The organism is Idiomarina sp. (assembly GCF_048265525.1).
Classification (GTDB): domain Bacteria; phylum Pseudomonadota; class Gammaproteobacteria; order Enterobacterales; family Alteromonadaceae; genus Idiomarina.
In genome coordinates, this window is sequence record NZ_JBLXBI010000001.1 from 173,015 (window position 1) to 230,685 (window position 57,671).

43 protein-coding genes and 4 tRNA genes (2 of these 47 running past the window's edge) are annotated in these 57,671 nt (G+C 46.8%); 30 read left to right on the plus strand and 17 right to left on the minus strand.

Going from position 1 to position 57,671, the window contains the following annotated elements; genetic code table 11:
• The 3 genes from ACN0TF_RS00805 to ACN0TF_RS00815 all read left to right on the plus strand — a co-directional run.
• Positions 1-1,795: the 3' portion of a TonB-dependent receptor gene (locus ACN0TF_RS00805; RefSeq protein ID WP_417440375.1), read on the plus strand. It extends 365 nt beyond the left edge of the window; 1,795 of the gene's 2,160 nt are visible here — the last part of the coding sequence; its start codon lies beyond the left edge, outside the window; the stop codon is at positions 1,793-1,795.
• A gap of 139 nt (positions 1,796-1,934) precedes the next feature.
• Positions 1,935-4,166 (plus strand): DPP IV N-terminal domain-containing protein, encoded by a 2,232-nt coding sequence (locus ACN0TF_RS00810; RefSeq protein ID WP_417440376.1) that lies wholly within the window; start codon positions 1,935-1,937, stop codon positions 4,164-4,166.
• A gap of 40 nt (positions 4,167-4,206) precedes the next feature.
• The gene (locus ACN0TF_RS00815; protein ID WP_011234277.1) at positions 4,207-4,599 is read left to right on the plus strand and encodes an acyl-CoA thioesterase; all 393 of its coding nucleotides are present in this window, start codon (positions 4,207-4,209) and stop codon (positions 4,597-4,599) included.
• An 18-nt stretch (positions 4,600-4,617) separates the two neighbouring features.
• On the opposite strand, the gene ACN0TF_RS00820 is transcribed toward ACN0TF_RS00815, so the two are convergent.
• Together ACN0TF_RS00820 and fldB are read right to left on the minus strand one after the other, a co-directional pair.
• Positions 4,618-7,020: a zinc-dependent metalloprotease gene (locus ACN0TF_RS00820; RefSeq protein WP_417440377.1), complete on the minus strand. Its 2,403-nt coding sequence runs from the start codon at positions 7,018-7,020 to the stop codon at positions 4,618-4,620.
• 5 nt (positions 7,021-7,025) lie between these two features.
• Positions 7,026-7,547 carry a flavodoxin FldB gene (gene fldB, locus ACN0TF_RS00825; RefSeq protein ID WP_034820885.1) on the minus strand — a complete coding sequence of 174 codons (522 nt, stop codon included), beginning with the start codon at positions 7,545-7,547 and terminating at the stop codon, positions 7,026-7,028.
• Positions 7,548-7,652: 105 nt separating this feature from the next.
• On the opposite strand from fldB, the gene ACN0TF_RS00830 reads away from it, so the two are divergent.
• The gene (locus tag ACN0TF_RS00830; protein ID WP_417440378.1) at positions 7,653-7,949 is read left to right on the plus strand and encodes a YfcL family protein; all 297 of its coding nucleotides are present in this window, start codon (positions 7,653-7,655) and stop codon (positions 7,947-7,949) included.
• Here ACN0TF_RS00830 and mnmC read toward each other — a convergent pair.
• On the minus strand, positions 7,914-9,734 hold the full coding sequence (mnmC, locus tag ACN0TF_RS00835; RefSeq protein WP_417440379.1) for a bifunctional tRNA (5-methylaminomethyl-2-thiouridine)(34)-methyltransferase MnmD/FAD-dependent 5-carboxymethylaminomethyl-2-thiouridine(34) oxidoreductase MnmC: 1,821 nt from the start codon (positions 9,732-9,734) through the stop codon (positions 7,914-7,916). The two genes, ACN0TF_RS00830 and mnmC, sit on opposite strands and share 36 nt — an antisense overlap.
• A gap of 133 nt (positions 9,735-9,867) precedes the next feature.
• Here mnmC and fabB point away from each other — a divergent pair, with 133 nt between their 5' ends.
• The 10 genes from fabB to purF all read left to right on the plus strand — a co-directional run bounded on the left by fabB (position 9,868) and on the right by purF (position 21,435).
• Complete coding sequence (gene fabB / locus ACN0TF_RS00840) at positions 9,868-11,082, plus strand: beta-ketoacyl-ACP synthase I (protein ID WP_417440380.1); 1,215 nt, start codon at positions 9,868-9,870, stop codon at positions 11,080-11,082.
• Between the two features lie 21 nt (positions 11,083-11,103).
• On the plus strand, positions 11,104-12,249 hold the full coding sequence (locus ACN0TF_RS00845) for a 4-phosphoerythronate dehydrogenase (protein WP_417440381.1): 1,146 nt from the start codon (positions 11,104-11,106) through the stop codon (positions 12,247-12,249).
• Between the two features lie 9 nt (positions 12,250-12,258).
• The gene (locus tag ACN0TF_RS00850; RefSeq protein ID WP_417440382.1) at positions 12,259-13,275 is read left to right on the plus strand and encodes an aspartate-semialdehyde dehydrogenase; all 1,017 of its coding nucleotides are present in this window, start codon (positions 12,259-12,261) and stop codon (positions 13,273-13,275) included.
• Positions 13,276-13,354: 79 nt separating this feature from the next.
• Positions 13,355-15,712 (plus strand): FimV/HubP family polar landmark protein, encoded by a 2,358-nt coding sequence (locus tag ACN0TF_RS00855; protein WP_417440383.1) that lies wholly within the window; start codon positions 13,355-13,357, stop codon positions 15,710-15,712.
• An 11-nt stretch (positions 15,713-15,723) separates the two neighbouring features.
• The gene (truA, locus tag ACN0TF_RS00860; RefSeq protein WP_417440384.1) at positions 15,724-16,509 is read left to right on the plus strand and encodes a tRNA pseudouridine(38-40) synthase TruA; all 786 of its coding nucleotides are present in this window, start codon (positions 15,724-15,726) and stop codon (positions 16,507-16,509) included.
• Positions 16,510-16,600: 91 nt separating this feature from the next.
• A complete protein-coding gene (gene accD / locus ACN0TF_RS00865) occupies positions 16,601-17,479 on the plus strand; it encodes an acetyl-CoA carboxylase, carboxyltransferase subunit beta (protein ID WP_011234267.1) in 879 nt (292 codons plus the stop codon).
• Complete coding sequence (folC, locus tag ACN0TF_RS00870; protein WP_417440385.1) at positions 17,479-18,771, plus strand: bifunctional tetrahydrofolate synthase/dihydrofolate synthase; 1,293 nt, start codon at positions 17,479-17,481, stop codon at positions 18,769-18,771. Before accD ends, folC begins: the two co-directional genes overlap by 1 nt.
• Positions 18,772-18,773: 2 nt before the next feature.
• The gene (locus ACN0TF_RS00875; protein ID WP_417440386.1) at positions 18,774-19,319 is read left to right on the plus strand and encodes an SPOR domain-containing protein; all 546 of its coding nucleotides are present in this window, start codon (positions 18,774-18,776) and stop codon (positions 19,317-19,319) included.
• A gap of 89 nt (positions 19,320-19,408) precedes the next feature.
• Positions 19,409-19,903 carry a CvpA family protein gene (locus tag ACN0TF_RS00880; RefSeq protein ID WP_011234264.1) on the plus strand — a complete coding sequence of 165 codons (495 nt, stop codon included), beginning with the start codon at positions 19,409-19,411 and terminating at the stop codon, positions 19,901-19,903.
• Between the two features lie 14 nt (positions 19,904-19,917).
• Complete coding sequence (purF, locus tag ACN0TF_RS00885; protein ID WP_110012641.1) at positions 19,918-21,435, plus strand: amidophosphoribosyltransferase; 1,518 nt, start codon at positions 19,918-19,920, stop codon at positions 21,433-21,435.
• A gap of 34 nt (positions 21,436-21,469) precedes the next feature.
• On the opposite strand, the gene astB is transcribed toward purF, so the two are convergent.
• On the minus strand, positions 21,470-22,813 hold the full coding sequence (gene astB / locus ACN0TF_RS00890) for an N-succinylarginine dihydrolase (RefSeq protein ID WP_417441100.1): 1,344 nt from the start codon (positions 22,811-22,813) through the stop codon (positions 21,470-21,472).
• Positions 22,814-23,109: 296 nt separating this feature from the next.
• Between astB and topA the strand changes: the two genes are divergently transcribed.
• Positions 23,110-25,728, plus strand: a complete 2,619-nt coding sequence (gene topA / locus ACN0TF_RS00895) for a type I DNA topoisomerase (protein ID WP_417440387.1) — start codon at positions 23,110-23,112, stop codon at positions 25,726-25,728.
• 111 nt (positions 25,729-25,839) lie between these two features.
• Entirely contained in the window at positions 25,840-26,574 is a 735-nt protein-coding gene (locus ACN0TF_RS00900; RefSeq protein ID WP_417440388.1) for a TadE family protein, read from the plus strand.
• A gap of 3 nt (positions 26,575-26,577) precedes the next feature.
• On the opposite strand, the gene folD is transcribed toward ACN0TF_RS00900, so the two are convergent.
• Positions 26,578-27,438 carry a bifunctional methylenetetrahydrofolate dehydrogenase/methenyltetrahydrofolate cyclohydrolase FolD gene (folD, locus tag ACN0TF_RS00905; RefSeq protein ID WP_417440389.1) on the minus strand — a complete coding sequence of 287 codons (861 nt, stop codon included), beginning with the start codon at positions 27,436-27,438 and terminating at the stop codon, positions 26,578-26,580.
• 87 nt (positions 27,439-27,525) lie between these two features.
• Positions 27,526-27,705, minus strand: a complete 180-nt coding sequence (locus ACN0TF_RS00910; RefSeq protein WP_417440390.1) for a hypothetical protein — start codon at positions 27,703-27,705, stop codon at positions 27,526-27,528.
• Here ACN0TF_RS00910 and ACN0TF_RS00915 point away from each other — a divergent pair.
• The 11 genes from ACN0TF_RS00915 (at position 27,678) to ACN0TF_RS00965 (ending at position 36,939) form a co-directional block, all read left to right on the plus strand.
• Positions 27,678-27,754, plus strand: a tRNA-Pro gene (locus ACN0TF_RS00915). The two genes, ACN0TF_RS00910 and ACN0TF_RS00915, sit on opposite strands and share 28 nt — an antisense overlap.
• 28 nt (positions 27,755-27,782) lie before the next feature.
• Positions 27,783-27,859, plus strand: a tRNA-Arg gene (locus tag ACN0TF_RS00920).
• A gap of 26 nt (positions 27,860-27,885) precedes the next feature.
• Positions 27,886-27,961, plus strand: a tRNA-His gene (locus tag ACN0TF_RS00925).
• Between the two features lie 27 nt (positions 27,962-27,988).
• Positions 27,989-28,065 (plus strand) — tRNA-Pro (locus ACN0TF_RS00930).
• Positions 28,066-28,164: 99 nt separating this feature from the next.
• A complete protein-coding gene (locus ACN0TF_RS00935; RefSeq protein ID WP_011234258.1) occupies positions 28,165-28,392 on the plus strand; it encodes a hypothetical protein in 228 nt (75 codons plus the stop codon).
• 180 nt (positions 28,393-28,572) lie between these two features.
• Positions 28,573-29,874 (plus strand): trigger factor, encoded by a 1,302-nt coding sequence (gene tig, locus ACN0TF_RS00940; RefSeq protein ID WP_417440391.1) that lies wholly within the window; start codon positions 28,573-28,575, stop codon positions 29,872-29,874.
• A gap of 99 nt (positions 29,875-29,973) precedes the next feature.
• Positions 29,974-30,594 carry an ATP-dependent Clp endopeptidase proteolytic subunit ClpP gene (gene clpP / locus ACN0TF_RS00945; RefSeq protein WP_011234256.1) on the plus strand — a complete coding sequence of 207 codons (621 nt, stop codon included), beginning with the start codon at positions 29,974-29,976 and terminating at the stop codon, positions 30,592-30,594.
• Between the two features lie 28 nt (positions 30,595-30,622).
• The gene (gene clpX, locus ACN0TF_RS00950; protein WP_417440392.1) at positions 30,623-31,894 is read left to right on the plus strand and encodes an ATP-dependent protease ATP-binding subunit ClpX; all 1,272 of its coding nucleotides are present in this window, start codon (positions 30,623-30,625) and stop codon (positions 31,892-31,894) included.
• Positions 31,895-32,015: 121 nt separating this feature from the next.
• On the plus strand, positions 32,016-34,340 hold the full coding sequence (gene lon, locus ACN0TF_RS00955) for an endopeptidase La (RefSeq protein ID WP_417440393.1): 2,325 nt from the start codon (positions 32,016-32,018) through the stop codon (positions 34,338-34,340).
• Between the two features lie 304 nt (positions 34,341-34,644).
• Positions 34,645-34,917, plus strand: a complete 273-nt coding sequence (gene hupB, locus ACN0TF_RS00960; protein WP_011234253.1) for a nucleoid-associated protein HU-beta — start codon at positions 34,645-34,647, stop codon at positions 34,915-34,917.
• A gap of 153 nt (positions 34,918-35,070) precedes the next feature.
• On the plus strand, positions 35,071-36,939 hold the full coding sequence (locus ACN0TF_RS00965; protein WP_417440394.1) for a SurA N-terminal domain-containing protein: 1,869 nt from the start codon (positions 35,071-35,073) through the stop codon (positions 36,937-36,939).
• Between the two features lie 76 nt (positions 36,940-37,015).
• Here the strand turns inward: ACN0TF_RS00965 and ACN0TF_RS00970 are convergent, their stop codons facing one another.
• Genes ACN0TF_RS00970 through ACN0TF_RS00995 form a run of 6 tightly spaced genes read right to left on the minus strand, consistent with a single transcriptional unit; the run spans position 37,016 to position 43,942 of the window.
• Complete coding sequence (locus ACN0TF_RS00970) at positions 37,016-38,698, minus strand: BatD family protein (protein WP_417440395.1); 1,683 nt, start codon at positions 38,696-38,698, stop codon at positions 37,016-37,018.
• Between the two features lie 41 nt (positions 38,699-38,739).
• The gene (locus ACN0TF_RS00975; RefSeq protein WP_417440396.1) at positions 38,740-40,578 is read right to left on the minus strand and encodes a VWA domain-containing protein; all 1,839 of its coding nucleotides are present in this window, start codon (positions 40,576-40,578) and stop codon (positions 38,740-38,742) included.
• The gene (locus tag ACN0TF_RS00980; protein WP_417440397.1) at positions 40,575-41,558 is read right to left on the minus strand and encodes a vWA domain-containing protein; all 984 of its coding nucleotides are present in this window, start codon (positions 41,556-41,558) and stop codon (positions 40,575-40,577) included. The genes ACN0TF_RS00975 and ACN0TF_RS00980 overlap by 4 nt, the downstream gene beginning before the upstream one ends.
• A complete protein-coding gene (locus ACN0TF_RS00985; protein ID WP_417440398.1) occupies positions 41,551-42,027 on the minus strand; it encodes a DUF4381 domain-containing protein in 477 nt (158 codons plus the stop codon). The genes ACN0TF_RS00980 and ACN0TF_RS00985 overlap by 8 nt, the downstream gene beginning before the upstream one ends.
• Positions 42,027-42,986, minus strand: coding sequence for a DUF58 domain-containing protein (locus ACN0TF_RS00990; RefSeq protein ID WP_417440399.1), 960 nt, complete (start codon positions 42,984-42,986; stop codon positions 42,027-42,029). The genes ACN0TF_RS00985 and ACN0TF_RS00990 overlap by 1 nt, the downstream gene beginning before the upstream one ends.
• On the minus strand, positions 42,986-43,942 hold the full coding sequence (locus ACN0TF_RS00995) for an AAA family ATPase (RefSeq protein ID WP_417440400.1): 957 nt from the start codon (positions 43,940-43,942) through the stop codon (positions 42,986-42,988). Before ACN0TF_RS00995 ends, ACN0TF_RS00990 begins: the two co-directional genes overlap by 1 nt.
• Positions 43,943-44,153: 211 nt before the next feature.
• Here ACN0TF_RS00995 and fadI point away from each other — a divergent pair, with 211 nt between their 5' ends.
• Together fadI and fadJ are read left to right on the plus strand one after the other, a co-directional pair.
• A complete protein-coding gene (fadI, locus tag ACN0TF_RS01000; protein ID WP_417440401.1) occupies positions 44,154-45,464 on the plus strand; it encodes an acetyl-CoA C-acyltransferase FadI in 1,311 nt (436 codons plus the stop codon).
• Positions 45,464-47,590: a fatty acid oxidation complex subunit alpha FadJ gene (fadJ, locus tag ACN0TF_RS01005; RefSeq protein WP_417440402.1), complete on the plus strand. Its 2,127-nt coding sequence runs from the start codon at positions 45,464-45,466 to the stop codon at positions 47,588-47,590. The genes fadI and fadJ overlap by 1 nt, the downstream gene beginning before the upstream one ends.
• Before the next feature lie 14 nt (positions 47,591-47,604).
• Here the strand turns inward: fadJ and ACN0TF_RS01010 are convergent, their stop codons facing one another.
• From ACN0TF_RS01010 to nadK, 5 genes are all read right to left on the minus strand, one after another.
• Entirely contained in the window at positions 47,605-51,372 is a 3,768-nt protein-coding gene (locus ACN0TF_RS01010) for an EAL domain-containing protein (protein WP_417440403.1), read from the minus strand.
• 204 nt (positions 51,373-51,576) lie between these two features.
• Positions 51,577-54,300: an insulinase family protein gene (locus ACN0TF_RS01015; protein ID WP_417440404.1), complete on the minus strand. Its 2,724-nt coding sequence runs from the start codon at positions 54,298-54,300 to the stop codon at positions 51,577-51,579.
• A gap of 30 nt (positions 54,301-54,330) precedes the next feature.
• Complete coding sequence (locus tag ACN0TF_RS01020) at positions 54,331-54,681, minus strand: outer membrane protein assembly factor BamE (RefSeq protein WP_417440405.1); 351 nt, start codon at positions 54,679-54,681, stop codon at positions 54,331-54,333.
• Between the two features lie 86 nt (positions 54,682-54,767).
• Positions 54,768-56,432 (minus strand): DNA repair protein RecN, encoded by a 1,665-nt coding sequence (gene recN, locus ACN0TF_RS01025; RefSeq protein ID WP_417440406.1) that lies wholly within the window; start codon positions 56,430-56,432, stop codon positions 54,768-54,770.
• Positions 56,433-56,512: 80 nt separating this feature from the next.
• Positions 56,513-57,391 (minus strand): NAD(+) kinase, encoded by an 879-nt coding sequence (gene nadK, locus ACN0TF_RS01030; protein WP_417440407.1) that lies wholly within the window; start codon positions 57,389-57,391, stop codon positions 56,513-56,515.
• A gap of 142 nt (positions 57,392-57,533) precedes the next feature.
• Between nadK and grpE the strand changes: the two genes are divergently transcribed.
• Positions 57,534-57,671 carry the 5' portion of a nucleotide exchange factor GrpE gene (grpE, locus tag ACN0TF_RS01035; RefSeq protein ID WP_417440408.1) on the plus strand. The gene runs 528 nt beyond the window's last position, so only the first 138 of its 666 coding nucleotides appear in the window; it begins with the start codon at positions 57,534-57,536; its stop codon lies off the right edge, out of view.

The following is a 57,671-nucleotide window of genomic DNA, read 5'->3' on the forward strand; positions in this document are numbered from 1 at the left end:
AACTGAAACCAGTACCGCACAGCAAATTGAAGTACTAAGAGGCCCGGCAACCCTGCTGTACGGCAGTGGAGCAATTGGCGGGGTAATTAATGTCGTCGATAACCGCATTCCTTCTGAACCTGTGTACGGCATGCAGGGTAATGCGAATGTGTCAGCTTCTACCAATAATGATAACAAAGAGGGCTCTTACGACTTGCAAGTAGGCAACGGTCGTTGGGCACTTTATACCGACGCCTTTATTCGCCGCGCCAATGATTATGAGACACCGTCGTTTACTAATGATGAAGGTGAAACGGTGGATCACATTGATAACTCGTTTATTGATTCTCAGGGCGGCACCATTGGCGCCAGTTATCAGTTCGATGATGGCTTTTTCGGAGTGTCTTACCAGGGGCTTCATCAGGAATACGGTATTCCTGGTCACGACCATGGCCACGGTGAGGAAGAAGATGAGCATGAAGAAGAGCCGGGTCATGAAGAAGAGCATGACCATGCGGAAGCCGGTCCTTATGCTGATCTAGAGCAAGAACGAATTCAATTTGCAGGTCAATGGCGTAATCCTTTTAGTGGCTTTAACCGTCTGGATTTTCGTGCCGCTTTAACTGATTACCAACATCAGGAAATTGAAGACAACTTCGTTGCAACTCAATTTGAAAATGAGCAGAAAGAGATACGATTGATTGGTCAGCATAAAGAAATTGCGGGCTGGAAAGGCGCTGTCGGTTGGCAGTGGGACATCAGTGATAAGGCGGCTTTTGGAGAAGAAGCCTTTACCCCGAACACCTCGCGCCGTACTCAGGGCTTATTCTGGGTCGTAGAGCAGGAATTTGGTTCTCATCATGTTGATTTAGGTGTTCGTCACGAGCGCACATCACTTTCTAGTGATGAGCGTAAACTGGATACCTTTGACGCCACTTCGGCATCTGCCGGTTACCTCTACCATTTTAGTGACCACACATCGGTTTCGTTTAACCTGAGTCATGCAGAAAGGGCGCCGGCTGCAAACGAAGTCTTTGCTAACGGTAATCACTTTGCAACCCGCACTTACGAGCTAGGTCTGGGTTATGAGCTGCACGAAGAAGAGCACGACGAGTACCATGTTGAGCCGAATGATGCTGCGATTAAAACCGAAACATCAAACAACATTGATGCGGGATTCCATTACGAGAATGACCGTTTTCATGCAAATTTGAATGTGTTCTACAATCGCGTTGATGACTTCATCTACGATGATTTCATCGGCCTGAACAGTGAGCAATTGCATGGTGATGAAGGTCATGACCACGAAGAGCATGCCCATGAAGAGGAGCATGCAGATGAACATGCTCATGAACACGGCGGTCTGGAAGTGGTTCAGTTTAAACAAGTTGATGCCGAGCTTTATGGCTATGAACTTGAGTTAGACTGGAAATTTACAGAACAATGGTCACTTCACAGCTTTAGTGATTACACCCGGGCAAAACAGCGTGATGGCGATGATTTGCCGAGAATTCCGGCGCAACGCATTGGTACAGAAGTACGTTATCAGGCCGTTGGCTGGGATGGTGCTATCGGTTATACGCGCTATATGGAACAGGATAAAATAGGGCAGAATGAGACCGTAACCGATGCTTATGGCTTACTGAACGCCCGCGTCAATTTTTACCCGGAGTGGTTAGCTAACTATGGCGCTACGCTTTACCTGAAAGGTGAAAACCTGACAGATCAGCTAGGCTTTGTTCACAGCTCCTTTATAAAAGATGACGCACCTGTTACCGGTCGTCGTTTCCAGGCAGGCGTTTCTATTAGCTTCTAATTGAACAGCCCTCCCTAAAATAACGCTATCGTCGTAATTCGGCGGTAGCGTTTTCGTGTTATTTCACCGCAGCCAACCGATTTTTATCCCGAATTTTGTTAATATAAGTGGTAATAAACTCATCGTTGGATCTTGCATCATGCCTTTTCATTTTAATCGCCGTATTCAGGCGATTGCTGTTATTGTTTTTAGCTTTTTTAGTCTCTCTGTTTTTGCCGAAGAGTTAACCGTAGAACGTTTGTTTAGTGGCCCCAGTCTTACGGGGGAAACACCAAAATCGTTAAAGTTTGCGCCCGGCGGGCAATACCTTTCATACTTAAAAGGCAGTAAGGAAGAGCCGCAACGTTATGATCTCTGGTTATACGATATCGAGGCCGAGACACATAAATTGTTAGTCGCGGCAGACCAGATAGCTGCCAGTGAGCTTGAATTATCCGACGAAGAGAAAGCCCGTAGGGAACGTCAACGCATTAGCGGCAATGGCATAATTGAGTACAGTTGGTCAGCAAAAGGGGACGCGCTGCTTTTTCCCTATAACGGTGATGTTTTTTATTACCAGACTGACGAAGAAAAAGTGACTCAGCTGACAAAAACGGATGCTTTTGAAACTGACGTTAAGTTCTCGCCAAAAAGCAGCTACGTGTCTTTTGTCCGCGAACAGAATTTGTACTTTATTGACCTTGCCAGTGGTGAAGAACACGCGGTTACAACCGAAGGCGGTAGCACGCTTAAGTTTGGTATGGCGGAGTTTGTTGCCCAGGAAGAAATGAAGCGCATGACCGGTTACTGGTGGGCTCCGGATGAGTCGGCTATTGCGTTAACCAAAGTCGATGAAAGCCCGGTACCTCTGGCCACCCGTAGCGAGATATACGCAGACCGAATTGAAACCATACAACAGCGTTATCCGTTCGCCGGAAGTGACAATGTCGACATTGACCTGGGTGTATATCAAATTGCCGACAAACAGACCAATTGGTTGCAGCTCGGTAAGAAAAGTGATGGTTATTTGGCTCGGGTGAAATGGGTTGGTGATAGCAAGCGCTTGAGTTATCAATGGCAGAGCCGGAATCAGCAGGCCTTGACGCTTTGGCTTTATAATAGAACAAACGAAACTCAGCGCGAGTTGCTGACAGAAACCTCGGATAGCTGGCTTAACCTGCACGATGACTTGTATTTCTTAAATGATAACAAGCATTTCATTTGGGCATCTGAACGAAGTGGCTTCAAACACCTTTATTTATATCGTCTGGACGGGTCGTTAATTCGTCAATTAAGTTCCGGCGACTGGCAAGTTGATGAACTGGAAGCTATTGATGAAAGTACCGGTACGCTGTATTTTACGGCTCGGAAAAAGTCACCTTTGGAATCGCACCTGTACCGTACTCAGCTAAATGCGAGTTCTGCGGCCAACCCAACGCGCATTACAACGCGCGAAGGTATGCACCATATTGAATTTGATGCCGATGCACGCTCGTACCTGGATACTTACTCATCGCCTCAGCAACCTAAACAAGTGAGCTTGCATGGTCCTACAGGGAATCATCTGGTGTGGCTGGCTGAAAACAAAGTGACCGAAGAGCACCCACTGTCTCCTTACTTGAGAAACTGGCGTTACCCGGAGTTTGGTGAACTGGAAGCTGAAGACGGCCAGACACTGTATTACAAAATGACCAAGCCGGGAAATTTTGATGCAGAAAAGCAGTATCCGGTGCTGGTGTATGTTTACGGTGGACCCGGCGCTCAGCGAGTAACGAAAAGCTGGGGCAGCGGTTTTGTTCAGTATATGGCTCAACAGGGCTTTATCGTCTTCACTCTGGACAACCGGGGTTCGGCGAACCGGGGAAAACGCTTTGAGGCACCTATTTTTAAAAACATGGGGAGCCCGGAAGTGGACGATCAGGTGGTGGGGGTTAACTATTTAACCAGTTTGCCTTATGTCGACCCAAATCGCATTGGTATATATGGTCACAGTTACGGCGGTTACATGTCGCTGCTGGCTATGTTTAAAGCACCTGAATACTTTAAGGCCGGAGTAGCTGGCGCACCGGTAACCGATTGGCGCCTATACGATACGCATTACACTGAACGTTTTATGGGCATGCCTGATGACGGCGATGCCTATGAAAACTCGTCGGTTTTTCCATACAGTAAGAATTTAAAAGGTGATTTACTGATTTACCATGGAATGGCCGATGACAATGTTTTGTTTACTCATAGCACGAAGCTGTATAAGCAATTGCAGGATAATGCTCAGGCTTTTGAAATGATGAATTACCCGGGGAAAAAGCATTCTATTAACGGGCGTAATACAAAAATTCATTTATATTCAATGATTGCTCAATTTTTTCAACAAACCATTGGCGAACAATAGGTTATAATATGTACATATCTTCCATGAACAAGGAGTGACTATGCGCTTTTTATCTCGCCGACTGGTTATGCCAAATGATTTGAACTTTGCCGGTTCGTTATTTGGTGGCCGTATTTTAGAATGGATTGATGAGGAAGCTTATATATTTGCCAGTTGCCAGCTAGGGGCAAAAAGCCTGGTAACTAAGCATATTGGCGCTATTACCTTTGAAACTTCTGCGTTTCAGGGTGATGTCGTTGAATTTGGCTTGCAGGTAAAATCTGTGGGACGTACATCTTTAGCTATCACTTGTCTGGTACGTAATAAGCACACCAAGCAAAACATTTGTTCAGCTGATGACATTGTGTTCGTACATATTGATCCGGAAACGCGTCAGCCAACGCCTCATGGCAAAACGAAAGAACAGTTAGACGATTTTCCAGAGCCGCTTTAAGCGGCTCTGGCATTTCATTTAAATTGGCGAACCCGGCGGTAGCGGCTCGGGTTCGTATTGTTCCGGCCACTCTCCCTCGTTTAAGAACTTATCTAAATCCTCTGCCAATTGTTGTATTAGCATTGAGTCAGCTCTGGCAAGCTCCTGCTGTTGTTTAGCAAGCTCTGCTCGCATAACTAATCGTGTTTCTGCAGCCAGTCCCGAATTTTTTACAGCTCTTACTTCGGCGTTGATGGCCGTTGCCAGCAAGCGCTGCTGAACTGGGGCTTTCTTTGCGTTTTCCCAGTCGCTGAAAACGGTATTGAAAATTGCCGTCATTAGTCCGGCCGGAGAAGGCACTCGGTCATTGTCCGCGTGTTGTTGTGCTAACCGGTTCAGACGCTGGCTGTTTAACATCAAACTTAAACTGTGATCCGCGGCACTGGCAGCCATGCTGACGGTATCGGGTACTAGCCCTGTTTTACCACTGAAGTTTTCGCGCGACTGGCTTTCACCGTAAGCTGACGGAACCAGCCATTGTTTAATATGTGAAGGTACACGCAGAGTATCCGCCTGAATGGTTTTTAACAGCTGTTTCAGAGCAGCTTGTTGTCTGGCGGCACCTACCGGCTGGTAGTCGTCCGTAGAATCGTCAGCCATATAGTAATGGTAGTTAACTCCGCCTAACCATTTTACTGCCGCTTCGGTCTGGTAGCGGTGCAGCAAGTAAATAGGCACAAAGGTCGATTGTAACTGGCTTAATGGCTGATCGCTGTTCAGCATGTCTTTGCTGAAGTTATCCAGCACTTGCTGGCGCACAGAAAGCAGTCGCTCAAGCTCGGTAACAGGCTCACTGCCGTTATCCCACAAATGTGCCTGAGGGTGAGCACCACTGGCAGGGCGTGCATCTCTGTCTGAAATAAAGCTCAGATTGAGCGTTTTATTTTCATCCAGAATACGGGCCAGTTGCTCGTTAGATGATGGCATACCGCCAAAGTCACTGTACCCATAAGCCAGAACTTGCTTATCCCATACTCCTAAGCCTTCTGTATAAGCGTTGCTTAAGCTTAAACCGCCATCAGTTGTCAGGTTTACCAGCGGGTGAGGGTAGTCCATAACGGAAGCTCTGTCTGACGCGCTGGCAGCAAAGTTATGAGCAATGCCTAAGGTATGACCAATTTCATGCGCACTTAATTGGCGAATACGAGCCAGAGCCATATTTTTAACCGCGCTTTTAAGTTCACTGGGGTCTTCGATAAAAGGCGTCAACAAGCCTTCGGCTATTTTCATATCCTGACGGACACGCAGTGACCCCAGGGTGACATGACCTTTAATGATTTCGCCAGTACGAGGGTCTATTACCGATGAGCCGTAAGACCAGCCCCGAGTTGCACGGTGAACCCACTGAATAACGTTGTAGCGTACATCCATAGGATCAGCATCGTCGGGCAGAACTTTTACCTGAAAAGCATTTTCGTAACCTAAGGCTTCAAAGCCCTTAGCCCACCAGCGGGCACCTTCAAGCAATGCTGTTTTGACAGGTTCTGGTGCACCCGGGTCAAGATAATAAACAATAGGTTCACGCGCTTCACTTTGTGAGGCAATAGGGTCTTTCTTATTCAACCGGTGACGTGGGATATATTGCACTGTCATCGATTCGCCAAGAGGTGCGGCGTAGTCTTTAAAACTGTGAGCCCAAAAACCGCTGTTTGGATGAAATTTCCGGGGTTGGTATCCGGCGTCAGGTAGCTTTATAAAGGAGTGGTGCAGGTGCAAAGAAAGTGCATCGGCGTTGGCCGCAACCTGATTTATCCACTGCCCTTTTCCGTCACCGACAAAAGTGACTTTCGCTTCCAGCTCCGTATTTTCTGAAAAGGCTTTGCTACGTTCAGGGTAAATGACTGAGCGGCTTGTATCGGCCTTAAATTGTCCTTGCTCGGTTTGCTGTAAGCGCTTACTAACACCGTGTACATCACTTAACAAGTAAGGGGTGTAGTCTATTAACACACGTTCATCGTTGCTCGCAACAACGTCAAAACCATAAAGCACGGCGTCGGCAAACGCTTGATCGACACTGCTGCGTTCAGCCTGATTCCGCGTTTGTGCACGAAACTCGGTGTTGTGTTGAACCAGTAACGCCTTATTTCCCTCAACATGAAATGATGCTAACCGAGTTTCACCCAGTTGACCGCGGTCCAGCCCGACATCATTAGAACCTAAGCCCCAGGGAAGGCTGGTTTGAAAAATAAACTGTGGTTCTTGTCTGGGCACTTCCAGATAAAATTTAGCGTTTGTTTTATCGTGGTAAATGGTGAAGAAGCCGGACTTCTCCTGGAATGATGAGGTGAATTCTCCAATGCTGGAAACTTCGGTTTTTGCCTGAGCCGTTATCGACACTAACAAGGCGAGTAACAGCAGGGCTTTTGAAAGAAAGCTTTGCATTTTTATTATCCTAATTGTTCGGCAATTTCTTCTAAAATTTGCGTCGTCCATTGTTCGATACGTTCATCTGATAGCTCATATTGGGAGTCTTCATCTAGTGATAAACCGACGAACTGAGTGTTATCTGCGGTTAACGCTTTGGAGGCGGCAAATTCATAGCCCTGATTTGGCCAAAAACCAATGCGCTTACAGCCGTGGTTGGCTATGGCATCATGCAGCATGCCCAGAGCGTCCTGGAACCAGTCGGTATAACCTTCCTGATCACCCATGCCAAAAAGCGCAACAACTTTACCGCGCAGGTTCACGTCATTTATGTCATCCCAATGGCTTTCCCAGTCTTCCTGAAGTTCGCCAAAATCCCAGGTGGAAATACCAAAAATAAGAATATCAAATTGCTCAGCTTCTTTTAGCGGGGTATTTTTTATATCAAACAGCTGAACAATGTCCTCGCCAATGGCTTGCTGAATTTTTTCTGCAGCAATTTCGGTATAGCAAGTGGTAGAGCCGTAAAACAAGCCAATTTCCAGGGACATAATAACTACCTCTGTCATAGGTTGAGTCTGTGATGCGGATGCATTGTAACAAAAAGACCGTTAGAATGAGCGCCTTTGTTTTTCAACGGGAAACTGCAGATGGGAACTCGTACGGACTTTGATCAATTAGTGGAACAACTTGAAACCGTATTCGATGATGCGGTGGTTTCCGGAACGGATGATGAGCTATTTGCTTGCGGCTATTTGCGGGGGCATTTCGATTTAGTCGTTGCGCAACTGGAAATGGCTGGTGAGACTCAACCGGAAAAGATTATGCCGGCTTTGCGTGAGGCAGTTCACAAAACGCGGCATGAGTTGTCTCCGGCTGACCAGACTCACATTAACAATGTACTGGACAAATTAGCTGTTAAAGCGACTAACGGAGATGCGGCGTAAAGCATCCTGAGTTAACGGCATTAACTCTCCGGTTAACTGACAGGCAATCACTTCTGCCAGAATAGGGGCAGAAGTGAAGCCTCGTGACCCCAGCGCTGTAATAACATATAAGTTTTCGGCAACCGCTCCGGTAACAGGCTGGTGATCGGGGCTGGTCGCCCGTACCGAGACTCTTTGAGATGTTAATTGCAGAGACTCAGCCCATTGCTGCCTCGCGTTTTCAGCCAGTTGTTTCAGGTTTTCCTCGTCATCCTCCGGGGTTGGTTCTAAATCGTCTCTATCGCGATTAAAGGTTGCGCCAACACAGTGATGGTTGCCATCTTCCGGAACTAAATACCCTTTAAAGCATAAAACCGTTTTCAGCGAAGACAATAACGGTGTTGTTTGAATCAGACTGACTTGTCCGCGAACCGGTTGTATTGGCAGCGGTTTAACGCTTTCCGGCAATAACGAGTTGATGTGATGACCCGTGGCAATGAGAACCCGCTCAGCGGCCAGCAAACTTCCGTCCTTTAGTGATATCTGCCAACTTCCACTTTCAGTTTTCTCCAGAGCCTTAGCTTCGCCTTCAATAAGATCAATTTGTGCTGCTTCTAAAAGACTTTTGACCACAGCCGCCGGTCGTAACCATCCGGCTCTAGGATAATGCAGCGCCGGAACCGCCAGTGGAATCCCGGCTTCTTGATCTGCCTCCGGCTGAGATAAATAGCGTACTGTGTCTGGCGCGTAAAGTTTATCGGCTATACGTTGGTAACGCTTAGCTCTGTCTTCGTTAAAGGCAGGCTGCATAACGCCCACAGGAAACCAGTGGGTGGCACAAAAATTACGGTAGAAGCTGGTGGCTGTGGAGAACGCCTGCCAGTAGAAACGACTGAGCGGCGTATGCTCGGCGTGTAACAGAGGATAAACTGCTCCTTGGGGGTTTCCGGATGCACCGTCAGCAGTACCGGCACTAATAACTCTGACGTTCACGCCTCTTTGCTTCAGTGCCAGGGCTGAACATGCCGCACTAATGCCGCCACCAATAATGGTAACGTCACGCCTGTCGTAATATTTCTGACAAACTTCGGCGTTATGGTAGTGACCACAAAGCATTTCCCGTTTGCGACCAAAGCCAGCTACTTTTTGAACTTCGAATCCGCTTTGCTGTAGTGATCTTCTGACACTGCCTGCAGCGGTAAAAGTCGCAAAGGTTGTTTCTTTATGTGCGGTTTGCTTCATGGCATCAAAAAGTGTTGGCTGCCACATTTCCGGGTTCTTTGCCGGAGCAAAACCGTCGAGAAACCAGGCGTCAATTTGGTGTTGTGCCTGCGGAAGCCATTCTGGTAGCAGCTCATTAAGGTCGCCTATCCACAGATCCAGAATGACGCGGCCCTGTGATAGGATAATGCGATGACAGCCGGGATCAGTTGCCGGGTAATGCTCCAGGAACAACTGACTGAATTCCGCTATTGGTTCTAATAATTGGTATGCTTGTTCAAGTTGCTGGCGCGATAAAGGGAACTTTTCGAAACTGACAAAATGGAGACGTGTGTTGGCGGGTGCCTGCTCTAAAAAACGTTTCCAGGTCAGAAGAAAGTTCAAGCCTGTACCAAACCCGGTTTCGGCTATGGTAAAGCTGTAATGAGCTGGCAGCGATAACCAGCGCTCCGGTAATCCGTTTTGCGCCAGAAATACGTACTGACTTTCGTCAACACCGCTTTCGACAGAAAAATAAATATCATCGAAAGTAGTGGAAACGGGTACGCCTTGCTCGTTAAACTGAACAGATGAATTAGAATTCAAGCGGCTATCCCATGATTTATTGGTTGATGAACGCTATAATAACAACTTTACGAACAACAGTGGACAAAGCAGACCACATTCACACACGACGTTGGTAAGATATCGACGTAGAAATGTCAGACAGGATTATAGAATGAGAAGAGCTGTTATCACCGGACTTGGTATTGTATCAAGTATCGGGAACAATCAAGAAGAAGTGCTGGAATCATTACGCAACGGCAAATCGGGTATTACCCGTTCAGAATCTTTTGCTGAAATGGGACTTCGCTGCCAGGTTTGGGGAGCTGTTGATTTAGATCCTAAAGACCATATTGACCGCAAAGCGTTGCGTTTCATGGGCGATTCGGCGGCTTATGCTTACATCGCTATGGCTCAGGCTATCGAAGATTCAGGCTTAACCGAAGAGCAGGTTTCTCACCCGCGTACGGGGTTAGTTGTTGGTTCCGGTGGCGCTTCTGGTGAACATCAGGTTGCAGCAGCTGATATTTTGCGTGAACGTGGCGTGAAAAAAGTTGGTCCATACATGGTACCTCGTTGCATGGCGTCAACGACTTCAGCGTGCCTGGCAACACCTTTTAAAATTAAAGGCGTTAACTATTCAATAAGTTCTGCTTGTGCAACCTCTGCGCACTGTATCGGCCATGCACTGGAATTAATTCAGTTCGGCAAACAAGACCGCGTATTTGCCGGCGGTGGTGAAGAACTGCACTGGACACTAGGCATGGAATTTGACGCCATGGGCGCATTAAGTACTAAGTACAATGATACGCCTGAAAAAGCTTCACGTACTTACGACCAGGGTCGTGACGGTTTCGTACCTGCTGGTGGTGGCGGTATTCTGGTTATTGAAGAACTGGAAGCGGCAAAAGCTCGTGGCGCCAAAATTTACGGTGAAATTGTAGGTTATGGTGCGACTTCAGACGGTTACGATATGGTAGCTCCGTCGGGTGAAGGCGCTGTTCGCTGTATGAAAATGGCGATGGAAACGGTAGATACTCCAATCGACTATTTGAACACCCACGGTACCAGTACACCGGTTGGCGACGTTAAAGAGTTAGAAGCTATTCGGGAAGTTTTCCCGGAGAAAACCCCGATGATTAGCGCGACAAAAGCAATGACAGGACACGCCTTGGGTGCCGCAGGTGTTCATGAAGCAATCTATTCATTGCTGATGCTTAAAAATGGTTTTGTTACACCTTCAATCAATATTGAAGAGCTGGATGAAAAAGCCGACGGCATGAACATTATTCAGCAGACAACTGAAGCACCACTGCGAACGGTTATGTCTAATAGCTTTGGCTTCGGTGGTACAAACGCATCGTTAGTGATGCGCCAATACTCTGAATAATCGACAAGATCGGTTACTTCGATGAAAATCGTTGCCGATCAGAATATTCCCGCACTTTCCGACTTATTGTCGGGTGCGGGAACACTTTCCTACTTTTCTGAACGAATCCCTCCGCAGAAACTATTGGCAGAAGCTGATGCTTTACTCGTACGTTCTGTGACTCAAGTTGATGAATCTCTCTTAGAGCAAGCTCCTAAACTTAAATTTGTTGCGTCCGCAACCATTGGCACTGAGCATATAAATATTCAGGCTTTAAAAGAGCGGGGCATTGTGTTTGCCCACGCGCCGGGGGCGAATGCGCAATCAGTTGGTGAGTATGTTTTGTGCGCGGTGCTCAATTGGTTAAGTGACCAACCCCGGTATGTAGCTGACGAAATCGATGTTGCCATTGTTGGTGCCGGGCATACGGGAAAAGCCGCCGGAAAGAGGCTGGAAGCTCTGGGACTCAATGTTCATTATTATGATCCGCCCTTGTGTAAAAAAGGCGTTAAGTTTGTGCATGACCATTGGCAGCGTGTACTAACGGCCGATATTATCTCCTGCCATGTCCCCTTGACGCGGGACGGCGATTTCCCGACTCAGCATTTGTTTGAAAATACGGCATTGCAGTCACTGCATTCGCAGCAGTTATTAATTAACGCCAGCCGGGGTGCTGTTATCGATAACAACGCTTTACTGGAGCGAGTCGAGCAGGGTGAGCGCCCATCGCTGGTGCTGGATGTATGGGAGAATGAACCCGAAGTATTGTCAGGTTTAGTGCCTTATGTTGATATCGCAACTCCACATATTGCCGGACACAGTCTGGAAGGTAAAGTCGGCGGGGCGGTAATGATTTCAAATGCATTGCTGGAACACTTTGGTAAGCCCGCCGATAAGACTTTGTCTGATGTGTTGCCGAGAACGGCCTGGAATGAACGTGATGCCGATGAGTTGAATTCACTGGAAAGTCTTAATTTTTGGGCAAAAGAACATTTCGACTTGTTCCTGGACGATGAACTTTTTCGGCAACGGGGTCTCACTCGCGACGGTTTTGATAGTTTACGACGCAATTATCGCAAAGAAAGCCCGCGTAGAGAGTTCATTAATCAGGTCGTTACATGCCATAATAGCGAGCAATACATCCAGTTTTTACAGTTGGGCTTTAATGCTCAACAATTGCCTAAGTAAGGAGTTAGCATGTCACATGGGTTTCGCGTTGCCGTATTAGGTGCAACAGGTTTAGTAGGCCAGCAAATGATAGAGATTTTAGCTGAGCGAAAATTCCCGGTGGCAGAACTTTTCCCGTTAGCAAGTGCACGTTCTGCTGGCGCTACAGTCGATTTTAATGGCGAAGAAATAGAAGTCTTAGATGCTGGTGAGTTCGACTGGTCTAATGCTGATATCGCGTTCTTTTCAGCGGGCGGTTCAATTTCACGCGAGTTCGCGCCTAAAGCCGCTGAAGCCGGTTGTGTGGTTATTGATAACACCTCTGAATATCGCTACGAACCGGATATTCCCTTGGTGGTGCCGGAGGTTAATGCCTGGGCGCTAGCCGATTTCAGAAACCGCAATATTATTGCTAACCCGAATTGCTCGACCATTCAAATGATGGTGGCACTTAAGCCTATTCATGATGCGGTTGGTATTGAGCGCATAAATGTCAGCACCTATCAGTCGGTATCTGGTGCTGGTAAAGAAGCGATGGAAGAGCTGGCAAAGCAGACTGCAGAACTTTTAAACGGCAAGAAGCCGACGGTCGCGAACTTCAGTCGACAAATTGCTTTCAACTGTATTCCTCAAATAGATGTTTTTCAGGAGAATGACTACACCAAAGAAGAAATGAAAATGGTGTGGGAAACCCAAAAGATATTTAATGACCCTAGTATTCGGGTGAATCCTACGGCGGTAAGGGTTCCTGTATTTTTCGGACACGCAGAAGCCATTCATATTGAAACGCGGCAGCCAATTACCGCTGAGCATGCAAAACAGCTGTTAAGTGAAGCTCCAGGTGTTACTTTAATGGAGCAGCGCGAGGAATTTCCGACTCAAGTGGGAAATGCCGCTGGCAATGACGATGTCTTTGTAGGGCGGGTACGGGAAGATATCAGCCACCCTAACGGACTTAACCTGTGGGTTGTATCGGACAACATACGCAAAGGCGCGGCAACCAATAGCATACAAATTGCGGAAGCTTTAATTCGTGATTACTGGTAATTTAAGCAGCTGTATGTCATAAAGTTTTTTTAACGAACGCCGTTAAAGATAAGAGCAAAGCGCGGGCAGAGACTAAAGGATGAGAAAAACCAAGATAGTGCAGGTACTGAGATACTTCTCGCTGGCAGCCATTGTGTTGTCCGGCAGCATGACTGTCGCTGCAGCAGGTTGGCAGGATGGTGTCGTTATAAAAGGCGAGAAAGGCTCAGAAGCAACCGATGTGCGTATCGGCCAGGAGCGCTATGGGCCTATAAGCAGCAACGATACACTGTGGGATATTGCGCGGCGTTATAAGCCTCATTCCAGTGTGACTCAGTATCAGACTATGGTTGCTATTGTGCAGGCGAACGACGATGCCTTCGTCGATGGTAATATGAACCGCATGCTCGATGGTTTTTACCTGCGTATACCTTCTTTGCAAGAAATCAAAATGGTTAACCCCGAAGCTGCTCGCCGGCAAGTCGTGGTTGATGGTCAGTTGAAAAACAAGTCTCAACAACTCTCACAAGCTCAGCAGGACACCCAGAAAACTCGCGCCGAACAGCAGCAGTTACTGGAACAGGCCAGAGCAAAAGCTGAACAAACCATTCAGGAAGTTGAACAGCGTCAGGAACAAAACTTTCAGGAACTACGCTCTGACATGCAGCAGTCCATGCAGGCGGTTGAACGCATGTATGGAGAGAATAAGTCTCTGCAGGAGCGTATTGACTCGTTAGCGTCGCGTTTAGATGAGCTCGCCAACAATGTGAGCAAAACCGATGAGCTTGAAGTTCAGTTTCAACAGGTATTAGCTCAACAGCGAGAAATGCTTGAACAGCAAGCCCGAGAGGAAATGGAAGAGGAGTCAGGTTTTTCCGACTGGCTGCAAAGCCCTCTGAATATGTTGCTGGTATCGGTTTTACCGGCACTGCTTATTATCGGTCTTATTGTTTTCTTCTTTTTACGCCGTTCAACGAAACCGGTAGAGGAAGATGAAGAGCCGGAAGAGAAGAGCAGCAAAGAGCTTACCGAAGAAGAAGCCGCGGCTGAACTCGATAAAGAATTGCTGGGTGATGTGCCTAACGACAGTACGGATGGCTTATTCGATATTGACGGTGAAGAAAGTGCTGACGATGAAGGCGACGACTTAAGTGCGTTAGAGGCCGAGTTAACCGGAAATTCGAGCGAACCTGAAGCCGCTGATTTGAGTGTTCGTCTTGACGATGGAAAAGACGATGCCAAGAAGGAAGAACCGAAGCCGGAAGCTGAAACTGAACCGGCTGTAGAAGACGATTTAGATGACGACGATCAGGCTGTGTTGCCGGATGAAGAAGACGAAGAGTCTAGTGAACTGTCTCAGGATGAACTAGACCGTTTGTTTGGTGAAGCCGACGATGATGACGAACAGGCTATTGACCTGTCCGTCAATGATGAAGAAGAGTCTTCGGAGTCATCGAGTGCAGGCACTGATGAACCTGTTTCAGAAGATATTGAGCAAGAAGGCGAAGCAACAGAAGAAGAGTCTGCAGTAGCGGACGTCGATGATATCGATGACATTCTGTCCGACAACGCGCCTTCAGAAACCCCTGAAGAAGCTGACAGCGATGGTGAGCCTGCAACTGATGATACGCCGGACGAAGGTGAAAGCGAATCTGATGAAGAAAACGATGATTTGTTGCCGGATGATTTTGACGACAGCGAGGTTGATGATGTTCTCGCTGAATTAGGTCTTGCAGAAAGCCAGACCGACGAGCCGGAAAGTGCGGAAGCGCAAAGCATAGAAACAAACAGCTCCGAAACAGAAAGTGAACCAGAAACTGATGAGGCTCAACCAGAAGAGGCTCCCGAAGCGGAAGAAACCGAGCTAACCTCGCAGGAGGAAAGTCAGCCTGTAGAAGAAGACTCCGAAGAGGACAATCTGGAACAGTTGTTGCAGGAGTCGGATGAGTTGACGCAGTCACTGGACGATCTGGATGACCTTGAAGAAGAAGTTCCGGACGACGATGCGGAACTTGATCAGGCTGAAGATGAAGCGGACAAAGACTTAGAATCATTATTTGGCGGTACCGATAATGCGGATAATATTGTCGATGAAGATGAGCCGGCTACAGAAGAAGACGACACCGAAAGCGAAGCCGAAACTGATGCATTTAGTGCTACCGACGATGATGAATTTGTGGATATTGACTCCTTAATGGCGGATGCCGATGAGGAAGACGAAGACAGCGATCGCTATCAGTCGTCGGCAGTAAAAGACGTTTTACCGGATGATGAGTCGGGAAATGCCGAAGGTGCTCCAGAAGATGATGATCCGGCGGGGCAGCTCGACCTGGCCAGAGCCTATATTGAAATGGGCGAAGAGGACGAAGCACGGGAAGTTCTTCAGCAATTAGCAGAAGGTGATGATGAAGCGCTGGCAAATGAAGCTAAGGCGCTGCAACAGAAACTAGATTCGTAGGATAAAGTAGTATGCGAATGGCCTTATGCCTTGAATACGACGGCAGTCGTTATTATGGATGGCAACGACAACGTGAAGTAGCCAGTGTTCAACAGTGTGTTGAAGAGGCTTTGAGTAAAATAGCGAATGCTCCTGTTGAGGTAACCTGTGCTGGCAGAACAGATGCTGGCGTTCACGCTACCGCGCAGATAGTGCATTTTGATGTCCCGGTACCAAGAGCTGACGTAGCCTGGACGTTAGGCGTGAACAGTAATCTGCCAGCTGGCATTGCTGTGCGTTGGGCGCAAGAAGTTGACAGTGATTTCAGTGCGCGTTTTAGTGCGACGTCGCGACGTTACCGCTATATTATTGCTAATACCAGATTTCGTCCGGGTATTCATTCGGCCGGGGTCAGTCACTATCATCAGCCACTTGATGCAGAAGTTATGCAAAAAGGTGCTCAGGCGCTTATTGGTGAACACGACTTTACTGCCTTCCGGGCATCTCATTGTCAGTCGCATACGCCGTTTCGTAAGGTTTCCGATTTAACGATTGAACGCCGTGGCGATTATATTATCGTGGATATTTCAGCGAATGCTTTTTTGCACCATATGGTGCGCAATATTGTCGGCAGTCTGATCGTTGTTGGCCAGCATCTGCAGCCGCCGGAGTGGATTGGCGAACTGCTAAGAGAAAAAGATCGCACCAAGGCAGCTGCTACAGCGAAACCCGGCGGACTTTACCTGGTGGCAGTAACCTACCCGGAACACTATAATATACCCGATGCTCCACTGGGACCTTTGTGGCTAGGCGATTAAGAGTCACTGTTATGACCTCTTTGCTTGACCCATTTGTGGTACCATGTAAGCTACATCAAATTGACTAATAACAGCCTTTGGGCGGAATAGTATGAGCTGGATAGAAAGAATTCTTGCGAAGCCAAAAATTAACAAACGACGTGGCGTTCCAGAGGGCGTGTGGAGTAAGTGCACGGCCTGTGGCAATATTATTTATAAGGCTGATTTAGAACGCAGTCTTAATGTTTGCCCTAAGTGTGATCATCACATGCGGGTCACCGGGCGCAGCCGCTTAGATATTTTTCTGGATAAAGACAATCGCGAAGAAATAGGCACAGATTTAGAGCCAAAAGACGTTTTGCGCTTTAAAGATTCCAAAAAATACAAAGACCGTATTGCTGCCGCACAAAAAAGCACGGGTGAGAACGATGCCTTAATTGCCGAGAAAGGTACCGTAAAAGGCGTTCCTTTAGTCGCAGTTGCCTTTGACTTTAACTTTATGGGCGGCTCCATGGCATCGGTAGTAGGGGCTAAGTTTGTATTGGCTGCCGAAGTCTGCCTTAAGCATCGTATTCCGCTGGTATGTTTTTCTGCCTCTGGCGGTGCCCGTATGCAGGAAGCTCTGATGTCGTTAATGCAAATGGCTAAGACCTCTGCGGCTTTAGCCCGTATGAGCGAAGAAGGTCTGCCGTTCATCTCGATATTAACCGACCCTACCATGGGTGGTGTTTCTGCTAGTCTGGCAATGTTGGGTGATATTCATATTGCCGAACCAAAAGCACTCATCGGTTTTGCCGGACCTCGAGTTATCGAGCAAACGGTTCGTCAAACCTTACCGGAAGGTTTTCAACGCGCTGAGTTCTTGCTGGAACATGGGGCTATCGACATGATTACCGACCGTCGTGATATGCGCGATACTGTTGCCCGTTTGTTGGCGAAAATGCAAAACTTACCTTCTACCGAAGCTACGGAAGTAAGCGTAAACGAGTAATGGCGGAAATATCTTTATCAGCTCCTGCAGCGACAGCGTCACTGCAGGAGTGGTTGACCTACCTCGAACATCTTCATCCGAAAAATATCGATATGGGTCTGGAGCGTGTAGCCAGAGTCGCTGCTAATGCCGGCGTATTAAAGCCCGCATCTTTAGTCATAACGGTTAGCGGAACCAATGGTAAAGGCTCAACAGTTTGCTATCTGGAAACCATTCTGCAGGCGGCGGGCTACACTACCGGCGTTTATACCTCACCGCATATTACCGAGTATCGCGAGCGGGTTCGGGTTAATGCGCAAGAATTGCCGGACTCCGAACACGTTAAAGCATTTCATGCTATTGAGCAGGCTCGTAACAATACGTCATTAACTTATTTTGAGTTCGGTACTTTAGCCGCGCTTTGGTTAATGGGTCGCCAGTCTCCGGATGTCGCTATTCTTGAGGTCGGTCTTGGTGGGCGGTTAGACGCGGTTAACTGTGTTGATGCAGACGTGGCTGTGGTCACCAGCATCGGCATCGATCACATTGCTTTTCTCGGAAATAATCGTGAACACATAGGGTATGAAAAGGCCGGTATTGCCAGAGCGGGTAAACCATTAATTTGCGGTGAAGCAAATCCAACGGCCAGTATTGCAGAAAGCGCGGAGCGTATAGGAGCTAAGCTTTATCAAGTCGGGCGTGAATTTCATCGTACCGAATACAAAGAAAGCTGGAGTTATCGCAGTCAGAACACCCAATTGAATGACTTACCGTTACCCAAACTGCCTCTTATCAATGCGTCAACAGCCATTGCGGCTATCGAACAATTGCCGTTACCAGTCAGCTTATCGGCTATTCGTGAAGGTATCACCCAGGCAAGTCTGGCCGGGCGAATGCAATCTCATAACGTTGATGGTATTGAAATTTTGCTGGATGTTGCGCATAACCCGCAGGCTGCAGTTTATGCCTGTCGCTATTTACGTAAGTTTTATCCCGAGCATAACGTTATCGCTGTGGTTGGTATGCTAAGTGATAAAGACCATGCCGGTGTCGCTAACGCATTGAGCTCTCAGGCTTCTGCCTGGTATCTTGGTTCACTGTCGGAACCGCGTGGTGAAACTGCGGATAACTTGGTGACCAGTGCTAAATTACCTACAGAATCCTGTTATTTGTTTGAATCTGTGGAGCAGGCATTTGCTGCTGCAGTAGCAGCAGCGCAGCAATGGCAAATGAATCATGGTAAGGCTCTGGTTTTCGGCTTCGGCTCGTTTTACACTGTAGCGAGAATTAACGCGTACCTAAAAGGAGTTTGAGTTTGTCCAGTCCTCTGCAAAATCGTCTCGTTGGCACTTTAATACTTGTGGCGTTAGCCGTGATCATTATTCCTGATGTGCTTGATGGCGAAAAGAAAGGGCCTGTGGAACCAATGGAAACTATTCCGTTAAAGCCCGCAGTAGAGGAGCAGCTACAGAAACCTGAAACTCTCTCAGATACAACAGTAGCAGAGCCCGTTACGGTTGAAGAAGCGTCATCAAATGTTGAGAAGACAGCAGATGAGGCCTCTCCCGTTAACGAAGACAACGACGTTCAGGCGCCACCACGCGAACCTGCAGAGTTTGCTGCCGATGGTAAAGCCTGGGTTATTCAGTTAGGTGCTTTTAGTCAGGAAGACAGCGTTAAGCGACTAATTTCTCAGTTACAGGCAAAGGGTTTTGCCGCATACTCACAAAAAGCCTCAGGCGGCTCTTTGATTCGTGTATTGGTTGGTCCGGATACGTCTAAATCAGAACTTGAAAAGCAATTAACGCCATTAAAAGAGTTAACCGGTCTTGAAGGTAAGGTCATTACCTACCGGCCATAAGTTTTGCAATATATGCGAAAAGAAATCACATTATGAATCGCATTCTGTTAAAATCGCCCGCGTCTTTAGCTCAGCAATTGTGAGTCACTATGCTCTGGATTGACTACGCCATTATCATTGTTATTGGCCTTTCTACGCTTATCAGCCTGGTAAGAGGATTCGTTAAAGAAGCCGTATCTCTGGCCATCTGGATAGCAGCTTTTTTCATCGCTAGTCAGTTCTACGAAGATCTTGCGGTATACTTTACCCAAATTGGTGACCCGTTGGTCAGAAACGCAGCCGCTATTGCCGCTCTATTTGTAGCGACACTTATTCTGGGCGCTATTATCAACTATATTCTTTCTCAATTAGTCCATCACACCGGCTTGTCCGGAACCGACCGGGTACTTGGTCTGGTTTTTGGTGCCTTACGCGGAGTGCTAATTGTCAGTGCGTTATTATTCTTTATCGACTCCTTTACTACCTTATCTTCCAGTGACTGGTGGAAGGAGTCCGTGTTAATTCCCCATTTCGGTGTATTTATTCAGTGGTTTTTCAGTTACCTGGAAAACAGCTCCAGTTTTTTAGTCCCTCAACCTGTATAAAAAGGTGAAAAGACATGTGTGGTATTGTTGGTATTGTTGGTAAGCAACCCGTTAACCAAGCGCTTTACGATGGGTTAACTATGCTTCAACATCGTGGCCAGGACGCCGCTGGTATTATGACAGTTGATGAACACTGTACTTTGCGTTTAAGAAAAGCCAACGGACTGGTGCGGGATGTGTTCCATACGCGTCACATGCACCGCTTGTCGGGTAACGTCGGTATTGGTCATGTGCGTTATCCTACGGCCGGAAGTTCGAGCTCAGCAGAAGCGCAGCCATTCTATGTTAACTCGCCTTTTGGTATTGCCATGGCGCACAACGGTAACTTAACTAATGCTGCTGACGTTCAGGAACATTTGTTTCAAACGGCCCGTCGTCATATTAATACCACCTCCGACTCGGAAATTTTGCTGAACATTTTTGCCAATGAGCTGGATAAAAACGAGAGTTTAACGCTGAGCGAAGAAGACGTTTTTCGCACCATGACCGCGGTTCACCGTCAGGTTCGTGGTTCTTACGCTGTGGTAGCCATGATTCTGGGTCATGGCATGGTTGCATTCCGTGACCCATGGGGCATTCGTCCTTTAGCTCTGGGTAAACGTGATACCGAAGACGGCGAAGAGTACATTGTTGCCTCTGAAAGCGTTGCCATTGACGGCACCGGTTTTAAATATATGCGCGATGTCGAGCCTGGCGAAGCTATTTATATTACAAACGATGGAAAGCTGTATTCTCGTCAGTGCGCTGATAAGCCAATACATTGTCCGTGTATTTTTGAGTACGTGTACTTTGCGCGTCCCGACTCGTTTATTGATGGCATTTCGGTCTATGCCTCTCGGGTTAATATGGGCCGTAAGCTGGGCGAGAAGATAAAGCGTGATTACGGCGAACTCGATATTGATGTGGTTATTCCAATTCCTGAAACCAGCTGTGATATCGCTTTAGAGATAGCCAGCGTGCTGGACTTGCCTTATCGCCAGGGCTTTGTGAAAAACCGTTATATTGGTCGTACCTTTATTATGCCGGGACAGACTCAGCGACGTAAATCAGTACGCCGAAAGTTAAATGCCATTAGCGCGGAATTCCGTGGTAAAAATGTTCTACTGGTTGATGATTCAATTGTACGTGGAACAACATCAGAGCAAATAATTGAAATGGCTCGTGAAGCCGGTGCGAAAAAAGTGTATTTTGCATCAGCGGCTCCGGAAATTCGCTTCCCGAACGTTTACGGCATTGATATGCCAAGCGCTAATGAGCTTATTGGTCACGGACGTGAAGCAACGGAAATTCGTGACATAATTAAAGCTGATGGTCTCATTTATCAGGATCTTGACGACTTAATTGAAGCAGTAGGAGCTGAAAATCGTTCTATTAAACGTTTTGATACCTCGGTATTCAGTGGTGAATACGTAACGGGTGATGTGAGTCAGGAATATTTGGATCGTTTGCATGCGGCACGTAACGACGTTGCAAGATCCGATCGTGACGGCTCAGAAGACGCCAACCTCGAACTTCACAACGACAACGATTAATTTATTCTGAAATAAAAGACTGAGCGCTTGGCGCTCAGTCTTGCTGGAATGGATACACTGAACCCAGCTTCATAATTTGTGTTAACTCATCTAGTGCCGTACGCGATTCTTCCAATAGCGCAGGGTCACGTAAATCATCGACCGCTAATTCGTCACGGTAATGCTTCTCTACCCACTGATTCAAACGATTAAATAGCCCATCAGACATTAGACAATTCTGGTTTGCACCTGCTATTTCTTCATCGTTTAAAGCAACACGTAAACGCAAACAGGCTGGACCGCCACCGTTGCGCATACTCTGTTTCACATCAAAGTACTCAACCCGCTTAATTGGGCTGTCGGCGCTTTGCGTTAGCTGCTCAAGATAGGAACGGACATTATCGTTTTCCTGACACTCCGTAGGAGCGATAATGGTCATTTGGCCGTCGGGCGGTGTAATTAACTGAGTATTGAATAAATAGGTATTTACTGCGTCCTGAATGCTAACTTGTTCTGTACCAACTTTAATGAAATGTAGTGGGTTTTCGCCGAATTTACGTTGAATTTCTGCTAATTTCGACTCAGTATCTGCAAAGGCCTGCTCGTGATAAAAAAGCACATTCTGGTTGCCGACTGCGATAACATCATTATGGAATACGCCCTGGTCAATGACATCAGGGTTCTGTTGAATGTAAACGGTATTGTCTTCACTTAAACCATGCAACCGGGCAATTGCCTGAGAGGCTTCCAGAGTTTGTCTTGCCGGAAAGCGCTTAGGCGCTGGCTTGGAACTGTCGAAGGCGTAACGGCCAAAAACAAACAGCTCAATTCCGGCATGACCATATTCACGACACAAGCGGGTGTGGTTCGCCGCGCCTTCATCGCCAAAATGCTCGTTATCCGGTAAATGTGTATGGTGCTCAAAATAACGACCATTATTAAACATTGCCTGCAGAATACGGCCACTGGTTTGCGGTTCTAACGAACGGTGAAACTTATTGGTCAGGTTAGCCGGGGTAAAATGCACTTTCCCGTTGGCGGTATCTGCACTTGGCGAGACCGTCGCGGCATTGGCTGTCCACATACTTGAAGCGGAGCAAACGGCCTGAAATATAGCTGGTGCTCCGGTTGCTGCGCGGTACAACACCTCGGAATCAGTACCGTGGAAGCCCAGACGACGTAATGCAAAAATATCCGGGCGTTCCTGTGGTGCTAAAACGCCTTGCTTCATTCCCATATCGTGCAAGGCTTTCATTTTTTTCAGACCTTGCAGGGCAGCATGTTTGGGGCTGGAAGTTGCTTTTGCATTAGCTAAAGAGGCAACGTTGCCGAACGATAGTCCAGCGTAGTTATGAGTTGGGCCAACCAAACCGTCGTAGTTGACTTCGAAGTGTTGCATGCTCACTTGTCGATACTCCCTGCACGTATCGTGCACCTAAAAATAGAAACTTAATTGCCATTATACTGTTTTAAAACGGCCTTGAAAGCCTTTATTTTTCTGGACTTTGGCTTGCTATTCTAATTGTGACTGTTTATTTAACTTGTGCGAATTTTTATCAAATAACCGAGTTGCGGTTGTTTCTGCAAGCGATAACCGATATACCTAAAAAAGGCCGCTAAAGAGCAATTGCACTTGTAATTGTTACTGTTAGCACGTATATACACGGTCATCTACAACAAGAGAACGATTATTCTATGGCAAAATCGCTCGTCATTGTCGAGTCTCCGGCAAAAGCCAAAACGATTAATAAGTATTTAGGTAAGGACTTTGTCGTTAAGTCCAGTGTTGGTCATGTCCGTGATCTGCCTACCCGTGCCACTGAGACAATAAAGAGTAAGCCGGCTGCGGAAGTACGCAAAATGTCGCCGGATGCTAAGGCAAAATACCAGAAAGAACGTGATTATAAGCGACTGATTGCTCGTATGGGGGTTGACCCGGAAAATGACTGGGAAGCGCATTACGAGGTTCTGCAGGGAAAAGAAAAAGTCGTAAAAGAGCTAAAACAGTTAGCCAAAAAGTCAGATGAAATTATTCTGGCAACGGATTTGGACCGCGAGGGGGAGGCGATAGCCTGGCACTTGCGGGAACTTATTGGTGGTGATGACTCGCGTTATAAACGCGTGGTGTTTAACGAAATAACGAAAAAAGCGATTCAGGAGGCCTTTGAGCATCCGGCAGAGCTGAACACCGACCGGGTTAATGCGCAGCAGACTCGACGTTTCCTGGATCGGGTCGTTGGTTTTATGGTGTCGCCCTTGCTGTGGAAGAAGATCGCCCGAGGGTTGTCAGCAGGACGTGTTCAATCTGTTGCTGTAAGGCTTGTGGTTGAACGTGAGCGTGAAATTAAAGCCTTTGTACCGGAAGAGTATTGGGACGTTCATGCAGACCTAAATACGCCTGCGGACGAGTCTCTGCGCATGCAGGTGATGAAGCAGGCTGGTAAAAACTTCCGCCCGTCCAATAAACAGGAAACTGACGCGGCTTTAGCGCTACTGAAAAAAGCCGGCTATGAAATTACCGGGCGCGAAGATAAGCCGACGTCCAGCAAACCCAGCGCACCATTTATTACCTCGACTCTGCAGCAAGCCGCCAGCACCCGATTAGGCTTTGGCGTTAAGAAAACCATGATGATGGCTCAGCGTTTGTATGAAGCGGGTCACATTACGTACATGCGTACTGACTCAACCAATTTAAGTTCTGAAGCTGTCGATGCTTGTCGTGAATTAATTACCAAGGATTTTGGTAAAAACTATTTACCTGACGCTCCTATTCGCTATGGAGCAAAAAGTAATGCGCAGGAAGCGCACGAAGCGATACGCCCTTCAGACGTAAAGGTTAAGTCAGAGTCACTGGCTTCTGTTGAGCGAGATGCGCAACGTTTGTATGAACTTATCTGGCGTCAATTTGTGGCCTGCCAAATGGTACCGGCTCGTTATGACAGTACCACTTTGACGGCAACCGCCGGCGATTTTGAATTGAAAGCTCGCGGACGCGTTATGCGATTTGCCGGTTGGACAAAGGTGATGCCCCCGGCCAGTAGTAAAAAAGACGGTGATGCGACCTTGCCTGATGTGAAAAAAGGCGATGCGTTACAGCTGGAGAAACTGAACCCGGAACAACACTTTACTAAGCCACCGGCGCGTTATGGCGAGGCTTCTTTAGTCAAAGAACTAGAGAAACGAGGCATTGGTCGCCCATCAACTTATGCTTCAATTATTTCTACCATTCAGGATCGCGGTTATGTTCGGGTTGAGAGCCGTCGGTTCTTTGCTGAGAAAATGGGTGAAATTGTCAATGATCGGTTGATTGAGAACTTTACTGAGCTAATGAACTATAATTTTACGGCGGAAATGGAACAGGCTCTGGATGATATTGCCGCCGGAAAGCGGGACTGGAAAGAGACTCTGGATAAGTTTTATGCCGACTTTAAAGAGCGTCTGGAAAAAGCTGAACTGGAACCGACTGAGGGCGGCATGCGTGAGAACAGCATGGTTCTTACCGATATTGACTGCCCTGAATGTGGTCGTAAAATGGGAATAAGAACAGCTTCCACGGGGGTATTCCTTGGCTGTTCTGGCTATAACCTGCCGCCCAAAGAGCGTTGTACCAAAACGCTTAACCTGACACCGGGCGAAGAAGCTATAGAGGTGACTGACGAAGAAGAGCGTGAAACTGAAGCGCTTCGGGCCAAGAAGCGTTGTCCTAAATGTGGCACCGCAATGGACAGTTACCTTATTGACGAAAAGCGTAAATTACACGTTTGTGGTAATAACCCGACATGTGACGGTCAACTGGTTGAAGAGGGGACTTTCCGCATTAAGGGTTATGACGGACCCACCATTGAATGCGATAAGTGTGGTTCTGAAATGCAGTTAAAAACGGGACGTTTTGGTAAGTACTTTGGATGTACTAACAGTGAGTGCAAAAACACCCGGAAATTACTGCGAAGCGGAGAAGCTGCGCCACCGAAAGAAGACCCTGTGCCGTTACCTGAGTTGCCTTGTGAAGAGTCGGATGCTTATTTTGTATTAAGAGACGGTGCCTCCGGTATTTTTCTATCGGCCAATACCTTCCCTAAATCGAGAGAAACTCGGGCGGTAACGGTAAAAGAACTGGCTCAGTTTAAAGATCGTTTACCGGAAAAATTCAAGTACCTGGCAGAAGCTCCTAAGGAAGATGATGACGGTAACGATGCTATTGTTCGTTTTTCAAGAAAAAATAAAGAACAGTACGTTGTAACTGAAATTAAGAAGAAACAAACGGGGTGGAAGGCGTTCTACCGTAGCGGTAAATGGAAAGTTGAGGAAAAGTAGCTAAAAACTTACGGGCAAACACTCATTTTGCCAATAGTTAAAAGATAAAAGCTGGACTAACATAGAGCCGTGTCTATTGAAGGACACGGCACACCGGACACGGAGGTCCTAATGTTATTGTCTCGCTTGAGCATAACACTTCCCGCTGCTTTTTCGGCAGCGGGTTTTTCTTTTCTGAACCCCGTTAAAATACTGAAAAAACAATCCGGTCAGGCGAGTGTTGAACTGCTGGTCGTCTGGCCTGTTATCGTCGCCTGCGTTTTTACTTTTGTTCAGGCTCTCTTTATTTGGTGGGCGCAGCAAACACTCACGGTAGCGAATCAGTATGCTGTGAGAGCGGGAAGCCTTAACCATGGTAACAATAATGCCATGGTGAACACGCTGGCGGCAGGAATGGCCGGTTTAAAACCACAACTGGACATAGATAACAAAATAGCCGCGGCGGCCGAGTCGATAGCTAAACAGCGACTGCATTTCTCGCGGTTTGGACAATTAAAGGTTCTCTCGCCCAGTACTGATGATTTTCGTCAGTTTTCCGACTGGCGTTGGGATAATGAATTGCAAAAAGATGTATTGGAAATTTCGGTCGATCATTATCATGCCCGGGCTGGAGATAACGCCTCCGAGGAATGGCATCAGGCACGCGTTCTGGTCATTGAAACTTATTGGTGCTTGCCACTGGAAATTCCAATTGCTGCTGATTTTCTGGCAGCAACGCAGAGTTTACTCTCAGATTCAAAAGCTGCGACTTACTGTGCAGGTCGAAGCACTTTATTCGATAAACCGTTGTGGGGGTTATCGAATACCGCTCAACATGTCATGTTAAGCGGCTACCGACAACAATAAAACTTAACGAACGTCGTGATAATCGACACAGGCCTGTAATGTGTTCTCAATTAACGAAGCAACTGTCATGGGGCCAACGCCGCCGGGAACTGGAGTGATCCAGCCAGCTCTTTCGGCAGCGACAGAGAATTCTACGTCACCGGTTAACCGACCATCGGGCAGGCGATTCATTCCTACATCTATGACAATGGCTCCAGGCTTAATCCACTCGCCTGGTATGAACTCCGCTTTGCCTACTGCAACAACGACGATATCGGCACGCTTTACATGATCGGATAAGTCTTTGGTAAAGCGATGACACACCGTTGTTGTTGCTCCGGCCAGTAATAATTCCAGACTCATTGGACGACCAACAATATTCGATGCACCGACAACCACTGCATTTAAACCGTGTAAGTCGACTTGTGTGTGTTCTAACAGTGTCATAATGCCCTTGGGGGTACAGGGGCGCAAAGCAGGAATACGTTGTGACAAGCGTCCGATATTAAAAGGGTGAAAGCCGTCGACATCTTTATCCGGCCGAATTCTCTCTAAAATCGGTGTTGCATCCAGACCTGCAGGCAACGGAAGCTGAACTAAAATGCCATCAATGGCGTCGTCATCGTTCAGTTCTTCAATGAGCTTTTCAAGTTCTTCCTGTGTAGTGGTTATTGGCAAGTCGTAATCAAACGAGCGGAAACCAACGTCTTCACAGGCACGACGCTTGTTGCCCACGTAAACTTCTGAAGCGGCGTCGCTTCCGACCAGGACAACAGCTAACCCAGGCGCCCGTAAGCCGGAATCAAGGCGTTCTTTTACTTGCTGTTTGACCGATTGGCGAACAGTGGCAGCGATGGTTTTACCATCGATAATTTGAGCTGGCATAATGACGTTCCCAAAGATGAGAGAATTCAAGGTGATATACAAGCGCATTGTAACTTTTTTCTGCCCTGAATGTCACCGGTTGTTGGTTTAGTCGTCAGGTTGTTGTAAAAGTAGCCAGTCGGCATCGATAACAGAAAAAAAGTTTGACGGGTCAGTCTTCAGCAGGTAATATTCGCCACCGTTGTCGACCAGCAATAGTGTTTTTAAAAGCTGCGTCTGACACGGCTTTCGGAGAAATTCGGCGATTAGCGCAGTTTGGTAGCGCACTTGGTTTGGGTCCAAGGGGTCGCAGGTTCAAATCCTGCATCGCCGACCATTCTCTTGACGGTTTATTGGTTCGATATGCGCCCGTAGCTCAGTTGGATAGAGCAACGGCCTTCTAAGCCGTGGGTCGCAGGTTCGAATCCTGCCGGGTGCGCCATAACGCGCCAAAGAAATCACTCAGTGGTGGGTGTAGCTCAGTTGGTAGAGCCCCGGATTGTGATTCCGGTTGTCGTGGGTTCAAGTCCCATCATCCACCCCATTTCTTTTGAAGTAACATCCTGTATATCGGCGATTAGCGCAGTTTGGTAGCGCACTTGGTTTGGGTCCAAGGGGTCGCAGGTTCAAATCCTGCATCGCCGACCATTACACTAATTCCCCTTTTTCTTTTCAGCCACTACTGCTACATTTATCTAATACTTAATCAAAAGATTTTGTTGTTAATCCTTGGCTGGAGCTATTGTTATGGACTTTAAGAAAAGTTTAAAGAATCCCGCTGAAGCGTTTGATTCTCCGCAAGACGTGGCAAACGATCCTGAGCTTTCAAACGAGCAGAAAATCGAAGTGCTGACGCAGTGGCGTTATGATGAATTGGAAACCGAAGTCGCCGATCAAGAAAACATGGCCGGGGACAAACCGGATAAACTGGGCGAAATCAACAATCTACTCCTTGAGCTTAAAGACAAATCTTAGTTATTTTTCCTTCCGTTAAAGTGAAGCCTAAAAATTGCCGCTCGGGGGCTCGACTCCGGGCGGTCACCTCGCTATAATGCTGCGTCATTTTTAAAGGTCAACGCCGTTGCCGTATCTCATTTTTATAATGATAAGTTGATGCGCGTAACATTCATTGATTGAAACCGAGGTAATGAAGCAATGCAGGTTTCTGTAGAGACAACTCAAGGTTTAGAACGTCGTGTGACTGTTACAGTCCCGGCAGATACAATTGATAGCGAAGTAAAACGCTTATTAAAAGAAGAATATCGCCATCGTCGTGTGAATGGTTTCCGCAAAGGAAAAATTCCACCAAACGTATTACAAAAGCTGTTTGGTCGCGAAGCCCGTTCACGTGCAGCGTCAAGTATCATGCAAAGTAAGTACTTTGAAGCTGTTATGCAGGAAAAACTGAACCCTGCTGGCGCACCTGCAATTGAACCTAAAGTCAATGAGCCAGGTAAAGATCTTGAGTTCACGGCTACGTTCGAAGTGTATCCAGAAGTAGAAGTACAGAACCTGGACAAAGTAAAAGTTGAAAAGCCTGCTGTTGAAGTCACCGAGAAAGACGTCGACAACATGCTGGAAACGTTGCAGAAGCAACACGCTGACTGGAAAGAAGTTAAGCGTAAATCCAAAAAGGGTGACCGTGTCACTATGGATTTCGTTGGTTCTATTGACGGTGAAGAATTTGAAGGCGGTAAAGCTGACGACTTCGCGCTTGAGCTGGGTGAAGGTCGTATGATTCCCGGGTTTGAAGATCAAATCAAAGGAATTAAAGCGGGCGAAGAAAAGACTATCGAAGTCACTTTCCCGGAAGATTACCACGCTGAAAATCTGAAAGGTAAAGAAGCGCAATTTGTGGTAACTGCTAAGAAAGTTGAAGCACGTGACCTGCCTGAGCTAAACGATGAGTTCGTTGCATTGTTCGGTGTGAAAGAAGGCGGCGTTGAAGCGTTGAAAGAAGAAGTTCGCAAAAACATGGAACGCGAGCTGAAAAACGCAGTGAAAGCAAAAGTTAAAGAACAAGTACTGAAAGGTATTGTTGAAAACAACGACGTTGAAATGCCTAAATCAATGATCGACCAGGAAATTGATCAGTTGCGTAAGCAAGCTGCTCAACGTTTCGGTGGTAATGTTGAACAAATGCCTGACTTACCGGCTGAGCTGTTCGAAGAACAAGCGAAAGAGCGTGTTAAAGTTGGTTTGTTATTAGGTGAAGTTATTCGTGGTAATGAACTTAAAGCTGATGATGAGAAAGTTGATGAAATCATCGCAACTGCAGCTTCTGCTTATGAAGATCCGCAGGAAGTTGTGGAATACTACAAGTCAAACAACGATATGATGCAGCAAGTCCGTAACTTAGCGTTGGAAGAGCAAGCAATCGAATTCGTGTTGGAAAAAGCCTCGGTTAAAGACAAAAAAGCGAGCTTTGATGACATCATGAATCCGAAGCAGCAGTAATCTCGTGTAACGGAATCCTTGACGGGTCCCGCTACAGCTTGGTTTAATGGCTCGTATGACCTCATACGAGCCATTTTTATTTCAGGAGCTTTATAAAACATGTCGAGCGATATTCAGGATCCAATGGCACAGCTAGTCCCTATGGTCGTCGAGCAGACTTCGAAAGGTGAGCGCTCTTACGACATCTACTCACGTCTCTTAAAAGAACGTGTCATTTTTTGTTGTGGTCAGGTAGAAGACCACATGGCTAATCTCATTGTGGCTCAGCTACTGTTTTTAGAATCAGATAATCCTGATAAAGACATTTATCTGTACATTAATTCGCCTGGTGGCGTAGTGACGGCTGGTATGGCTATTTACGATACCATGCGTTTTATTAAGCCGGACGTTAGCACCGTATGTATGGGACAAGCAGCTAGTATGGGAGCATTTCTGTTAGCTGGTGGTGCTCAGGGTAAACGTTATTGTCTGCCTAATTCCCGAGTGATGATTCACCAGCCTTTGGGTGGATTCCAGGGACAAGCGTCAGATTTTGAAATTCATGCGAAACAAATTTTGGATCTGAAAGAGCGCTTAAACCGTATGTTAGCGGAGAACACAGGTCAGGATTACGAGAAGGTGGCCAGAGACACCGATCGCGATCACTTTTTATCGGCAGAAGAGTCAATCGATTACGGCCTGGTTGATGGTATTTTACGTCAGCGTGGCGAAGAGTCCTGAGTTGGCACAGAGCAGTTAGGAGAAAAGCATGACGGATCAGTCCAAAGGTGACGGCGATAAGCCGCTATATTGCACTTTTTGTGGCAAAAGTCAGCACGAAGTTAAGAAGCTTATTGCAGGACCGTCCGTGTTCATTTGTGATGAATGCGTTGAGCTATGCAATGACATTCTAAAAGAAGAAATTCATCAACTGTCTCCGGTTCCGGATCAGGATGAGTTGCCTGTGCCAAAAGCTATTCGTAAGAATTTAGACGACTATGTTATTGGTCAGGATCGCGCCAAAAAGGTGTTATCAGTAGCTGTATATAATCACTACAAACGCTTACGGGGTTCAGCGAAGCAGGAAGTTGAGCTTGGCAAAAGTAACATCCTGCTAATTGGGCCGACAGGCTCAGGAAAAACGTTCCTGGCTGAAACCTTAGCACGTTATTTGGATGTGCCATTTACTATGGCGGATGCAACAACGTTAACCGAAGCGGGCTATGTTGGCGAAGACGTTGAAAATATTATTCAGAAACTTTTACAGAAGTGTGATTACGACGTTGAGAAAGCAGAGCGTGGTATTGTCTATATCGATGAGATTGATAAGATTTCCCGTAAGTCGGACAATCCGTCGATTACTCGCGATGTCAGTGGCGAAGGCGTACAACAAGCCTTGCTGAAATTGATTGAAGGAACCGTTGCTTCTGTTCCGCCACAAGGTGGCCGGAAACATCCTCAACAAGAGTTTTTACAAGTCGACACATCAAAAATTCTGTTTATTTGTGGTGGTGCTTTTGCAGGCTTGAATAAAGTTATCGAGCAACGCCTGTCTACCGGAACCGGTATTGGTTTTGGAGCAGAAGTTAAGAGTAAGACGCAAAGTGAAGAAGGGGCAATTATTGCTAAAGTAGAACCGGAAGATTTGGTTCGCTATGGTTTAATTCCCGAGTTCATTGGTCGCTTACCGGTTGTGGCTACGTTAGATGAGCTAGATGAAGAAGCGCTGATTGAAATTTTGCGTGAACCAAAGAATGCGTTAACCAAACAGTATTCAGCTTTGTTTGAAATGGAAGATGTTGAACTGGAGTTTCGTGAAGACGCTTTAAGAGCTATCGCGAAAAAAGCCATGGCTCGCAAAACAGGTGCTCGTGGTTTACGTTCCATTGTTGAAGGTGTTCTGTTGGGTACTATGTATGAACTGCCTTCTATTGAAGGGGTCGCGAAAGTTGTGGTGGATGAGTCGGTAATCGCTGGTGAATCCGATCCTATTCTAATTTACGCGAATCAGCAGAAAAATAAGCAGGCTTCGGGCGAATAATCTGAAACTGTATTAAAAGTGTTCGAAAAAGGGCCGGAAAGGCCCTTTTTTTCTGTCAAGGATTGAACTTTCAGGTAAAGACCGCATATTACAAAGTAAACCTAGGTCGGGAGAGAATTTAATGAGCGAAGAGCGCACCGAACAATTAACGATGCCGGTTCTGCCGTTGAGAGATGTTGTGGTATACCCGCATATGGTGATACCGCTGTTTGTCGGTCGGGAAAAGTCGATTCGATGCTTACAAGCTGCTATGGATGAAGATAAACAAGTTTTTCTGGCAGCTCAGAAAGACGCTTCTGTGGATGAACCTACTACTGAGGATATTTATCAGGTAGGCACAGTTGCGACGGTTCTACAGTTACTGAAGCTACCCGATGGCACCGTTAAAGTGCTGGTTGAAGGTAAGCAGCGGGCGCAGCTGGATGAATTGCAGGATAACGAAGAATATTTCCAGGCTAGTATTCATTACCTGGCCGCGGAAGAGTTGCCGGAGAAAGAAGAAGAGATTCTTATTCGTTCGGCACTGAATCAGTTCGAAGGCTATGTGAAGCTAAACAAGAAGATACCACCGGAAGTACTGACGTCTTTGTCTGGCATTGAAGACGGTGATCGCTTAGCGGATACAATGGCTGCTCATATGCCGCTGAAACTAGCAGAAAAGCAGGCCATTCTTGAGATTACCGACATCCGCGAGCGCATCGAACACCTGATGGCTCTAATGGAAGGTGAGATTGATATTCTGCAGGTAGAGAAGCGCATTCGTAGCCGCGTTAAAAAACAGATGGAAAAAAGCCAGCGCGAATATTATTTGAATGAGCAAATGAAAGCCATTCAGAAAGAGCTTGGTGAAACCGAAGATGGCGTCGATGAATTTGAGCAGTTACAGAAAAAAATCGATGACGCTAAGATGCCGGCAGAAGCGAAGAAAAAGACTGAAGCTGAGCTGCAAAAATTAAAAATGATGTCACCCATGTCAGCGGAAGCAACTGTCGTACGCGGTTATATCGACTGGATGGTATCGGTTCCATGGAAAAAGCGTTCGCGTATTAAGAAGGATTTAGCCCACGCTGAAAAAGTTTTAGATGCTGACCACTACGGGCTAGAGAAAGTTAAAGAACGTATTATTGAGTATCTTGCGGTACAACAGCGAACCACCAAAGTGAAAGGTGCGATCCTTTGTTTAGTGGGCCCTCCGGGCGTAGGTAAAACATCGCTGGGACAGTCGATAGCGAAGGCTACGGGGCGTGAGTATGTGCGTATGGCATTAGGCGGCGTGCGCGATGAAGCAGAAATTCGTGGTCACCGTCGTACTTATATTGGTTCTATGCCGGGTAAATTGATCCAAAAAATGTCAAAAGTTGGCGTACGTAATCCGCTGTTTCTGTTAGATGAAATTGACAAAATGTCAGCTGATATGCGCGGTGACCCGGCTTCTGCATTGCTTGAAGTGCTGGATCCAGAGCAAAACATTAACTTCAATGACCATTATCTTGAAGTGGATTACGATTTATCAGATGTCATGTTTGTGGCGACATCTAACAGTATGAATATTCCTGCGCCATTATTAGACCGCATGGAAGTGATTCGCTTGTCGGGTTACACCGAAGAAGAGAAGTTAAATATTGCGAAGCGACATTTGCTAAGCAAGCAAATTGGCCGTAACGGTTTAAAAGAAAAAGAAATAACAGTTCAGGACAGCGCTATTATCGGCATTATCCGTTATTACACCCGCGAAGCCGGGGTGCGTAATCTTGAGCGTGAATTATCTCGTCTGTGCCGTAAATCGGTTAAGCAAATTTTGCTGGATAAATCGATAAAGCATGTTGAGATTACCGGCGACAACCTGAGCGACTACTTGGGCGTGCAACGGTTTGATTACGGCAAAGCTGAAGAAGCCAACCAAGTGGGTCAGGTTACTGGCTTGGCATGGACTGAAGTCGGTGGTGACTTGCTAACTATCGAAGCGACGAACGTGGCCGGTAAAGGAAAGACGACCACGACGGGCTCGTTGGGCGATGTTATGCAGGAGTCGATTCAGACTGCTCTGACAGTGGTTCGTAGCCGTGCTGACAAGCTGGGTATTGCGGAAGACTTCCATGAAAAACGCGATATTCATGTGCACGTACCTGAAGGCGCTACGCCAAAAGATGGACCCAGTGCCGGTATCGCTATGGTGACAGCTATGGTGTCGTCGTTAACAGGAAAACCTGTGCGTTCTGATGTCGCGATGACTGGCGAAATTACGTTGCGCGGTGAAGTTCTTGCCATTGGTGGGTTAAAAGAGAAGTTACTGGCTGCTCACCGGGGCGGAATTAAGCATGTGTTAATTCCTAAAGAGAATGAACGCGACTTAAAAGAAATTGCTGATAACGTAAAAGAAGATTTAGTGATTCAGCCGGTAAAATGGATTGATGAAGTATTGGATGTCGCCTTGGTTAAGGATTAACCAGCGGAGTAATACTAAAGTCATATTCGAGCACTAGAATGCGGCCTGCGGATGAGAAATCATGCTTCAGACCGCATTTTTTCGTTAAAAAGTGAGTAAAAAGGGTTTTCAATCTAAAAGACTGTGGTAGCCTAGAGTTTATAGCTGATTCACATGTATGACATACGAACAGCTGGATAGGAAAGCCATTTGGACTAATGGTGCTTGAACAATTAAATCAAGCTTGATATAACCGTTCTGGCCCATTTTAAAATCCGAATGGAACCACGGAAACTTGATAATAACAATCTAAGGGGATGATACTGTGAACAAGTCTCAGCTTATTGACAAAATCGCGGCAGGTGCAGATATTTCTAAGGCTGCTGCTGGTCGTGCTCTGGACTCTATGATCGATGCAGTAACTGATGCTCTAAAAAAAGATGACCAAGTCGCATTAGTTGGCTTCGGTACGTTTAGCGTGCGTGAGCGTTCTGCTCGTACTGGTCGTAACCCTCAAACGGGTGAGACTATCCAGATCGCTGCTGCTAAAGTTCCTTCTTTTAAAGCAGGTAAAGCACTGAAAGACGCAGTAAATTAATTAAAGCGCATTAGCGCTTTTTTTAAAGAATAATAATAGTAGCCCGAGGTTTATAAAACCTCGGGTTATTTTTTTGTATGAATGGTGAGTTTTAAAACGAATCACCTTATAATGTGACGTTGTTTATTCAGGTTAAATAAGGAAAGCCTTATTATGTTAGAGCGGATTCGGGAAGGCTCGCAGAGTTATACTGCTAAGGCCATTCTTGTGTTAATCATTCTAACTTTTGCATTAGCAGGTGTTGGTGGTTATATCACTAGTGACACAGAAGATGCTGTCGCAAAAGTTAATGGAGAAGAAATTCCTCGTAGTGACTACGATCGTGCTTATGAAAACGAGCGTAGCCGCTTGCAAGAGCAGTTTGGTGATATGTTTTCTGCTATTACTTCCGATCCAAACTATATGCGTAATTTACGTAGCGGAGTATTAGAGCAACTCATCGAACAAGAGCTTTTAGTGCAATACGCTGAAGATAACGGGATGAGAGTAGGTCCTGCGCAGGTAAAAGCTGCAATCCGTGATATTTCTCAATTTCGCACTGCTGGACAATTCGATAACGATGTCTATCTAATGGCGTTGCGCAATGCTGGTTACAGTCCTGAAGCTTTTGCTAAGGTTATGCAGCAAGATATGACGCGCAATCAATTGCTACGTGGCCTGTCTGCAACTGAGTTCGTGCTGGAGCCCGAAGCTATTGCGTTTATGCGCTTACAAAGCCAGTCGCGTTCAGGCGGCTTCCTGATAGCTCGCAATGAAAACTTCGAAGAGCAGGTAGAGATTGCAGAGCAGGATATTGAAAACTTCTATCAGCAAAATCAAGATATGTTCCGGACTCAGGAAAAACTTAGCGTTGCTTATGTGGAGCTTTCGTTAGCTGCTGTAGAGTCTGAAGTCGAAATTTCAGACGAAGAAGTACGTCAGTATTATGATGAGCGTCAACAGCAATATTCAACGGAAGAAGAGCGCCGTGTGTCTCATATTCTGATTGAGTTTGATACTGATAACGCTAAAGAGAAAGCTGAAGAAGCGCTTGCTGAACTCGAACAAGGTGCGGACTTCTCGGAAGTAGCGCAGACTTATTCAGATGACACGTTCTCGGCAGAGCAGGGTGGCGATCTTGACTGGATAGAAGCCGGTATGATGGATGAAGACTTCGACGCCGCTGCTTTTGAGTTGCAAAGTGTTGGTGACTTATCCGGTGTTGTGGAAACCAGTTTTGGTTACCACATTATTAAACTGACCGATTTACGCGAAGGCTCAGTCACACCATTTAGCGAAGTGGCAGACGAAGTGCGTCAGCAACTGTTGACCGAAAAAGCGGAAGACCGCTATTTTGAAAAACAACAGAAACTAGCGGAAATTAGTTTTGAGCAACCTGACACTTTAGAACCTGCCGCAGAAGAAATTGGTGCTACTGTACGTCGCTCCGATTTATTTACTCGTGAGCGAGCGCCTACTTCATTAAGTGATGATGTGATTCTCAATAACTTATTTTCGGAAGAGTTAATTAAAGAGAAACTGAATAGTGACATCATCGAGACGCCGGATGACCGTTCTCTTGTTGTGCGCGTAACGGATCATCAACCAGAGCGTGTAAAGGATCTGGACGAAGTTCGTGAACAAATCGTTTCGCAGTTGCGCGTAGAAAAAGCTCAGCAGCTGGCACTCGAGCAGGCGGATGAATGGTTGCAGGCATGGGAAAACGGCGATGAGGTTAGTGACGACATTGTCTGGGTGGACAGCGTAGAGCGAAATAGCGACGAATATCCGCGAGCCATAGTACAAGAGTTGTTCTCGATGTCTCCTTCAGCTAGCGACGAGAGTGTTTTTAATACGGTTGCCTTGCCAAATGGCGATGCTGCTGTTGTCGCGTTGACCGAAGTTTCTCCGGGAAGTGCTGACGATAACCAGCTTGATGAGTTAAAGAGTCAGATGCAGAACCGTCAAGCTCAGGTGATGTTACAAGCGTTCATCAATAATTTAAAAACGGACGCAGATATTCAACGTTTATCGACTCGGTAAAGGTTAATATCTCAAGAAAAAGGCTCAGACCGTAAAAAGTCTGAGCCTTTTTTATTGCTATTGCGGAAAGTTTTTATCAACTATTGTTATATAAATTAGGCAACACGTTCTTGTTCTTGGTCGTTGTTTTATTTTTTCTGCTCTCTATAGAGGCTTTAACGTCTTTATAAAGCACTTTACCATCCTGCCATGGGGTAGCCCCCGGATGGTAGAGACTTTGCTGCAAGCTTGAGCATGAAGCTTCTATCGAAAGGTACTGGGACAGCTCTGTTAAGCTGTTAAACGAACGCTCAAAATATCGGTTTGCCCACTTTAATAGAGAGTCTTTTGCTTCTTGCGCATTATTGTTACGGCAGGCAAGCTGAAATTCTCTCCAGAAATTGTCTTTATTGAGGTTACGCGGTGTTTCTTCCGGTTTACGCGACGATACTCTACTCTGAGAGATTGTGCCTTTATGCCAAAGAAGGTAGACGTTCAGTATGAGCGAAATAACCAATGCAAGGGCAAGTAAACTTATTACCCAGATATTCCATTCAGCTGATTGGGCTTTCACCTCAGTCGAAGCCTGCTTCTCATCCTTTTCTGGTTGCTTTTCAGCAGCAGGAGCTTCGGCATTACCATTTGGCGTCGGAATAGACTGCATGCCGTCGCCCATTGCAACAGAGAAGTTAAGCTCTTTGGTTTTTGCCGATGCAGATGAACCTGTTTTGGTATTAAACCAGGGGATGCTTAGCGCTGGAATTTTTAACGGCCCAGGCTGATTAGGAACGATAGCAAAGCTTATTGTTTTTTGAGAAATAATAACGCCGTTACGGCTAAACTGATCCGTCTCATCGCCATCCGGATAAACTCTTACCGTATCGGGAAAATCGGGTTGAATGTCCGGTAATTGCTCTGGCTTCACACCAACAGCAGTCAGCATATAAGAAACCGTAAAGGGTTCGCCTACGGTATAACTGTCTTGTTCAGGCGAGACAGACTGGGAAACACTGACAAGCTCGCTGGGTAACCAATGGCCTTGCCAATTATCTGGAACGGCCTGCACCTCAACCTCTATAGCTTCAGCAATGGTGCTGACAGGCTGCGTATTGGAAAAAGATGAAAAGATAGAACGCTGGCCCTGAGTGAAAACTTCACCATCGAAACGGGCTCCTGTAATACTTAAAGAACCGGACTTGCTTGGCGTTATTTGATAAACACGCTGATAAACCTTATAGCGCCTGCCATTCACCATTTCAGTGCTTTCTTCATCCCTGCCTATTTGCTGAATGTCGGCATTCTCTGCTTCAGGCGGTATTAAGTTTCCCTTGTTCAAGTCGGCAGCAAGAAATAACCGCGCAACATAGGTGATAGGCTGCTGTAAATAGACTTGCTGACTGTCTACCTGAGCCTCAAGGAAAGCGACTTTTTGTTCATTATCCTGATTATTACCGGGCTCCAGAACTTGCAGTGAAATAGGATCCGATGAGGCTCCAGCTATGCTAATTTCGGGAATTTTATAGTCCCCGGCAGACTGGGGAATGAGTACGGTTGTAAAACGCGTCTGTTTGCTCAGTTTACCGTTAATCATTGACGTCTGACGGCTGACCGAAGTTCTGCCCACAACAAAGTCTTTTAGTAGTTTAGATGGCGAAAAGCTGTCGTTAGTCACATCGTCGTCAACGGTTACCGTTAAAACAAAGGACTCGTTGGCCGTAACCGGGTTGCGATCGACCGTTGCGGTAACTTCAGAGACATCAGCGTGAGCAAGCTGACTCACGAGCAAAAAACTCATCAATAAGATAATGTGTCGCCATACTCTTACCATTTTTTATCTTCTCCCTGGGGTTCTGAGGCTCTTCGCTGACGCCGTTTCTGGCTCTCCAGAAGCATTTTATTACGTAGCAGTATACTCGGGTCATCAGGCACCCGGTTCATCCACTGTTCCAATTGCTGGGCTTTCTCAGGATCAATATCGCCCTCGCGCACTTGCTGTTGAAGTTGTTCGCTGGATTCTTCGGCGCTTTCGGTGTCTTGATCCTGGCTCTGCTGTTCTTGCATTTCTTCCTGAGATGACTCCTGCTCCTGTTCTTTTTGCTCTGGGTCAGACTCTCCATCTTGCTGGCCCTGCTCATCCGGGTTAGGAGGACCATCATTGTTGTTGGATTGATTACTTTGCTGCTCTTCGCTGTCACCACTTTGCTCAGAATTCTTATCCGATTCGTTATTATCAGAATCTGACTCCTCGGAGGATTCGTCCGAGCCGCCGGAGTCTTCTGACTCCTGCTGTTGTTGTAATTGTTCAGCAAGCTGCTTGTTTTCCGCTGCCTGGGACCAGTCAGGCCGTTGTTCCAACGCTTTGTCGTAAGCTTCTATTGCTGCATCGTATTGTTGTTGCTGAGCCAGGGCATTACCTAAATTGTATTGCGCTTCTGCTGAATCGTCCTGAGAGAAGGCCTCGGCGGCAGCTTCATAGTCCCCATCGCGGTACAGAGCTGCGCCCTGGCGAAAAGGCGTGTCACTAAGGTTAGCAGCCTGTTGATATTCTTCTTCCTGATATAAACGCTGTGCGCGTTGCTCCTGATTCAGTAGTTGTTTCTGCCAGACGGACTCCTGTTCAGCATGAACACTTGGAGTGAAGCCGATTAAAGGCAATAACATAGAGAGTAACAAAGGGCTTAGCAGATTGCCCCGACGCCAGCTGAATAACATAATAGGCAAGATAAAGAGTGCAACGTAAGGGCCCATATCACGCCACGCGTCTCCTTGCTGCTGATCATCACCGTCCTTACCTTCACGCGTCAGTGGTGCCTGGTTTATCAGTTTATCAATATCACTATTGTCGGCGGTTACTGATGAGAAGGCTCCACCCGTAATAGAAGCCAGATCAGATAATCGCGAAGCATAAGTTTTGGCAATAATGACCTGATTGTTGTCTTTTAATAAACGGCCAGAGCTGTCGCGGATTGCGGCTCCTTCTTCAGTACCAACTGCCAGAATAGAAACCCGGTGATCGATAGAGCGCAAATAACTACTGAGTTGGTTGAGTTCGCTACTACTGATGCCGTCGGTAAGCCAGTATATATCGCCTTGCGGATAGCCGGCATTTTTTAATAAGTCGTCAGCCAGTTCCAGAGCCAACTGAGGTTCACTGCCTTGCGCCGGCATAATGTCGGGCGACAGTGAGGGAATGAGGTTCATTAAATTACGGTTATCGGCAGTCAGCGGACTGATGATAAAAGCATCGTCGGCGTAAGCGATAAGACCGGTGTCACCATCAAGTCCCGCCCGGACTAAATCAATGGCTTTGTATCTCATTCGGGTTAAGCGGTTGGGTGAAATGTCATCGGCTAAAACCGATGGCGACATGTCCATAACCACAACCTGTCCCGACTCAAGCTGGTAAACCGGTTGTGGCAGTCGTTCCCAGGTAGGCCCGCAAAGCGCCAGTGTTGCCAGACCTGAAATTAACAGAAAACGGTGGGCAGGCCAGAGAGAGGGTTGTGACCCTGACTTAACCAATACTTTTGACAGGTGACCGGGTAGCCATTGATGCCATCCGGCCTGATGTTTCTGACTGTAGAGTAAACGCCAATACAGCAGTGCGACAGGAATTAAAGCCAGCAACCACCAGGGGCGCAATAAGTGAAATTCGCTCATGAACGTCTCCCCCATGGTCGATAGTGCAACAAGGCTACCGCAATAAACAGAAGAAAACTGATTGCCAATGGCCAGTAAAATAAACTCACTCGAGGCCTTAGTTGCTGAGGGTCACCGGCAATAGGCTCCAGCTTGTCCAGGCGTTGATAAATTTCTTCGAGTTCATTGGTACTGCGGGCACGGAAATATTTACCACCAGTTTGTTTAGCGATACTTTGCATTAACGGCACGTCCAAATCACGGCTTGGATTAACTCTTCGTTGTCCGAAAAAGCTATCAACGACCACTTCTTCAGCACCCACGGCGATAGGATAAATCGTCACATCGTAAGCCTGAGCCAGCTCGAGAGCCTGTTCCGGAGTCAAATTCCCCGCTGTGTTTTGACCATCGGTCAGTAATACCAGTACCCGGTTCGATTCTTCATCGTTACGAAAGCGTTTCACGGCCAAAGCAATAGCGTCTCCTATTGCGGTGCGTTCACCAACTAAGCCAAGCGCAGACTCATTGAGCATTTGCCTTACAGTATTGCGGTCGTAAGTCATGGGTGTCTGCAAATAGGCGGTATCTGCAAATAGAATAAGCCCAAGCCTGTCACCGTCGCGGCGTTCAATAAAGTCGCTCAAAACGTGCTTAACCATAGTTAAACGATTCACTGAGCGGCCTTCCAGTTGCATATCTGCAATCTCCATACTGCCGGATAGATCCACCGCCAGCATAATTTCTCTTCCTTCGGCTCGAATTGCGAGCGGCTCGCCCAGCCACTGAGGCTTTGCTACAGCCGCGACCAGCATGATCCAGCATAAGCTCATCAACGGTAATAAAAGCCAGCGTTTACCAGAATTCTGACTGCCGCTAACTAAACCGTAAGTGCTGGGAAGGCGTATAGCAGAGCTGTTTTTACGTACGGCCGGAAACCATTTCCAGATAATGGCGGGTAAGGGCAGCAGGCAAAACATCCACGGCCAGGCAAATTCAAACATCTTCGGCTCCGGGTTGCTTGCTTAAATCTTTACTCAGCCACAGGCGAGCGAGTTCGTAGTAGTGTCGATTAAAGTTATTATCAGCAATGCCATAAAAGTTTTTATTCGCCTCATTAAGCAAAGGTTCATAAGTTACCTTTTCCTTGCCTGACAGAGGACTGAGCAAGAAACTTATCCATTGACGACTGTGTTTTTCCGCAATGAGCTCTCTGGGGTAATAGGCCAGCGCCGTGCGTTTCAGTAATATAGTAAGCTCTTCGATACTCATGTTTCTGTCTTGCTGCAACTGTCTGATAGCCGCTTTACGCGCGCGCGATTGCTGCCGACGTCGAACTAACCAGAAAATAAAAAAAGCAATGCAAGCCAGTAGCGCAACGGCAATAGCAATTGCGGGCCATGACGGCGGCCACCAACTCGCGGCTCCCGGTTCAACAATATCATTAAGATTATTTAGTGACGGTTGCTGCATTATTTTACCTCTGCCCATTGCTGTTCCAATGGTAAGGCACTGGATATTGGTGTTAAAGCCAACTTCCGCTTCCTGAATTCTTGCTGAATACTGCTCCAACGAAGCTCGGCGGCATTTTGATATGTTTTTCTTTGCTGTTGGTCGGCTAGATTTATACTGACTTTTTGCTGACCATCGGTAATCGCCAGTGGATGCGACGAGTACCCCTGGGGTAACTCATGCTCCATAGGGTCGTAAAGCCCAAAACAACGAACCGAATTATGCTGGGATAGCACGCGTAATCCGTCCAGAAAGCGTTCGCTGGCGTTATAAAAATCACTGATAACATGAATGCTGCTGCCGGGCTTAACCAGTTGTCGTATGCGTTTTAAGTTATCATCCAGCGTGTTTTGTTGCTGTTTTTGCTTGTCTTGCCAACGGTTCAGGCTGTCTTTATGAACTTCCAGAAGTGCATGACATAAACGTAAAACGCCTTTTTGTCTGGCTATAGGTTTTAACTCCTGATGTTGCCAACCGTTGCCAATGAGCCCACCAATACGGTCGCCTTTGTGTTGTGCCTGCCAGGCCAGTGCCGCGGCTAAATGGCAGGCCTGAACAGATTTGAATACAAATTGGCTGCCAAAAAGCTGAGTCAGAGATAAGTCCACCCAGATAAACACCGGGCGCTCTTTTTCTTCGCGATAGAGCTTAGTGTGGGCTTTACCGGTTCGCGCGGTTACCCGCCAGTCAATGGAGCGGATATCATCACCTGGCTGGTAATGCCGTACTTCATCGAACTCCATTCCGCGCCCACGGCTTTTGCTTAGCAGAGGGCCAGTCTGGCTTGAGCGCGGCAGACTTTTATGATGGCGCGCAAACGCATTAATTTTACTGCGATAGTAGAGAAGCTCCTGAATACCGGGACTGACTCCATCGCAGTGCAACTGCTTAAGCCATTGTTCAACTTCAGCTTTTAACATTACGGCGCCGGAACCAGTTTTAGAATGGTATCCAAAACCTGATCGTGTGATACGCCATCGGCTTCCGCCTGATAACTCAAAATAATACGGTGGCGTAAAGCGTTATGGAACACGCTGATAACATCGTCAGGTGTGACGAAATCGCGACCGTCGAGCCAGGCTTTAGCGCGGGCACAACGCTCTAGCGCAATAGTGGCTCGAGGGCTGGCTCCGTAGCCAATCCATTGGGCTAAATTCTGGTCGTAGCGCTGCGGTTGACGTGTGGCAATGATCAGCTGTACCAGATAGTTTTCAACGGCTTCATCTAAATAAAGCTGCAAAACTTCGTGACGTGCATCAAATAGCTGTTTTTGCGTCAACGGAGTGGGGATGTCGAGATCACCTGACAGCGCTTCCCCTCGAGTAAGACGTAAGATTTGCTGTTCTGTCTCTGCATCCGGATAGTCGAGTTTTAAATGGAGCAAAAACCGGTCGAGCTGAGCTTCAGGAAGTGGATAAGTTCCTTCCTGCTCCAGCGGGTTCTGTGTTGCTAACACCATAAAGAGATCAGAAAGCGGGTAACTGCGCTGGCCGACCGTAATTTGTCTCTCTGCCATAGCTTCCAGTAACGCTGACTGAACTTTTGCCGGGGCCCGGTTTATTTCATCGGCCAGAATTAAATTATGGAACAAAGGGCCTTGTTGAAACTCAAACTGTCCGGTTTCGGGACGAAAAATGTCGGTGCCGGTTAAATCAGCAGGTAATAAGTCGGGAGTGAACTGCACTCGGTGAAAGTCACCTTCAATACCTTTTGCTAAAGCCTGTACTGCCCGGGTTTTAGCCAGGCCGGGCGGGCCTTCTACCAGCAGGTGGCCGTCAGCCAGTACGGCAATTAAAAGGTTTTGAGTGAAGTCCGGCTGTCCAAGAACTTGCCGATTCAGGTAATTTTGTAATTGTTGAAACGCTGTCGCGGTCATGTTTACTCCAGGCTGTCGTTATCGGCGAAAACTGACTATGCTGTCAGTACCGCATAGCAATGACAGCAACAATGCTGTCTTTGTTCCGAATTTTCAATCTATACAGCATACTTTACCGAAAACGGTGGTTTTAATCTGCTCTATTACGGGCTAGAATTTGTAACATAATTTGTGGTCAGACCAGTATTGGTTTTTGAATTGAGGAATTATTATGACAGCAGCACAACGCTTGCTAACAGTAAATGGTGAAAGAATAGCCTTTGTGGCAGGTATAAGAACACCATTTGCGAAACAAGCAACAGACTTTCACGGCATACCCGCAGTCGATTTAGGCAAAATGGTTGTTCAGGAATTAGTGAACAAAACCGGTATTGAAGGTGACTGGGTTGAGCAACTGGTGTTTGGCCAGGTTGTGCAAATGCCGGAAGCGCCTAACATCGCCCGTGAAATCGTACTGGGAACCAGCCTGCCTGTTGGTACAGACGCTTACAGTGTATCACGCGCCTGTGCTACCAGTTTTCAGTCTGCGGTAAATATTGCCGAAGCTATGGTGGCAGGCCACATTCGTGGCGGTATTGCCGGTGGTGCCGACTCGTCTTCGGTACTGCCTATTGGCGTCAGTAAACGTCTGGCGCGTGCTCTAGTCGATTTGAATAAAGCAAAAACCTTAGGACAACGGTTTTCAATATTGAAGCGTTTAGGTTTTAAAGACTTATTGCCTGTACCACCGGCAGTTGCTGAATACAGTACCGGACTCAGTATGGGACAAACGGCTGAACAAATGGCGAAAACGCATAACATTAGCCGTGAAGACCAAGACGAGCTAACGGTAAGATCGCACCAAAAAGCTCATGCTGCATGGGAAGCCGGCTGGTTAAGTGACGAAGTCATGACCGCTTATCCAGAGCCTTATAAACAGCATTTGAGCCGCGATAATAATATCCGTGGCGACAGTCAGATAGAAAAACTGGCGAAATTAAAACCGGTATTCGATCGCAAGCACGGCTCAGTGACTGCGGCAAATAGCACACCGTTAACGGACGGGGCTTCCGCCGTAATGATGATGACCGAAAGCCGCGCGAAAGAACTTGGTCTGCCGGTACTGGGCTATTTACGCAGTTATGCGTTTGCCGCCTTACAGGTTGAAGAAGACATGCTGATGGGACCGTCCTATTCGACTCCGGTTGCTTTAGATCGTGCCGGTATGAGCTTAAAGGATTTAGATCTTATTGATATGCACGAAGCTTTTGCAGCGCAAACATTGGCGAATATGAAGATGTTTGCCAGTGACAAGTTTGCGCAAGAAAAGCTGGGACGTGATAAAGCTATTGGCGAAATCGATATGGATAAATTTAATGTGCTGGGCGGCTCCATTGCTTATGGTCATCCATTTGCCGCCACCGGTACCCGAATGATTACACAGACTTTGAATGAATTGCGCCGTCGCGGTGGTGGTGTCGGTTTAACAACCGCTTGTGCTGCTGGTGGCCTGGGTGCAGCAATGATTGTGGAGACAGAATAATGAGTCAGGATAAAGCATTCACTATGGAAGTTAGGGACGACGGCGTCGCTGTAATTACGATTGATGTCCCTGGTGAGTCGATGAATACCTTAAAAGACTCATTTGCTGAAGAAGTTGGCAGCTTGATGAATCGCTTAGAAAGCGATGATTCAGTTAAGGGTGTGGTTTTTATTAGTGGTAAGCAAGGCTCCTTTATTGCCGGTGCTGATATCAACATGATAGATGGTTGTGAAAATGCCGTGGACGCAGAAAGTCTGGCGCGAAAAGGGCAGGCTATGTTTGATCGCATCGAACAGTTAAATGTGCCTGTGGTTGCGGCTATTAATGGAGCTTGCCTGGGCGGCGGACTGGAACTGGCCATGGCATGTCATGTGCGGGTTTGTACCGACAACAGCAAGACAGCTCTGGGCTTACCTGAAGTGAAATTAGGCTTGTTACCGGGTAGTGGTGGTACTCAGCGTCTGCCTGAACTGGTTGGTGTTCAGCAAGGACTGACGATGATCCTGACCGGTAAGGAATTGCGGGCTAAACAGGCTCTGAAAGCAGGGCTCGTTGCTGAGGTTGTGCCTCAAAGCATATTGTTAGATGTTGCCGTTGAGCACGCGTTAAAACGCAAGCCAAAAGCGACTAAACCGCCACTTAAGGGGATCAGTAAAGTGCTGGAAGCGACCAAGTTTGGCCGTGACATTATCTTTAAAAAGGCCAGTGAGCAGGCGCAGAAGAAAGCTCAGGGCAATTACCCGGCAATAGATAAAATCATTCAGACGGTGCGTGAAGGTGTTGAACGTGGCCGTGAAGCTGGCTTAGACAAGGAAGCCCGCAGCTTTGGTGAACTGGCGATGACGCCAGAGTCTTATCAGCTGCGCCAGATTTTCTTCGCCACCACAGAAATGAAAAAAGAAACCGGTGCCGATGGTGTTAAACCCGATACGATTAAACGGGTTGGTGTTTTAGGCGGTGGATTGATGGGCGGTGGCATTGCCTATGTTACGGCGGCTAAAGCAGGCATTCCCGCGCGTATCAAAGACATCGCTGAAGACGGAATTCGGCATGCGTTACATTACAGTTACGAGCGTTTAGATAAGAAAGTGAAGCGTCGTCATATGCGTCGCGCCGAGCTTGAAAAGACCATGCTGATGCTTAGCGGCTCGCTAGATTACAGTGGCTTTGAACGTACCGACGTGGTTATTGAAGCGGTATTTGAAGATCTTAATCTAAAACAAAAAATGGTTGCTGACGTAGAAGAGCACGCCGCTGAGTCGACCATTTTTGCAACCAATACCAGCTCGCTGCCTATTACTCAAATAGCGGCTACAGCCAAGCGTCCGGACCAGGTTATTGGGCTCCACTATTTTTCTCCGGTCGATAAAATGCCGTTGGCAGAAATTATTACCCATCCGGGTACTTCGGATAAGACCATAGCCACAACGGTGTCTCTGGCTAAGAAGCAGGGTAAAACTCCGATAGTGGTGAAAGATGGTGCAGGATTCTATGTAAACCGAATTCTTGCGCCCTACATGAACGAGGCGGCACGCCTGTTGTTGGCCGGAGAGCCTATCGAACACTTGGATAAAACTTTGGTGAAGTTTGGTTTCCCGGTAGGGCCAATTACTTTACTTGACGAGGTTGGTATTGACGTTGCAGCAAAAGTGGCTCCGGTGTTGGTGAAAGAGCTGGGTGATCGCTTTGAAGCCCCTGAAGCTTTTGAAAAACTGATAGACGATGACCGTAAAGGAAAGAAAAATCAGAAAGGCTTTTATCAATACGGCAAGAGTGTGAAGGGCAAGCCGGTAGACACTTCAGTGTATTCGTTGCTGGATATTGATCCGAACCAGAATAAATCTGCGGACGAGATCATTGATATTTGCCTGTTGCCTATGCTGAATGAAGCGGCTTACTGCTTGCAGGAAGAGATTATCCGCAGTCCTCGTGACGGTGATATTGGTGCAATTTTCGGTATTGGCTTCCCACCTTTCCTTGGTGGACCTTTCCGTTACATGGACAGCCAGGGGCTTGGAAATATAGTGAACAAACTGGAGAAGCTGGCGGGCGAGCGAGGTGAACGATACACCCCGGCACCTTTACTTAAACAGATGGTAGAGAATGGCTGGAGCTTTTATCAATAGCTTCCTTTAATGGGTTAGACCTGAGCAGCAACCTCGTTGTGCTGCTCAATAAACTCAATTAATGCATCAGCCGGCATCGGTTTTGCAAAATAAAAGCCTTGAATGTATTCGCATTTGAGGCTTTTTAATGTCTGTAGCTGGGCTTTGGTTTCAACGCCTTCCGCAACAACCTTCAGGCCAAGGTTATGCGCCATTGCAATAATTGACGCAACCATATTACGGTCTTTGTCGTTGATGGTAATGTCATCAACAAAGGCTTTATCAATTTTCAGGCTGTTCATTGGAAAGCGCTTAAGATAGGACAGCGAAGAGTAACCGGTCCCAAAATCATCCAGAGCCAGTTTTACGCCCATATCTGAGAGGTTTTCCATCATAGTAATGGCGCGTTCAGGGTCGCTCATGACCATGCCCTCGGTTATCTCAAACTCAACATGGCGAGGGTGTAAACCTTCTTCCCGTAAAATTTGTTCAATTTGTAAGGCCAGACTGGATTGCATAAACTGTCGGGCAGACAAATTAACAGCAATGCTCTTCGGTGAGCCCTGACAAGCCATAAAGCGTTTCATATCACGGCATGCTAGCCGCAAAACTTCTTCGCCTAGGGGAATGATAAGCCCGGTTTCTTCGGCCAGAGGAATGAAGTCAGCCGGATTAATCATTGAGCCGTCTTCACTCTCAATGCGGGCCAGTGCCTCAAGTCCGGCAATATGGCCGGAGTTTATTTCTATTTTCGGCTGATAGTAAACGCGAATATTATGAGACTTTAATGCCGCTCTTAACTCATTTTCCAGCTTAAGTCGTTTGAGCGCGTTCTCGTTCATTGACTGGCTGAAAAACTGATAGCAGTTTCCGCCACGCTGCTTGGCATGATACATAGCCATATCGGCTTTCTGTAAAAGCTCTTGCGACGTCTGGCCGTCGTGAGGGTAAAGTACAATGCCAATGGAACTGCCAATGACAATTTCTTGTTGCTCAATGAAGTAAGGCTCTGCCACTTTTAGGTTAATTTGATTGGCCAAATCACCAATTAGGTTTATGTCCACACTGTCTTCAATGAGCAAACCAAACTCGTCTCCACCCAGCCGGTAAAGAGTATCCTGCCGACGACCAATCTCCATGAGTCGCTCGGCAACCTGGCATAAAAGCTGGTCACCAATCTCATGACCTAAGGAGTCGTTAATTTTCTTAAAGTCGTCCAAATCAAAGAGCAATAGAGTATGTGAGACTTTTTTCCTAACCAGGTTTGAATGACTGACCTGAAAGTAAGAACGATTCGGCAGACCGGTTAAAGTGTCGGTGTTCGACAAGCGGCGAAGCTCGTTTTCTGTGTGACGCCTTTCGGTGATATCCGAGAAACTGGCAACAATGAGTGACACCTCGCCGTTATCATCCCGAACGGCATCAAGGGTTAATTCCATCAGGAACTCTTCGCCGTTGGCTTTAACATCGGTGATTTCACCACGCCAGGTTCCCTCTTTTATGACCGCTCTTTTTATTTGATTAACAAAGTTTTCGGGATAACATTCAAGCGTTAATAACTGACCTAAAACCTGTTCACGACTGAAACCGCTAATTCGCTCAAATGCATTGTTGACCTCACGTTTCCGGAAAAAGCGGTCAAAGATACAAATTCCATCAGATATATTTGTAATAGAGGAAGCCAGCATTGTAATTCGTTCTTCCGAGCTTATCAGGCTGCTTATATCACTTAACGTACCGAACATGGTTCGGTGTTCATCGTCAGTTTGGAGTTTTCCTCTATCTAACACCCACAGCCAGTTGCCCTGATTGTCCAGCCGATAGCTGCATTCGAACAACTCAGACTCACCACTTAGATGGTCTTCAAGGCTTTTTTGTAGTCGTTTTAAGTCCTCCGGGTGCACGTTCGACTTACCACCAGAGAGTCCGAGTCGCTTCCCGTCAATAGGGAAAGCAGGGCAGTTCTCCCAGATATTCTGTCGTATCAGTTCGCCTGACTCGAGATCCCATTCCCAGCATTGGTAACGGCTGGAAAGTACTCCCTGAGCCTGCCGGCGATACTGTTTAAGGTCGCGACGCATTCTGGTTTGCCGCTGGCGCAGATAAAGCCAATACGATAACAGGCCCAGGGCACAGATAAGTATGTAGCCGACCCAGGCAAAAGGTGTTTTCCAAAAAGGAACTGCCACGTCAAGCTGAGCCACCGCCGATGGCGACCAGAGGTCATCATGATAAGATACCTGAACCTCCAATTCATGCGATCCGGCGGGCAACGACGATAGTTGTAGCGATGCACCGCTTTTCTCTAAAGTTTGCCAGCTATTTTCAGCGTTATTCAATTTGTAGCGGTAGTGTAACTCTGTCGGAGCGGCTGCGAATGGAATCGTAAAGTCGGCTATAAATGTGGCGTTGCTGACTTTTTCTAAGTCAATATGAGGTGGTTTGTTTAACAGTTCATTATCGACAGAAATTACTTTTTTCTGAGAGACTTGTCCAAATGCGTTTATTTCGATGGCTTCGGTTTTAGTATGCAGCCAAAGCGAATGGTCAAATGTCGTTAAATTTAAATTATTGGGTGTTGCCGACAATTCTGACGTTACCAGTGAATTCCAGTCTTTATTAATAATGTTGTACTGATATAGCGCTCCGGAGTTATTAACAAGATAAAGCTGGTTAGCGAATAAACGCATTTTATTGATCTCAAACTGGGCGTCCGGATAATGGTTAAGTTCGGAGATTTCTTCATTGACGGTATTATAAAATAATAACCCTAACTCTGTCGCCAACCACCAGTTACCGTTGCTATCTTCTATAGCTGCTGATACTTGTTGCATCAGTTGAGGAATGTTTATGCTGGCTGAACTCTGCTGCGTATTGGAACCAGAAACCAGAGCCGCCGGAGCAAAAGGCGTGTCTAGTTGGTAAATACCCTGATTATCCGGTAAGAAAAAAACGTCCCCCCGGGTAACTTGCAAAGCCGATGCGGTGGGGGCGTTATATAGCTTGATAAGCTGTTCATTTTGTAATTCATACAGACCATTAGCAGCACTGAGTAAAATTGCGGTACGGTCTTGGGTTAATGCTATATCATTAACTTTATTTAGGTTGCTAAGGTACTCAGGGAGTGGTTGTAAGCGTAAATTCTTGTCTAACAAAGCCAGGCCTTGCTCTGTGGCAAGCCAGAGCTTATCTTGATAGTGAACGGCAGCATAAAGCTGGTTGCCTGGTATCTTGTCTGTAATCGGGTTTTGTTTGTTAACTGCGAAAACTTCACTGGAAAAACCATCCCAGACAAATAAGCCCTGATTTTCAGTACTTAACCAGTTCCAGTTTTTTCCATGATAAATATAGTTGATTTGCTGAATCGGGGTGTCGTTATAGCTTAGACTTAAGGGTTCAAAAACCTCTGTTCCGGGAGTGTGGCGGTAAATGAATCGGTCTGTACCAACCAGTAACCTACCTTTTTCATCTTCCGAAATGTGTTTTATACGAGTTTGACCACCAGACTGACGCCCCGATAACTCAAATGTTTTAAGCTTGTTTTCGGAAGTAAGCTGGAGTTTTGCCAGGCCGCCTCGGGTTCCGAGCCATAATACACCCGATGTATCAAAAAACAGTTGTTCGATATTATCTGAAAGCAAATGTCTCTTAGCTTCAGGGATAGCTAAAATATTTTTGAATTCGCTGCCGTCAAATCGAGTTAAGCCACTGGCTGTCGCTATCCACAAGAAACCTTCGGGCCCCTGAGTTATGACATTTACATGGTTGCTGGGTAAGCCCTGATTAAAGGTCCATTGGTGCACAGTATTTTGTGTGGGGAAGTGTTGCGCGTAAACATGAAAGCTAAAGCTTCCAGATAACAAAACACATAGAAAAAGAGCAGAGCATAATGTTCTGATAGGCAATGTAAAATTCACGACAAACCTATTGAATGGCTACTTTAGCAGCTCTTTATTGTTAATATATCGTTAAGATAACGAGAGAGGTACTTACTGTCAAAGACTATTCTACTCGGTCAGAGTTTGGGTTTGAAGCCTTAGAGCTTGCGATTTATCACCTAAACGCATTTTTATTCGTTCAAGCCAGTCAGTGAGTTGGCAATGTTCCAGTGCGCTGAGGAGTTCTTGCTGACGATTGAACCCTGTATCGGCGAGTTGAATAGCGCCCCAAAGTCTCTGGCTGCGAACTCTTAAGTTACGGTCAACTGTCTTAATTTGCTGTTTAAGTACAGACTTAGCGTGGTGCCATTCTTTCAGTGTCAGATTCTCAAGATCCGCCAATTGCACTTTAATCACGTCATGTATTGCTTGATACAGTTTATCGGCACCAAACTCGTGTGACTGTAAAAAGAATAAGATTCCGGGCAACCGTTGTACCGGAAAGTACTGGCTACCGGCGGCATAACCCAGTTGTTGTTCGGTTCGTAAAGCCTGGAATATTGGTTGATGAATTAACTGCTGCAAGAGCATAAAACTGATTTGCTCAGTTGAAGTATCATCTTCGCCCTGAAAATAAAGCAAAACAGCGGTATCTGAGTGTTCAGCAGGAACCATTAATTGCTGCGAACAAAAATCGCGGACACGCTTAACCGGAAGCCTTTTATTGGAAAGGCTTCGTTGGTCAGGGAGGTTATTTTTAATAAGCTGCCCCAGTTCCAGAGCATCGCCTTTTTGCCAGTCTCCGTGAGCTAGTGCAGTAACATGCACAGGAGAGAAAAGCTTAGCTACTTCTATTGTAAATTGACGGAAAGAGACCTTCTCCAGTTCACAGGCTAAATCGCTAAGCCGAAATAAACCGGATTGTAATTGCTGGTTTAGTTCAGCAAAAAGCTTGTTCAATGGCTGGCTCTGATGAGCTGAGTGCCAGTTACTTAGCAAACTTTGTTTTAGATCCTGCCAGCGGCGTCTCGCGAAACGAGTCTTTAAAGCCCGCCGGATAAGATGTTGCATTAACGGAATTTGACCGGCAGAAAGTCCGGTTGTATGTATCGTTATACCGTTTTGAGTTGGGTAAATATTAAAGTGCAAGCCAGCTACTTCGGCGTCATACAGGTCGTCATTTAACGCATCTATCATAAGCTCAGACCATAATCTGGCGATAGCGAAGTGAAAAGCTGAATTGGTTACCGCGGGTAATCTTAAGGACAAGTAAATATGCCCTTTGGGCACCCGGAAATCGCGATCCTGCAGGTGCCATAATTGTAACTGTGCACTGTCTTCTATGCGCGTAGGCAGAGAGCCACCAGCCTCCAGAGGCAAAGGTTTAAACCGGGAGTTTAGAAAACGGTTGGGCTTGGGTAGCTGACAGTTAAAGTTATCTGGTGTTGATAAAAACAACTGAAACTGCTTTTGGCTAATAGGGCTTAAACCATATTTCGTATGATAAATCGGCGCGACTTCAGTCGTATGGACGTCGGGAGCAATTAAAGTGATGCGTGCGTTCTCGGCGGTCATCTGCCGGAGGGTTTTCACTGCATAGGAATGATTCAATCCATCCATACGATAATCGCCGTAAAGTATGTCTTGGGGTTTATAATGAAAAGCGTTTACGGCGAGTTGATTAGCCAACTCTCCGACCGGAGTCGGCTCTTGATATAGAAAACTCATTTCTGTGATAACACGGCGTTCTTTGTAGCGCCAGTCTTCAATCCCGTCAGCTTCAATTTTTCTTATATAGGCAAAAACCCACTGAACAACCTGTTCAACCTGCCTGCGCCCTGACTCAGTAAGCTGGATATTAATATTAAAATCTTTAAAGTTACTCCCACTAATGCCCCCGCCCGCCGAGAGTGAGTTGACCCACCCTTTAGAACGCAACGAGCTGAATAAACTTCCGGGACCTTCGTAGCCCAATAAGTGAGCAATAAAGCTAGTGGTTTTATGCGGATAGTCTGCGTCGATACTCGGCAACGGTAATGTCAAAATAAGACGGTAAGCGGCTTTGACCGGCTTAACCTTTATCCACACCCCTTTTTGTTCTTCGCGATAAAGAGGGGCGTTAATAGACGTTTTGCCAGTGCGTTGTTGTTTAATATCGGCAAAATAGCGGTTGGCTAACTGTTCGAGTTCAGTGATAGACTGTGGGCCAGCAATAACCAGCCGCATTCTTTGTGCTACGTAATGCTCGTTAAAAAAACGCTGTAACTTGCTTTTTAAGGTACCGTGCTCATCGTGTCTGAGGGTATTAAGGTTGCCAACAGAAAACTGACTGAAAGGGTGCTTTGGGTTCGCGGTAACCTTATGAACCTGATATAAGCGTCTGAGTTCATCATTCTGTTTCAGACGAAACTCAGACTCTATAGAACTTATTTCTTTGTCTATCCAACTCTCTGAGAGCAAGGGAGCTTTCAGCATGGCTGAAAAAAATTCCAGCGCCTGCGGTAGCGCATTAGCATTGCAGTCAAAGTGATAGTTCGTAAATTCAGTGCCAGTCCAGGCGTTGTGCTGACCACCTTGCAAATTTAAGAAGTGTCCAAAAGCGGAGGGTTCAGGAAAAGCATGGCTTCCTAAAAATAACATGTGCTCTAAAAAATGAGCCAACCCCTGAGTATGTTCAGGATCATCGAAATGGCCGGCATTCACCGCGACAGATGCCGCGGCTTTATGGCTATCAGGACAGTGAACCAACAACACCTTAAGCTGGTTCTCTAATGTCAGGTGCTGATAGTCTCGTTTGTCTCCAGAACTTCGGACAACACGGACGACCTCATCGTTAAGTGAAGAGTTCGCCATAATTCTCCTTGATATAGATTTCGAGGCGAGTTACTGGTCCAGTGCCTGGTTAAAGTCTTCTGGTTTATCAAAGTCGCCTTCAAAATCCTGCAAACGTTTTTCGTTGAAGGTTAGTACCAGCTCTTTACGGTAATCTTCACCTGAATTGGGATCCATTTTATAAAGGTATACCCAGCGGTCAGAGTCAAAGCTGTTCTGCGCAACTGGGGTTCCCAGCACAAAGACCACTTGCTCTTCAGTCATTCCCACTCGCAACTTGTCGACATCTTCCTGCTCAAGGTAGTTTCCCTGTGGGATATCAATACGATATACCATTTCATCGAGAAGAGAACAGCCATTTAAGGTTATAACGGCAACTAGAAAAACTCCAAATCTTGACATGAAATACCTATTAAAATTAATCTCAATTGATTGTATTGGCGTCGATGATAAACAATGACTTACTCGAACGCCAGTATAGAACGAATTTAACTGGCGAGTAATTCTCTCGCATTAGCTTTCGCCATGTCGGTGACTTTGTCGCCGCCCAATAAGCGCGCCAGTTCGATAACTCTCTGTTCTTTAGATAACGCAACCACCGCGGTTTCAGTTTCGGCCCCATCAGTTGACTTGCTCACTTGCAATTGTTGATGAGCTTTAGCCGCGACTTGTGGTAAGTGGGTAACACAAATAACCTGAGAGGTTTTTCCCAACGCCTGAAGCATAGACCCCACTATTGATGCCGTAGGGCCACTGACGCCAACATCAACCTCATCAAACATCATGGTAGGAACCGTTTTCTGTGTCGCTGTCATCACCTGTATGGCAAGGCTAATTCGCGAAAGTTCACCCCCGGAAGCGACTTTATTCAGCGCCTGTATAGGCTGTCCCGGATTGGTTGTTACCAGAAATTCGACCTCATCGGTACCGAGTCGGGTAGCCCGGGCGCTGGCGTCATGCTCAACCTGAATAACAAAACGACCATGTGGCATATTCAACTCTTGCATCGAGCTGCTTATCTTTTGACTTAATTCCGCAGCTGCCTGTTCGCGGCTTGCCGAAAGCTTAAGGGCACTCTCACGGTAGACTTTTCGGGCCTGCTGTCGGTCTTCGTCAAGCTTCTCGGCTTGTTCACCGGCCTGCTCTAGATTATCAAGCTCGTCTATTAACTTTTTGTGTTGCTGGCTCAGTTCTGAGCCGGGTATCTGGTGCTTCTTCGCTAAATGAATAGCGGCGCTTAAGCGGTCTTCTATAATCTGAAGTTCGCCCGGGTCGAGCTCTAAATCGTCCTGATACTGGCGTAATTCAAGTGCCGCTTCTTCAATGTGTACTTTTGCCTGTTGCAGTAACTGGTTAATAGGAGAAAGTGCGGTGTCCATCTCTTCAGCTTCAGCTAAGCGTTGGCTGGCTGACTGAACCAGGCTGGATGCGTTATTGTGCTCTCCTTCGTAAAGAGCGTTTAAAGCAAACACGCCGGCTTCGAGTAAAACTTTGCTGTTACTTAAGCGCTTGTGTTTTTGCTCCAGTTCGTCGAATTCGCCATCTGCCAGCGCAAACTCATTCAGCTCGTTAACCTGATACTCAAGTAACTGACGCTGGGCTTCCAGTTCTTCTTTTTGTTGCTGGTAGCTTTGGTATTGTTTCTCAACTGAAGCCCAGTTTTTATAGTCTTGCTGGATTTTGTCTAACAAGTGCTGGTGGCGGGCGTAGCTATCGAGTAGCGTTAATTGATGCTCGTCTTTTAACAACAGTTGATGTTCGTGTTGACCATGAATGTTGACTAACAGTGGTGCCAGAGATTTTTGCTGACTGACAGGAACAGGTGTTCCGTTAATCCATGCTTTGGAGCGTCCGTCGCGCTGAATAACACGACGTAAAACGCAGTCATCATCAGCGTCAAACTCATTATCAGCTAACCACCGGTGAGCGGGGCTGGCATCTTCCAAAGCGAAAACGGCTGTAATTTCGGCTTTTTCCTGGCCCGGGCGAACCCAGTTAGCGTCGGCCCGGCTACCCAGGCAAAGGCTCAGGGCATCCAGAGCTATAGATTTACCGGCACCAGTTTCGCCGGTGATAGCGGTCATGCCGCTGTGGAATTCAATGTCTAACGATTTAACGACTGCAAAGTTGCGAATAGTTAATTGGGATAACATAGCCTTCGCTCCAGTACTGTTGATATATACAGGTTATACAGTATTTATACAGTAGCTGCATTGAAATGCAAGTATCCCGCTTAAAAAAGTCGGCTACCCCAACCGAGTTTATTGCGTAATACGTGATAGTAGTTGTGGTCAATAGGATGAATCATACGTAAGGCTTTCGGGTACTTTTTGATAATGACATCGTCGCCCGGGTGAACTGTCATTCTGACATGACCGTCGCAACTGATTTGTAGCAAGTCATTGTCTAAAGCTGCTTTTAACCTGACTTCGCTGTTACCATCGACGACAATTGGCCTGCTGCTTAAGGTATGGGGAAACATAGTCACCAGAGTCATTGCGTCCAGGCCGGGATGCAAAATAGGGCCGCCACCGGATAATGAATAGGCGGTAGAGCCGGTTGGGGTGGCGCAAATTAAGCCATCAGAACGTTGGCTAAAGACAAAATGGTCGTTCACATAGAGTTCAAATTCTATCATGTGCGCGACTTTGTCGGAGTGCAGGACAATTTCATTAATTGCTCTGCCGGTACCCGATGAACTGCCGTTGTTAATGACTTCGGCTGAGAGCAGGAAACGTTCTTCTACGTGGTAGTTTCCATTAAGTACCGACAACAAAGGCGTCATGACTTCGTCGGGATCTAAATCGGTTAAAAACCCCAAGTTACCGCGATTGACGCCGATAACACCGATATCGTACTCACATAAGGCGCGGGCAGCACCGAGCATGTTGCCGTCACCGCCGACGACAATAGCAATTTCGGCCCATTCGCCTAAGTCCTGCAGGCTTAGCGTCTCGACTTCTTCCGGCAAGTTCAATTGTTCTGCCGTACGTGCTTCCAGACACAGCGCAAAACCGCGATGAATTAAAGCGGTGGTAATCGTTTCTAAAGTTAATTGGGTACCACGGTCGTCGGCTTTACCGAGTAACCCAATCTTTGTAAAAGCGCTCATTAACGGGATCCTTATGCGTTCGTGTGCTTACGCTACGATGAGCAAGAAAATTTATCAAGTAAGAGAAATCCCCTTGAAAGAAAAAAACTTGCCCCCATTAATCCTGCAACCTTAATTTTAAACTGGTTAAAGAGAGTCACTTATGACCGATAAAAACGATTCGAAACAGAAAAACCAAGCGGCTGATGAGCCGACTGTAGAGCAGCAAAAAGCTGAACAGGAAGCGGCACAGGCAGCAGAAGAGGCCTTGCAGCAGGACGTTGCAGCCGATGAAGCTGAA

Coding starts and splice junctions, on each gene's coding strand:
- ACN0TF_RS00810 (WP_417440376.1), top strand. CDS start 1,935: ATGCCTTTTCATTTTAATCGCCGTATTCAGGCGATTGCTGTTATTGTT.
- ACN0TF_RS00815 (WP_011234277.1), top strand. CDS start 4,207: ATGCGCTTTTTATCTCGCCGACTGGTTATGCCAAATGATTTGAACTTT.
- ACN0TF_RS00820 (WP_417440377.1), bottom strand. CDS start 7,020: ATGCAAAGCTTTCTTTCAAAAGCCCTGCTGTTACTCGCCTTGTTAGTG.
- ACN0TF_RS00830 (WP_417440378.1), top strand. CDS start 7,653: ATGGGAACTCGTACGGACTTTGATCAATTAGTGGAACAACTTGAAACC.
- fabB (WP_417440380.1), top strand. CDS start 9,868: ATGAGAAGAGCTGTTATCACCGGACTTGGTATTGTATCAAGTATCGGG.
- ACN0TF_RS00845 (WP_417440381.1), top strand. CDS start 11,104: ATGAAAATCGTTGCCGATCAGAATATTCCCGCACTTTCCGACTTATTG.
- ACN0TF_RS00850 (WP_417440382.1), top strand. CDS start 12,259: ATGTCACATGGGTTTCGCGTTGCCGTATTAGGTGCAACAGGTTTAGTA.
- ACN0TF_RS00855 (WP_417440383.1), top strand. CDS start 13,355: ATGAGAAAAACCAAGATAGTGCAGGTACTGAGATACTTCTCGCTGGCA.
- truA (WP_417440384.1), top strand. CDS start 15,724: ATGCGAATGGCCTTATGCCTTGAATACGACGGCAGTCGTTATTATGGA.
- accD (WP_011234267.1), top strand. CDS start 16,601: ATGAGCTGGATAGAAAGAATTCTTGCGAAGCCAAAAATTAACAAACGA.
- folC (WP_417440385.1), top strand. CDS start 17,479: ATGGCGGAAATATCTTTATCAGCTCCTGCAGCGACAGCGTCACTGCAG.
- ACN0TF_RS00880 (WP_011234264.1), top strand. CDS start 19,409: ATGCTCTGGATTGACTACGCCATTATCATTGTTATTGGCCTTTCTACG.
- purF (WP_110012641.1), top strand. CDS start 19,918: ATGTGTGGTATTGTTGGTATTGTTGGTAAGCAACCCGTTAACCAAGCG.
- astB (WP_417441100.1), bottom strand. CDS start 22,813: ATGCAACACTTCGAAGTCAACTACGACGGTTTGGTTGGCCCAACTCAT.
- topA (WP_417440387.1), top strand. CDS start 23,110: ATGGCAAAATCGCTCGTCATTGTCGAGTCTCCGGCAAAAGCCAAAACG.
- ACN0TF_RS00900 (WP_417440388.1), top strand. CDS start 25,840: ATGTTATTGTCTCGCTTGAGCATAACACTTCCCGCTGCTTTTTCGGCA.
- folD (WP_417440389.1), bottom strand. CDS start 27,438: ATGCCAGCTCAAATTATCGATGGTAAAACCATCGCTGCCACTGTTCGC.
- ACN0TF_RS00935 (WP_011234258.1), top strand. CDS start 28,165: ATGGACTTTAAGAAAAGTTTAAAGAATCCCGCTGAAGCGTTTGATTCT.
- tig (WP_417440391.1), top strand. CDS start 28,573: ATGCAGGTTTCTGTAGAGACAACTCAAGGTTTAGAACGTCGTGTGACT.
- clpP (WP_011234256.1), top strand. CDS start 29,974: ATGTCGAGCGATATTCAGGATCCAATGGCACAGCTAGTCCCTATGGTC.
- clpX (WP_417440392.1), top strand. CDS start 30,623: ATGACGGATCAGTCCAAAGGTGACGGCGATAAGCCGCTATATTGCACT.
- lon (WP_417440393.1), top strand. CDS start 32,016: ATGAGCGAAGAGCGCACCGAACAATTAACGATGCCGGTTCTGCCGTTG.
- ACN0TF_RS00965 (WP_417440394.1), top strand. CDS start 35,071: ATGTTAGAGCGGATTCGGGAAGGCTCGCAGAGTTATACTGCTAAGGCC.
- ACN0TF_RS00975 (WP_417440396.1), bottom strand. CDS start 40,578: ATGAGCGAATTTCACTTATTGCGCCCCTGGTGGTTGCTGGCTTTAATT.
- ACN0TF_RS00980 (WP_417440397.1), bottom strand. CDS start 41,558: ATGTTTGAATTTGCCTGGCCGTGGATGTTTTGCCTGCTGCCCTTACCC.
- ACN0TF_RS00985 (WP_417440398.1), bottom strand. CDS start 42,027: ATGCAGCAACCGTCACTAAATAATCTTAATGATATTGTTGAACCGGGA.
- ACN0TF_RS00990 (WP_417440399.1), bottom strand. CDS start 42,986: ATGTTAAAAGCTGAAGTTGAACAATGGCTTAAGCAGTTGCACTGCGAT.
- ACN0TF_RS00995 (WP_417440400.1), bottom strand. CDS start 43,942: ATGACCGCGACAGCGTTTCAACAATTACAAAATTACCTGAATCGGCAA.
- fadI (WP_417440401.1), top strand. CDS start 44,154: ATGACAGCAGCACAACGCTTGCTAACAGTAAATGGTGAAAGAATAGCC.
- fadJ (WP_417440402.1), top strand. CDS start 45,464: ATGAGTCAGGATAAAGCATTCACTATGGAAGTTAGGGACGACGGCGTC.
- ACN0TF_RS01015 (WP_417440404.1), bottom strand. CDS start 54,300: ATGGCGAACTCTTCACTTAACGATGAGGTCGTCCGTGTTGTCCGAAGT.
- ACN0TF_RS01020 (WP_417440405.1), bottom strand. CDS start 54,681: ATGTCAAGATTTGGAGTTTTTCTAGTTGCCGTTATAACCTTAAATGGC.
- recN (WP_417440406.1), bottom strand. CDS start 56,432: ATGTTATCCCAATTAACTATTCGCAACTTTGCAGTCGTTAAATCGTTA.
- nadK (WP_417440407.1), bottom strand. CDS start 57,391: ATGAGCGCTTTTACAAAGATTGGGTTACTCGGTAAAGCCGACGACCGT.